Genomic DNA, 57671 nt, shown 5'->3' with positions numbered 1-57671 from the left:
CTTAAATTGGTTTTGCTAAATGGTTCATATTGAAGAGGGGATTTTCGGGGAATTAATAATCAGGCTTCATATAATTCTATTGGCAGCCCGTCTGGATCTGTGAAAAAAGTGAACTGTTTTTTTGTTAAAGGATCATACCTTAAAGGTTCTACTGTAATCCCATAGGCTTTAAGTTTTGTTATTGAAGAAGGTACATCTTCAACTTCAAAAGCGAGATGCCTCAGACCGGCTGCCTCGGGATAGGTTAGCCGCTCAGGAGCATCTGGAAATGAAAATATTTCGATTTGGCAGTGATTTCCTACAGCTAAATCAAGTTTATATGAACCTCTATCCTCTCGATAGATCTCTGAGATTACCTCAAGCCCGAGAACGTTTATGTAGAAATCCTTGGATTTTTCATAATCAGTACATATAACTGCAACATGATGGATTTTCTTTAATTTCATATTAATTACCGGCTATCTTGCCCATTTAGTAATAGAAATTGTGGTTCCTGTTCCCGGCATAGAATCAATATCAAAACTGTCCATTAAACGTTTTACACCAGGAAGTCCTGCACCTAGGCCACCAGAAGTTGAATATCCATCCTGCAAAACCATGCGGATATCATTTATCCCTGGACCATTGTCAGTAGCTGAAATATGAATCCCTTTTCTGCCGCTCTCTTCTAACACACTGATGGTAATTTGTCCGCTGCCCGCGTAAAGATAGATATTTCTCGCAAGCTCCGATATCGCTGTCGTGATCCTCGCCTGGTCAACTCCACCAAACTGCAGGTCCTTTGAAACTTCTCTCCCTTTTTGGCGGGCGAGTACTATATCAAATTCATTATTAATATTAATTACAATTGGTTCTGTCATATGGCTAACCCTCTAACAAATGGCTTAATATCGTAATTCCTTGTTCAAGATCCAAGGCAGTGTGAACATTATCCAATGTTATGCCGAGTTCAATCAAGGTAATTGCAACAGCAGGCTGGATTCCGGTCAGCACCGCTTTTGTACCCATAAGACTAGTCATGACAATGACATCGCCCAAAACTTTTGCGATAAATGAATCAATCATATCTACTGAAGTAAGGTCTATGACTACCCCTTTTGCACCAGTATCCTTAATTTTATTCAGCAAATCCTCTTGAAAAGTAAGAACCGTTTGGTCATCTAATTCAACCTGTATAGAAACTAATAAATAATCTTTCAATTTTAATATAGGAATTCTCACTTCATCTATGCCTCCAAATCATTAAACTCACCAGAATTCACTATGTACAAGCACACTATTTTTAAAAGTGTACGAATTCTCCAAGTGCACTTTAGTAAATAAGATTTTAATTGGATTATACGTCAAAAACAGATGTATTTACAAATTTAAACTAATATTTCGCCTCTTTTAAATAGATATAATAAATTTACACAAGAAAGATAAAAAACCTCCAGAAAGGAGGTTTAAATTTAAAATGCTTTGGGTAAAGCTTAAAGACTATTTTAAAATGTTGTTTTTGCTCCAAGATAACGCGGCTTCCAGTAGGTATTGTCCATGTCACTGATTTCGACTCCTCTGGATGTACCGGCATGGATAAATTTATTGTTTCCAATATAAATCCCTGCATGTGAAGGGCCAGTTTTATACGTCTCGAAGAATACTAAATCCCCTGCCCGCAGTGATGAAACAGGTTTTGTTGCATTCCAAATTGTTTCTACGGTGCGTGGAACCGTGATTCCAACTTTAGCGTATACATAATTCAAATATCCGCTGCAATCAAATCCAGATGGTGTGCTGCCTGCACAAATATAGGGGACACCGATATGTTTTTTCGCTTCAGTAATCAATGCGTTTACCTTAGAAACTGTTGAGTACGTTGCCGTCACAGTAGCGCTAGCGTTTGCAACATTCGTTGCCACCGGAGCAGAAGCAGCTCCTGACAATTTCAAGACTTGGCCTGGATAAATTACGTCTGATTTAAGATTATTGATAGATTTTAATTCTGATAGCGATAAATTATGGCGAGCAGCAATTAGTGATAGATTGTCTCCGCTCTTGACAATGTATGTGCTTGAGGTCGATGCACTTGCAGTTGCAGGAGCAGCACCTGAAACCTTCATCCTTTGTCCTGGATAGATGGTATCGGATCTTAGACCATTTAACGATTTTAGTTCAGTAATCGATAAACGATATGTTTTTGATATTCCCCATAGAGTATCGCCGGATTTCACGACATAATTAGTTCCTGTTGTATTTGTGCTTACGCTTGTTGTTGATGTATGGCTGTGCGGTGCAAGGACTGAAAGTCTTTGATTTACATAGGTATTAGTGGATAATTTATTCCATGTTTTTATATCATTTATAGCAACATTATATGTTTGAGAAAGCTTCCACAAAGAATCACCTGTTTGAACAGTAAGTAATTTTTCATGTGCGCTTGCTGAACCACTAAATGAAGTAAATAAAAATCCGGCCGTTGCAGCCACCGTCAAAAGCTGTTTTTTCATGTTGAGCAACTCCTTTGATTTCTGTTACAAATTTATACTAGAGTCTATCAATTTAGTTTTGAATCTATAATATTTGCCTGCATAGGAATAGTTTTCCTTGGTAATAATTTCGTTTTCATAGAAAAAAGAGCCTTAAACCTTATTAATATAAGGTATTTAAGGCTCTTTTTTCCTTTTGGATGTAACCTTTGTAATCTTCTTGAAACATAAGTTTAATCTTGTTGTAATTTTTGAGTTATATGCCACCTTACCTAAATATTTGTAAACTCAAGGGAAATATGAACTAATAATTTGACTGGACCATGTCATTTCAACAAAAAAAGCCCGCTCTTAAAGCGGGCTTACGGGTTTACAAGTTGTTTTTAATCAGCTTGTTTGCCAGTTCATCTACTCGCTGGCCATTCCCTGTTTCTTTTACTGTGGAAGCAATTTGATTGATGATTTGGCTGCTCTCCGGACTTGTTGAACTTGTTGAATGGACTCCTGATCCTCCAGTGCTTGAACCACTCATTTTAGTGTCCATTCCTGAAGTAATTTCCTTCGCGAATTCAGTTAACCCAGGAGAGATCGGTCTATTAAATCCTGCTTGCCTATTTGTGTTTTGGAAAAGCTGCCTCATTCCGCCCATTCGATTCTTAAATAAATAGGCTGCTGCAGCACTTACTGCGACACCCATCAAAGAATAGGTCATGGAGCGATTCCTTTTTCTTTTATATCCGAACGTTTTCATCATGTTTTGAGGAATATTTGATCTCATTAACGTGGAAATCCATGCGGATCTATTCATTCGGCAGCACCCCTTTTTAGATTAGAGGAACAGTTTTGTCCCTCCATATTTAGTATTAGGTATCTGCCTCCGATTATTCCGGTAATAGATAACATTCATGGTTGGTCTTAATTTAAATATGGCTTTACCTTATTAATTGCTTTCAGTAGTTTTGTTGCGTTTTTATTATACATTTGCTTAGCTTCAATTGAATCTGTTTCCAATGCGAACAGTTCTAGGTCTGCCTGGCACTTATTCAGCATGGCTAGAAGCAGCTTCCTTGGCTGTGGTGATGGAACCTGAAGTTGGTCATCATATGTATCAATCGTCAATTCTCCATATGAATCAACCTGTCCAATGAATACGTTGTCTAAAGTGACTCCTAAATTCGCTAATTCGATATCAAGCCAACCACGATTTTTACCTGCTGCTGTCAACGGATCATTTAATACTTCACCATCCATAATAACGGTATGGGTCTCTTTTTCTGGAGCAACATTTAAATGTAAATCCTTTGGTGTTACAGGCTGCATTTCCCTTTTAAGAAGAACACTTAAATCTCCCTTTGGCTCAAGTACCGCAAATTCTACATCTGCTGTTTTAAAGACATTTTTTTGTCGAAGCAAGGAATTCAGTTCGTCGATTGTATATTTTTCTTTTTTCATATTCTCTTCAAGAACCTTGCCGTCTTTAATCAAAACGGTGGCTTTACCTTCAATTACATCCCTGAAGGATTTGCTTTTGATTGAGAGAACATCGACTAGATAGGTAAATCCCCCAAATATTATTACTGCTAAAACTCCATGGAACATATTTCCTTCGAGGCCCATAATAACCTCTCCGGCGATACTGCCTATGGTGATTCCTGAAACATATTCGAAAAATGAAAGCTCAGCAAGCTGTTTTTTTCCGCCAAGTTTGGTGATTGCAAATAATGTAACGACAAATAGTATTGATCGAACGATGATATGCATCCATTCAGACATTCATCCCACTCCTAAGCTAGCCTTTGTATTGGGGCTCTTTAACTTCCAGCTCGTTTTTTCGTTTTTCTAAATCCAATTTAATTTCATCTATTACTAGCATCGTTTCATGGAAGACCCTGCTCGCTTCTTCAACGTTGGTATTCAAAGCCAAAGTGGATAATTCTGCTTCTATACCTTTTATTGTGGATAGACATTGATTCACATTTGCTGCTACTGTCAATTTCCTTCACCTCATATGTACAGGAAAAGGGCGGGTTCACCCTGCCCTCCCTGAATTACGATTTATATTGTGGTTCTTCCTGCTCAATTTGCTGCAGGCGCGGCTGAATGCTGTCAATTATGGATTGTGTTTGAGTAGCCGCCTGTTGGTAAAGCTGTTTTGCTTGTTGATTTTCAGTACCAAGAGCGAAGGTTTCAAAGCTAGCCTGAGCACTTTTTAATCCAGCAAGAGTTTGTTTCACTTGAGCTCCAACTGTCATGGTATATACCCTTCTTTCTATTTAATTTTTGGTACTGTTTTAGTATTGCTAGGTCAGAAAGAAATATTCATGACAAAATCATAAGAAAAAACCACTTGCTTCCGTGTTTGGACGGAAATAAGTGGTTACATTTCACTTTGCCTCATTGTAGACGAGAATCCTCGTGTTATAAAGTACATAGCCATTCTCCCACTTGGCCCGAATTTCCATTGCATAATCGCCAGACTCAACGTTGGAATCCTCTAGCTTAAGCGGGTAGCCTTTTAAACCTTTATAAGCAAGCTTTCCTGTTTTAACATCCCATAAATAATACTTAACTGTTTGCGGTGAACTTTCAAATTCAAGCATGATCTCTTCTGAGGGATCTACGACGATCGGGTTATTATTACGTACAAGTGTTACTGGATCAGAGTACGTATCTTCGGCAGCCTCTCTTCCCCATTTTTCCAATGAGTAAGTGCCGGGCTCGACCAAAGCAGACTGGTTATTTACAAAAACCTCTAATATCGAGGGTTTGGGTTTATATTTACAATATCCAATAACGGTAATGATAATAAGCAGAATCAATATGGATCCAGATAATGATGATACTATTTTTCTCACCGCTCATCCCTCATTTCGCCCGCCGATTTTCACCCATTAAGTAGACGAATGGAAGTAATGATTAGTTTCAAGATTTTACGGAACTTTCAGATTGTTTTTTCGCTAAATAAAACTTCTGAATATGGAACACATTGATGCTGTTTAAAATTTTTTTGCAACTTTTACTGGCCATCATCAAATTGAGACATATTCCATGAGGAAACAAATGATAAAGAAAAAACTTTGATTACTTTTAGGAAGAAAGGAATCTGGTTGTAACATTCCTTACATGCAAATACGGCTAAGATTTTTATAATGAAGCTAAAACTATGATTAAGTAAGGTGATAAATATGCATGGAAACGAACATCCATCCCCAATGAGAGTACCTCAGGAACCGGTAAATTTTAATAATAACCCTTATATTGTTATTTGGGAGGTAACACGCGCTTGCCAGCTGAAGTGTTTACATTGCCGGGCAGACGCACAGAATAAGCCTGATCCAATGGAATTAACGTCAGATGAAGGGTTTAAACTAATTGACCAGATTTATGAAATGAACAACCCAATGCTTGTTTTTACCGGCGGCGACTGTATGATGCGTGAAGATTTATTCGAGCTTGCTGATTACGCTGTAAAAAAGGGCATGAGAGTTTCAATGACACCAAGTGCAACAGACAATGTGACAAAAGAACGGATGCTTCGGGCAAAAGAGGTTGGATTATCGCGATGGGCTTTCAGCCTGGATGGTCCGACTCCGAAAATCCATGACCATTTCCGGGGTACTCCGGGTTCATTCGAATTGACCATTGAAAAGGTCAAATACTTGAATGAACTGCAAATGCCCCTCCAACTAAACACGGTTATATCACGTTATAACTTTGAGTATCTTGAGGAAATGGCTGAATTGATGAAGGAACTAAAGGTCGTCATGTGGTACATTTTCCTGCTCGTGCCGACTGGCCGTGGTCAGCTTGACGCCTGCCTGACACCGACAGAGCATGAGAAGGTTTTCCGCTGGCTATACGAACTGAGTAAAACGGCACCATTTGATATTAAAACAACCGCTGCTCAGCATTATCGTCGGGTTGTATTCCAACAAAAGGCACGGGAAAAAGGGTTGATCTGTCCGAGATTCGATATGAGGATACATTGACCAAGGATATGGCATCTGTCATAGATGGACTTAAACGCGCTCCCATGGGTGTTAATGACGGGAATGGATTTGTATTCGTATCACATACAGGAGATGTCATGCCATCCGGCCTTCTTCCGCTTGTTGGGGGAAACGTTAGAGAAAAGTCTCTTGCTGAAATTTATCGCGAATCCCCTATTTTTAAAGATCTGCGCACCCCGGATAAATACAAAGGAAAGTGCGGTGTCTGTGAATTTCGCTACGTCTGCGGCGGGTCCCGCTCCAGAACATATGCCGTAACAGGAGACTATATGGAAAGCGAGCCCTACTGTGTTTACATTCCAGAAGCAATTCGCAAAAAAGAAAAAACTGTATAACTTGAATGAGATTTTGATCCCCTTGAATCATTTGCAGGGGATTTTTTGTTTGGAAGAGGTATTGGGAAGATAAATCAGGGATCATGAATCTCAATTTTGTTGAAATTTAGAGTGAAATTTACTCCACTTAAAAATATATTGGCGAAGTTCACAATTATTTTGGCGGAAACGAAGTTATTCTGGCGAAAATGTCCTATATTCTGGCGAACTGGAAATAATCCTCGATAAATTCCAGTTTTAAATAGAAGATTTTGAACCGTGCAAATTCCTCAGTAGTAAAAAATTCTCATTAAACAATTAAAAGAATATTTACTACAATCCGCAAAATATAGCCTGAATTCCGTGAAAAGCATGGGGGTTCAGGAAACTTGTAAATGAACTGTTAAAGTTGAATAGGCTTTACACATTGAATAACTTTTTCATTTATGACACTTTCTTGACTTCAGTATAACTGTGACATAAAGCACCGACGCAGAGCCTTAAAGGGCTTTACAATTAAACTAACGAAAGGATGGTGCAAAAATGACAATCTCTATTGATCAAAGCGCATACAAATGGTTTGAGAACGAATTTGGTACAGCAAAGCCGTTTTTCATCCGCCTTTACCCTCAATATGGCGGGTTTGGTGACAAGAACAAAGGGTACAGCCTTGCGTTTGCTCTTGAAACACCTGCTATTGCCGCTGAGCAGCAAGAGATTGATGGAATAACATTCTTTGTCGAGTCAAATGATACCTGGTTTTTTGAAGAAACCGATGTTGAAATTAAGTACAGTGAAGCAGAACAGGAAATATTCGCAGCGTATAAGGAGCATCATTAAAAATAGCTTTTACCATGATTGGCATGTGTTTTGGTACTTACTTGTAACAGTTTCATGCATATGAATGCCCTCTCATTAAAACAAAATATAATTTTGATTTTTATAAGGGAAACCTAGTACAAATAGGTTGAGCCTCAGGCAAATGCCTGAGGCTCTTTATGTTCTACATTTCCTTTGGAGCTTTAATCCCAAGCAATCGTAATCCTTCCTCTAGTACAACACTGACAGAATACACAAGTGCTAATCGGGATTCCTTTTCCTCGTTTTCATCCAGAATCCGTATTTCACCGTAATATTTATTAAAGGCTTGGGCAAGGTCGAGGACATATTTTGCAATTTGTGAAGGATCGTATTTGCCAGCTGCTCTTCTGATTGCTTCTGGAAACTGAAGCAGCTCGATCACAACCGGCCATTCTGCCTCTCCGTACAGATAGACGTCTACGAGATTTCCCGACCATGCAGCTTTACGCAAGATTGATTGTGCACGAGCGTTGGTATATTGAACGTACGGACCTGTTTCGCCTTCCACCTTCAACATATCCCCCAGCGAAAACTCTATATCATTCATCCGGAAATTTTTCAGGTCATGGAACATGATCGCCCCTGTGCCAACCATTGCTGCCGTTTCCTCCTTATTAGCTAAGGAAGGATTCTTTTCCTCGATATTTTTTAATCCAAGTTGAATCGATTCATTCATGACTTCTTCTAACAAAACAACTTTGCCTTTACGGGTGGACATTTTCTTCCCGTCCTTCAGCATCATGCCGAATGGGATATGAACCAAATCATCTGCCCAGTTAAAATTCATTTTCGCAAGAACTGCCTTCAGTTGTTTAAAATGAAGGCTTTGTTCATTCCCTACCACATATAGAGATTTCACAAATCGATACTGATCAAACCGGTATTTAGCCGCAGCCAAATCCCTTGTTGCGTACAATGTTGCACCGTCCGATTTTTTAATCAGGCAAGGAGGCAGTTCATTCTCATCGAGGGTAACAACCTGCGCACCATCAGATTCCTTTAGCAGTCCGCTATCCTCTAACAGTTCTACAATTTCGGCCATGTTATCATTATAGAACGCTTCCCCAGCAAAGGAATCAAATTCAATGCCCATCAAATCATAAATCTTTGTGAACTCCTTCAGTGATTCATCTCTGAACCATTTCCATAGTTCTAATGAATGTTCGTCACCATCTTCAAGTCTCTTGAACCAATCACGTCCTGCTTGTTCGAGTTCAAGATTTGCTTCTGCCTCTTCATGAAATCTTATATATAGCGCCAGCAATTCCTTAATGGGATCGGTTTTCACTTTCTCTTCAGATCCCCACATTTTGTAAGCAGTAATCAGCTTTCCAAATTGAGTTCCCCAATCTCCTAAGTGATTGATTTTCACTGGCTTGTATCCAGTTTTCTCTAGAATTAGAGCGATTGCATTACCAATCACTGTTGACCGCAGATGTCCCATTGAAAATGGCTTTGCTATGTTTGGGGACGACAGATCAATTGCTACAGTTCCGTTTTCTCCAATTGAAAGGTCTCCGTAACGTTCCTTATGCTCCATAATCTCCTTGACTACTTCCTTTGCAATCAATCTTTTATTGAGAAATGCATTTACATACCCCCCTGCTGGCTCGACTTTTTCAAAAAGCTCCAGACTCTTGCCTTGAAGCTTGTTGCTGAGTTCTTGAGCAATTTTTGCTGGAGCTTTACGCATTACCTTGGCAAGCTGGAAGCATGGGAACGCTAAATCACCTTGTTTGGAAAATCTTGGTTTTTCAATCAGCTGCTCCACATCTTCGATTGTAAGTTTTTCAACTAACACAGAATCTATGATCTGAGCAAAATTCTTTACATACTTCATGCTAAAACCTCCCTAAAAATAAAAAAACTCCCGTCTCTATAAAAGAGACGAGAGTTGAATCCCGCGGTACCACCCTAATTGTTCCAAAAAAGGAACCTGCTTGCATTGATAACGGAATCTCTCCGGCTTGCCCTACTGATTTCAGGCAGGCATCTCAAAAGTGCGCTTCATTATTCAGTCGCACCAGGCTTTCACCTTCCCTGGCTCGCTGCAGCAGACTTTAAATAACTACTCTCTTTTTCATCGATTAGATATTTTTACCATTATATACAACCGTACTTAAACTTTGCAACCATTATTTTATGATTAATGCAGTATCAAATTCCTGGATAGATCTGTTGCGGTCATCGTACCTTTCAGTGTAGTTTCCATCTGTGTATTCACGAATAATTTTTCTCCAAAACGTTTTTGCTGGTTCATTCTTTTCAACTTGCGTGATGCTCCATTTTCCTGGAAACAGGTCAAAAAGTTTAACGGCAGCTGCTTTTCCAAATCCCATGCGGTAAAATTTCCTCATAATGAAGAACTCCCTAATGATGTGAGGAACATCTTCCGATCCACTTTCGACCAGAGCAAAGCCTGCCAGTTCGCCTTCATGAATAATGAAAAACGCATGCATATTTTGATCTGTCCAATACGGCTTCAAATCAAAAGGGGCGTATCTTCCATTTCCTTCAAGCTTGATTTCCTGATATACCGTAAACTCATAAATATATAATTGCATTAAATTATGAAGTGTGTCTTCATCCCCTTGTTTTACAGGTACTAAGTAAATCACTGGTTTCCTCCTTAGAGTAGTTTTTATAATAGATCACTGTCGTGCCAAAAGAAATGCTAAGGATTCTGCATAAATTGGAATTCGGCCCCATTCTATGTACTCTAAGCTTTGATAGAGCATATTTGAGTGATCTCCTGCTGATATTAAGAAATAGCAATGACCTATTCTCTCTCGAACAATCTTCTGCTGGAATCATTAGCGCTATTCCGATACCTGTTCTTCGTAAATCTTTAATACTTTTCTATATAAAATATTAAAATCCTTTTTAAAATTTAATTTTTTTGCGCATCTAGACGAGCACCTAAAATAGGAAATTAAAAGAGGGAATAACACAGCCATCTCACTAAAAAAGAGCTGCCTAAATGCAGCCCTTATTCATCTCGCTTTGGATAAGAAAATTCATAAGTAATTTCTTTTCCAGTCAGGGTTATTTTTACAATTACATATCCAGTTTTGGAGGCGAAGATATGCGTTGATCCACTCCCTGAGTCTTCTAGCCACTCACCTGTTGATTTAATTTTATTAAGGTAATTTCTGAATTCCTTCACATTGGCTTTTTCCCAAAGGTATTTTTCAGTATTGTCAAACTTCACTATAGGTTCCAATCCAACTGGAAACGGCAAAGTGTCGTATCCGTGGGTGACATAAAGCTGTTCATCATGAATATTAGGCTTTTGATCCTTAAACTCCAATGTAGCGATTAAATGGAATATTTCAGCGTATTCAACCTTGGGATAGTCAAAACTGAAATGTGTTGTCTTATTGTCTATATTAACGAAAAAGTGGTAGCGCAGTGAAACATCTGTCATTTTCACATGCTCTATATATAGAGTTGTGGGATAAGGGAAACTTTCCAATTCCTTTTCTACATACATTGCACCAGAGCTGATTATCTTTTTTTGTTCCTCTTCTTTCACTGTCTCTGCATAACCGATTTGTACAGAGTTCCCTTCCTTGAAAAATGCATAGCCATTTTCCATTCTTTCACTATAAATATCCTCTACTTGCCAGGAAAATTGACTATTCCCGCTAGCAGTTGAAACAGGGCTTTCCTTTATTTGATTATTTGATTGCAACTGGAACAGAATACCGGCTGAAATTAACAGGAAAATGCTAGTAAGCACTAAATTTTTCCATTCATATCTCCTGGTCCTTTCGTTATTCTGAGTTCTAATCGAACTAGTAATCCTTCTTCGAATTGCCTCTTTTTTGTGCGCAGGAGGTTTAACTTGTTTAAGAAGTTCCCAATTGTCATCAGAATGATTGTTCAATTTGATTACCTCCTTTGATGACTTCCATTTTTTTTAAAGCCGCTAGAGCCCTTGATAAAGTCTTTCGGACCTTTGTATCTGACCATCCGAGGATTTCGGTTATTTCTTTTGTTGAACATTCTTCAATCTTCTTCAAGGTGATTACCAGTCGGTACTCCGGTTTGAGCAATTGGATGGCCACAATCACCTGCTCTACCGATTCACGGTTTGCTACATATTGTTCCAGGTCAAATGTAGATGGGATCTCTCTTTCTACGGAAAAGGCAGAAAAAATCCTTCTTCGCTTTCTTTTCCTTATTTCATCCATAACAATGTGCTTTGCAATACTGAAAAGCCATGTTTTCGCATTAGACCTATTTTCGAAGCTTCCATATGAAGTATAAGCCCGTACGAAGGTGTCATGGACAAAATCCTCACAATAATGGCGGTCACCGATCATGAAAAGGACGAAGCGATAGATATCCTCATAATATACCTCATACCACTCCATCACCTGTTGTTCTCTTAATGGATCCAATTTTTCCTCCACCTCATTTCCACTCTCTAAACTATAAGTCGACTGATATGTAATAGTGTGACACCTTTTTATGGAGAATTCTGATTTTTTCATAAAAGATGGGTCGCCCGTTTTTTATAAAATAGGGTACAAGCTGATGCTCGTCTTATTTTTTTTCATATGATGTTCTTGTAAGGTTCGGATCTTACCTATCTTTCTTAAAGAAAGGGGGTGAAGAGATGATTGCAACTGCTGTAATTGTTCTATTGATGGCTCTTGCTTTGGTTGTTGCTTTATTGCTAGGCACTGAAGAGCAACAAGCGGTCCTTGTTAGATGCATCGGAGCTGTAATTGCTGCTGGAGCTTAATCTCTTGAGATTTGACACCTGAACCCCTTAATGTCTCCCCGGATAGACCGGTCATTTTCCGGGGAGACAAATAAAATTAACCAAAGAAAGGCAGTGATGAAAATCTTGGCTAACAACGATGAGTTAAAACAACAAATTGAAGGCGTCAGTCAATCACTTGATTTAAACAAGCTTGTCAATTTTACGGAAAGTTTTTTACAAGAAGAGCAGAAAAAGGAACAACAGCATAATGAGGAATCACCAAAAAGCGAGGATACAACCGCATCACCTTTAAAAGGTCTGGGAGATTTCATCACAGAAGAAAATTTAGCTTCAATGGTGGGTATGGCTAAAAATCTTGTAAACCCCTCTACTTTGTCTCTATTATCGAAACTTAATAATCCCATTCAGAAACAGGAAGGAAATACCGACACAACCAAGTTAATGCTAACCATTGAGCAGCTTTCAGGTGACCTTAAAAAAGTCCATGTAGAATTGGATCAAATAAAACAGATACTGGGCGCAATACGCCAGCAGAACTCCGTTTTACAAAATGAATTACTTTCTTTAACTAATCGTAGAAGAAGGTAATTTCTTTTTTTGTACATTTTTAAAATACTGCCTTAACTTAATGGCAGCTTTCCTATTTCAAGTTGAATTTAATTGATTTCCATGAAAAACATTTAAAATGAATTCCCTGTCTGGGACCTGCAATGTTTCATAAGACAACAGAAAGTTTTTATTGTCATAACTGGCTTTTTTCAATACACGTCGATGCAGTTGCGGTCAATACTTACGATTGCATATGGAGCAAAAGGCTCATATGAGCAGCCCAAAGATCCTGGGTTCACGTACAGGGTCTTTCCCCTTTAAAATAGTGCACTGGATGATGATGGCCAAAAAAGATGACATCTTCATGCCTATTAGAGAACAGAGTCTTCATATTTTCCAGGCTTGGTTCAACAATCGAACTAAAAAGATCTCGGCTAATATGGTCGTTCATCCTCTCGGTGTCAATATGATAATGAGTAAAAAAAATCGAATGACTCTCGATATTTACCTTCAGCATCCTGGGTAGTTTTTCAAGTTTAGGAACAAAGGATGGATCCATCCGATTAGCAATCCATTGATGATGTTCTCTTGCATGTAAATGACTTTCAGGATGCTTTTCCCCTTTTAAAAGGGCCAATACAGCTTCATCATGATTTCCGGTTATCATTGAGACATCACTTCTCGAAAATAAAATGTTCAATACCTCGTTTGTATCTGGGCCAATTCCAATCATATCGCCCAAACAATATATATGTTCGATATCTTTCATTCTATCGATCTCATTTAACACAGCAATTAATGCCGGGGCGTTGCCATGTATATCAGTTATGACCGCAAACTTCATTTAGTTTTCACCTCATTTGTTTAAAAGTTGAATTGCTAAGTACATTGCTGTCCCCCACATGATTAATGCTGACACTTTGTTTAAGACTGCTAGAAACCCAGCAGAGTTTCCTAGACGTCCTGCTTGCCTGCCAACATACGCCAGTGATAAAAACCAAATCCAAGAAGTAAATATACAAGCTAGTGTGAAGGCTATTTTGTCGGCACTAGAGTATGCAATCGAACTTGTTCCGATCACACCAATAGTGTCCATAATTGCATGAGGATTAAGTATGGAAACAGAGGCTGCAAAGGCAATTTGTTTTTTAGGCGTAAAGGATCCCTTTTCAATTGTATTGCTATGGGGTTTACTTTTCCAGGTGACATAACCCATATAAATTAAAAATAATATCCCCGCCGACAGGAGTATTGTATTGAGCCAGCTGATTTTTATAATGATGACGGAAACTCCTAAAACAGCCAGAGTGATCAGGATTGAATCACAAATAGATGCCGTCAGGATTACTGGCAAAGCTTTTTTATAGGATGGTTGTATTGCCCCTTGATTAAAAACGAATACATTTTGCACTCCTAACGGGAGGATCAAGCCAAAAGCTAATATTAATCCGTGAATACTTGCAGAAAACATTTATTAAACCACTACCCTTTAGTTAATTTACTTACTTTTATCTTATCGCTTGTAAAGTTGAAGGCTGTATCTTGTACTTTTGTGTAATCAATAACACAATATCTTTTCATATTCATTCTTAATTTTCTACTTACTTAAAGGTAAATCCTTTTTTATCCTAAAGTCTTTGTTTACCTTAACTTTTGATTACTACTCCAGGCACTCCCATTCCCGAGATGGTCCGGTGAGCCTCCGCAGCGCTAGAGGCGCATGCGGGGTAAAATGACCCCTGCAGATCATTTTACTCAGGTCTCCTCTGACCCGGTAATCCCGCAGGAATCTCTTGCCTTATGCTATAATCAACAGGTTTTAAAAAATCAAAAAACCCCTTTAACAGAGCCTTCCTAAAAAAGAAAAAGGAAGGAAAATACGCGTTGATATAGAATAATGTTTAAAAAGCATATGGAGGTTTTAAAATTGCAAATAGATACTTTAAAAATAAATAAGAAGAGCTGGGATGAGGTGGCCCCTCGGTTTTATGGAAGGACTGCTCTTCCGGAGTATGGTCCATTTGCCCCTACTGAGGATGAATTGAGTTTGTTTGGTGATGTTACAGGTCTCAAGCTGCTTGAGATCGGATGTGGCAGCGGGCATTCGTTAAAATATATGCATGACAAAAATGCGGATGAGATTTGGGGACTAGACCTATCAAGCAGTCAAATTATGGCCGCAAGAGAACTATTGAATCAAACTAGCGTTCAATTATTCGAATCATCTATGGAATCAGATCCAGGTTTGCCCCATGAATATTTCGATATGGTATACTCTATTTTCGCGATTGGATGGACAACGAATCTTGATCTGACCCTGAAAAATATTCACAAATACCTTAAGCCAGGAGGTATTTTTATTTTCAGCTGGGAGCACCCCCTTTATAGCCGCGTTAAAAATACTGAATTGGGTCTGATGCTTGATAAATCCTACCATGAGGAAGGACCTTACGATCACGAGGCATGGAACCATCCTGCTATTATGCAGCAATATAAAATTGGTACATACATAAATACTCTTATTGAAAATGGATTTCGAATTGAAAAAATGGTTGAGGATATCCGTTTATCAGAAGAATTGAAAACAAGACATGAGAATAGATGGTATAGCGAAGCAAAGGTATCGGCACTTCCTACTACGATTATTTTTAAATGTTCAAAAGCATAAATTTAATTATGTTTTGAAAGCCACTCTCTTAAACCAGGATTCATGATACTTCTCTTATAACAGTAGAGGACCCCAACCTCATTGAGGTCCTTTGCTTATTTAAACCATCTTTATTCTTTATCCTTAAAAAGGATTTTCGCTGATGCTGTCCCAGCTAAACTCGTAATGCCGGTGAAAATCCCAATATATAACCGGTTATTCCATTCGAATAGATCTGGTACAAAGGTCATAATTGTAGCAACAAAACAGGCAGCAAATAATGTTTGTGAGATACTCATTTTCGCTGAGAATTTCTTCATGGTCTTCCCCCTTTTATACTCTCCAGGATTAACAAATCTACTTCATCTATATGAAGGTCATCATTAAAATCCCATAGTCTTATATCTGTCGTTTCCGAATTTACCTTAAAGGGTAGAAGGCTGTTGATTTTAATGAAAAATATCGGGTTATATTTTATTTGGCAATTTGAGCTGTTTCGAACCATCGCTAAGCCTATGAATTCCATTTCGGATACACTCTGACCAGTTTCTTCAAAAAGCTCTCTTTTGGCACTCCAATGGTGTTTCTCCAACTTCCCTCTTGCCCGCAGGCAATTCCCATTGATTTCGCCACTTATTAAAACAAAGCAAATAATTTTCCTCACACTCTACGATAGCAAAGGAACCAGCTAGTGGATTGTAATGATTGATCTCAGTCTCGCAGATACTCAGGAACTTAACAAACTCAAAACCATTATTTTGACTGGTGATCAAGCAGCTTTCTCCCCTGTTCGTCGCGTATTCTTTTACCGAAGTGAATGTGCCAGTGCATATGCTTATTGCTTTGGTAATCTCCTATATTCGTTGACACCGTGCATGCACCATGCTTTTCATTAAGCTGGCTGGCAAGCTGCCTGATGACATGAAATACCTCCTGCAGAATTTCAGATTCATCTTCTGTCACGGTTATGAATGATAAAATATGTTTTTTAGGAATGACGACAATATGTACCTCATAATAAGGACGAGTGTGATAGAAAGCCAGACTATGGTTTGTTTCTATCAAAATATCCACTTTTGTTTTACCTGAAAGTACCTCGTCGCAATAAAAATCCTCCCATGCATTATCCATTTGGTCCCACTCCTAAACTACGAATTCTTTTATGTAATGTTTTATAAAGCCGAAGTATGACTCTGTCAGGCCCACTGGTAATTGATCAAGACTAAAAAACTGTAAATCTACGGATTCACTCTCATCCATCTTTATTTCACCGTGGATATCATCGGTAAAATAAACTGCTGTGACAGAATATAGCTCGTCTCCATTTGCTACCTTTAAATAATACTCCGGTCCAGAGAAGACTCCCGCTAATTTAAGTTCCCCTAAAGTCAGGCCTGTTTCCTCTTTCACTTCTCGTCTTGCCGTATCCTCGAGGCTCTCTCCCATTTCCATTATTCCGCCCGGAAGTCCCCAGCCTCCATCTATTCTATGCTGCAATAATATCTTGGAATCTTCATTAAAAATTAAGACGACCGATCCTGGTAAAATCAACGGTACATGGCCGACCAATTCTCTAAGTTTACTGACGTACCCCATCCATTTCACTCCATCACTGTTTTTTGAATAAAGCGGTCCATAAAGCAGAAGTGCCGAAAAAAGGTCCGTCCTGTGACACATCTCTCATTTTCCTTATCTCGACCACTTCAAAATCCTGAAAAATTCTTATTAATTTCTCTTCAGTAAAACCAAGTCCACCCTTTAAGCTTTTTAATCTGTAAACATCCCAATCGGATATGTCGGCTCCGCCTAATTCTCCGCCTTGAACAAAACAAGTAAGCGCAAATGATCCTCCTGACTTTAACGCTCGATTTACCAAATCAATATAATTCATCCTTCTATGGGGAGCTATATGGTGGAAGCATCCTGAATCATAGACAACATCATATGTATCTTCTTCTATCTCTAAATCAAAAATATTGGCCTTGATAAAATTCACGTTGATGTTTTTCTCGGCAGCTCGTTCCTTTGCCCACTCAATTCCTTCTTCAGACTGGTCTACTGCGTCGACGACACAGCCTTTCTCCGCAAAGAAAATCGCATTCCTGCCTGGACCACAACCTAGTTCAAGAACTTTTCCCTTCGATGTTTTTTCTGTTTCAAAGTATTCCACAAGATTCTCGTCAGGATAATTCCGGAAAAAAGGTATCTTTCTTTCCCTATCAGAATAAAAGTTATCCCAATCAAATCTGCTTTCCTCTTTTAAAAATTGGTCCAGCATATCCAGCAGATCCTCATAGCTATTAATGGTTTCATTCATATAAAAATCCCCCTATATTTTTTAGGTCCTTACTGGAGATACAAGGTGTTTTTGTGTGCAGTCTTCAACTGGCTGAATTAAAACAGGTCTCATTGAACCAGAGAAGCTCAGGCTTACGAGTTCCTCATTGATCGCCTTTAGAGCATCCATTATAAAACTGCCATCAAGTGAGATAACAAGATTTTTTTCACCACTTATGCTTTCAATCTGCTGCATCTCTTCTATTTTTCCTAAATCATTAGAATAAGAGGAAATTAAAAGACTTGATTCATCCGTTAGTTCGAATTTTACATTGTTATTTCTTGAATTTTTTGCAAATAAACAAGCACGGTCGATTCCTTTTAAAAACTGATTTCTCTCTTATGACTGTAGTTTTAAATTCTTCCGGTATTAGTTTTGATACGTTTGGATAGGTTCCTTCTATCAGCCTTGTATAAAAGGTAATATCCCGTGATTTAAATACGAGATAGCGATCAGAAATATATAACGCTATTTCTTCAGAAGAACTGCTGAATAACCTGATCAATTCTTTTGCCGATTGCAAAGGTAAAATATATGTACCCTTAATTCCTGTAACAATTTCCTGCTCACTTAATGCCAGTCTGTGTGAATTAGTTGCAGCACAAATAAGCTTATTTGCCTGAAAGGAAAGCAGCAAACCAGTCAGAACTGGACGAGAATCATTATGAGAGACAGCAAATGAGATTTGTTTAATCATTTGGATTAAAGTATACATCGGCATTTTAAATGATTCCGTGCTTATCAATTCCGGCAGCTTAGGAAAGTCTTCAGGATTAAACCCGCTTAGCTGAATTATTATTTCCTCAGACTGAATCGTTATTTTGTCATTTTCAATCAATGAAATGGTAATCATGTTTGGCATTTTTTTCACTAGCTCGAGTAAATATTTAGCTGATAAAATGATGCTCCCAGTTTCGTAAATTTCCATGGTGCCATCGCCTGAAAGAGGAATTTCTTTTTCGATAAATATGTCATGATTGCTTGCTGCCAGTGTCAAACCATCTGAACCGGCGGTAATTTTTATGCCGCCCAAAATAGCTGAATTGGTATTTAACGGTACAATCCTGCTAATTTCTGATATGGCTTGATAAAAGTAATCACGGTCAATTTTAAAGTTCATTTAGAAAACCTCGCAAAATTTTTCTCTTACTAATCTATTCGACATAAAATGAGGAAATTCCTGTAAATTTATGCGCAAAAAAGCGACCTCCCTCAAAGGGAAATCGCTTAATCATTAATACGTTTATTTAACTTTTTCCTTTTGTAAAATCAACTGCACAACATGTCCCAAACCGGTATGCAGTTCGCCTTCTTTTCTTTCTTTTTCACCGTAAAAGAAATGCAGTACTTTGTAGCCTTCTGTCCATTTTAATAAATCACCCGGATGATAAAGCATATTGACCGTTTTAGGTCCCCCAGTTTTATAACGAACCTGATCCTCTGAATAAACCTCCATCATCAGGACCCCACCTTCTTTTACACACGAAAGCAGCTTATCAAACACGGTCTTTTGATCCTTTTTATCAAAATGGCCAAAAACCATAATAGCTGCGTCGAAATCAGCTTTCGGGACTTCATCATTTATTAAATCCTTCTGTTCAGTCCTTACCTTCACCCCATTCCGGTCGGCGAGATCTTCCGTTTTCCTTAACCCATTAAGTGCATAGTCATAGGCAGTGACTTCATGTCCTTCCGATGCAAGGTATACTGCATTTCTGCCCTCACCTTCAGCGAAGGCGGCTATCTTTTTGTGATTTTGCAACTGGTGAGCTTGGCTTCGAATGAATTCATTAGGTTCTTCACCATACACATATTGCTCTGCTCCAAATCTTTCGTTCCATTGATTTCCCATAAGATCACTCCTTACTTTATCATTATACCCAATACCCTTTTTTTAGTATGATTAAAGAACTCGAGGCTATCCTAGAGTTAAAAGGGTATTAGTGCTGGTAGGAGGTATGAATATGAATGAATTAAAATCGATGGAAGAAGTTAAAAGCTTGATTAATGATCATGAAGTAAGCTTTATCTATGTATTAACCGACAGCTGAAGTGTTTGTCATGGTTTGCTTCCTCAGGTTGAGGAAGTGATGAAGGATTTCCCAAAAATTGAAATGGGTTTAGTGAATGCTGGAAAGGTGGAGGAAATCGCAGGATTCTTGATGGCTTTCACTGTACCAGTACTTGTCCTATATGTAGACGGCAGAGAATATTTAAGAGAAGCCAGGATCGTCCATGTAGAGAAATTCAGGGACGATATGGCTAAAATTTATGAGGGTATTTTCGGAGAATAGTCACTCACAGGCAAAACGCCTGGTATATTTATGCCAGGCGTTCTTTTCAGATAATCATTTAACTCGTTTATTTCATATTAACTAATTTGCCCTCCAAAGCATCAATATACCTCTTAGCGGATTTTTGAACGGATTGTTGCGCATTTTTCTTAATGACTCGATGAAAGGCATTATAAAGACGGTCAAAGTCTAAATCGTTAATTCTAGCTGCCATTTCCTGAACCTTGATAGCTGGCAATGGAATAAGGTTTGGATAACTATACATGAAACTTACCCATTGGCGATCGGCCACTACTTGAATGATATCGCCAGTAAGAAGTACACCTTGCTTGTTCACATCATTTTCCCAGTGCAAAACACTTCCTCCATTAAAATGACCACCCAAACGATACAATGTTACTCCCGTATCAAGCTCCAGAGAATCACCAGACCAGAATATAATTCTGTCACTCGTCCTAGTGACCCACTGGCGATCAGCTTCATGGATATAAATGTTTGCTCCAAATCGTTCAGCCCATTCAACCTGGGTCGAATAATAATGCGGATGGGATAATGCGATCGCATCGATTCCTCCCAGAGCCTGTATTTCTTTTTCGGTTTGTTCGTCCAGATAGGTGATGCAGTCCCACAATAGATTAAATCCTTGATTTTGAACGAGGTAAGCTGTCTGTCCGATTGCATAGCCTGGAGTAGTAATGATGCTGTACAGACCTGGCTCTTCAGTGACAATAGTATTTCTGTAATCCCCTGAATCAATAAGTGTTTCAAGCGTTGTCCAAGACTGTCCGTCTGGATGGATATACTGCCTTTCGTCAGCACAAATCAAACAGATATCGGGTGCACTTGTTGATTTTGTGTATTGGACACCGCAAGTATTGCAGATAAAATGGGTCATTTTGAACACCTTCCTCAGATTTTTCTTAACTTAATTTTAAGAAAATCAAAAATATTTCACTTCTTATGTTTGATGTAACTTATCTAGAACTTTTGGCTGAGAATTGCATTTTTACAATTCATCGTCCATCAATGCTCAGAACGATTATACTATTCCCTTTGTCCAAATCAGGTTTTGCAATCTGTTCATCTGAAAGTGTATTTGGATTTAATTCTGAAATTTTCATGTAATTAGCCTCTTTTCTTAAACTCATTAATTGGAAATTCATGTTAGAATATAAGAAAATTATGAACCCGGAGAGATTCCTTATGTACGATTTGTTTTTATATAACTGGCAAGTCAGAGACAATTGGTTTAGATGGTGTGAAGACTTAAATGATGATGAGCTTACAAAACATCGTGTAGGCGGCATGGGCAGTATATTGAAAACCTTATTCCATGTTATTGATTGCGAACAATTATGGATTAATCAAATGCTCGGTAACCCTTTGATTAAGAAAGATTATGATGACATTCGTACTCTTCAAGAGGTAATACAGTTATCAAGAGTAACTAGACAAGTAACTGAAGAATTTATTCGTGATTGGACAGACCATAAGGAAGCTAAAATTCTTGAAATTAAAAATAACAACGGACGCACATTTACATTCCCTTATCGTAAGGTGTTGAACCATATCGTCTCCCATGAGATTCACCATATTGGACAACTATCCATATGGGCAAGAGAACTTGATAAAAAGCCCGTTAATTGTGATTTACTCATTCGTGAATTTTATTAGACCCCTTCATAGCTGAAGAGGTCTTTTTACATTTCTCTTATCCGCGTCCTCATCCCTTCTTTTTCCAAATAATAATGTGTATAGTATAACTCGTTTGAAGCAAAATATCAGATGTGACCAATTTCCTGTCATAAGGAGAAAACATGAATATTGATACGATAAGGGGTGCAATCATGGGAATTTTAAGTGGTAATCCAAAGGATGAACCGATGCATTATGGTGAGGTTTATGGTGCATGGACGCATCTTTCTGTAAATCATGGTCTAATTGCCGGATATCAGACATTTGTAAATCATATTGGCGACGAAGATTTAAAAAAACTTGTCCTTGAAGCAATTGAGGCTCTTAAGGAAGAAAAACGCCAGGTTGAAGAATTGCTCAAAACGAACGGAATAGGTCTTCCTCCGGCACCTCCTGAACGTCCAGTGGCTCACCTGGAGGACATCCCTCCTGGAGCACGGTTCAGTGACCCTGAAATCAGCGCGTCGGTTTCAAAGGATGTTGCTCAGGGCTTAGTTGCAGCCAGCACAATGATTGGTCAGTCGATCAGAGAAGACATTGCGACAATGTATGGCCAATTCCATATGGCAAAAGCTCAATTCGGAGCTAAAATGCTCAAGTTGAATAAAACAAAAGGCTGGCTGGTACCTCCTCCCCTGCAGGTGAAATCAACAGAAAGAGCATAATATTGTTATGTAAACAATGGACAACCATAAATGGTTGTCCATTTTTATATTCTTTTATCAAATTTTATATAAATTAGATTTAACAATGAAAAACAGCAGATCATTCGACCTGCTGCTAAGTTTATTTTTGCCATATCCGTTTGTTTTCCACTCTTTTTGTATATCCTAGGGAATCTAACCGCTCAAGGAAAGGAATCATGTATTTTCTTGACAATTCAACTGCTTCTTTAGCGTCTGGCACTTCAAATTCATTGCTCGTATGGTTTTTCAGCTTCTGGACTGCCTTTGCAAAGTGCTCGCCATGCCAGGCAAACTGGTCATCAAGCAATACAATCTTTCCCTGATCCTCCAATAACCTCTTTAATTCCACAACGAGCGATTCCGGTATTCCTGCATTTTTAATATATTCACTAAGATAAGCAACCTTTAAGCCATCTTTTTTCAGTTCATTGAGCAGGTTTTCTGTCCGTTTTTCCCAACTTTTCGGTACATGCGGTTCAAAGCTTGATATGGAAATGAACTGTTCTTTTCTCGAAAAAACACCTCGGACCATCCCGTACTCTATAATGAATTCGATTAGCGACTTAGAGAACTGCTTTTGCAGTGATTGAAGAAGCTCAGCCTTATTTAGTCCCGATCGCATTGGGTATAACTCATGATATTCTTCCAGTCTGTCTTTGATATCCTCCTCGATCAGTTCTACAAGAGAGCTAAGAGTGAATTCCTTGCTGGAAATCTGGACAAATTGCTCATCCTGAAGATTTGTTTTTAAATTTTCTTCGTCCAGTGCCGTCCTTTTAATCAAATCTGCCATGGAAAGACTTTTCGCCTCATATAATGCAGCATTGATCCTTTCAATCGGCGTGCCTGCTTTTTTCTTTTCCAGCTCTTCAATTGTCTGCTGGCCGAATCGATATTTATTTCCGCGCGGGTCGATTACCCAACCGCCTCCGATTGTTTCCTGCGGACTTGGCCGCCTGATGATAAAGCGGTCTCCGCGTTTAGTCACGATTTTTTCTTCCAGCCTGAGCTGACAAAGAATTTCCCCGTTGTCTTCCTTCAATTCATTCCTGTCAAAGAAAACGATTCTGCCCATTACTTCAGCTGTACCAATATGGCATTTAATTGGCGTCCGTTGCTTCACAAGATGGTCTAAATCTTCGACGACGCGAATTGCCACATCTATTGTATTCGTTACAATAAAATGATCGGATGAAACAAGGACCTCTCCCCGTTCCAGGTCATCTTTGGAAACACAAGAAAGATTGATAGCCGCACGCTGGCCGGCAAATGCAATCTTTGCTGGCTTATGATGGACCTGCAGCTGACGGGCACGGACTTCAATGCCATCAGGCAGCACTTTCAGTAGCTGTCCCTCTTCAACCGTACCTTCATACACAGTGCCCCTGACCACCGTACCTTGTCCCTTAACGGTAAAAACCTGGTCAATTGGAAGACGGAACGCGCCCTTTGCATCACGCATTTCCTGTTCCTTCAAAGTATCGATAATCAACTTCTTTAACTCTTCGATTCCCTTGTTCGATAAACTGTCAACCATCATAAACGGAGCGTTTTCAAATACGGTGCCTTCCAGCTCACCTAAAATATCATCCTTGACCAGTTCAACGAATTCCTCTTCTACCCGATCTATTTTTGTAATGGCGATAATCCCTGTCCGAATCCCCAAAAAGCCAAGGATGTCGAGATGTTCCCTTGTTTGCGGCATGACACCTTCATCTGCAGCAACAACAAGAACGACTAGGTCGATTCCGGCTACTCCGGCAATCATTTGACGTATAAACCTTTCATGGCCTGGAACATCTACAACAGATATTTGCAGTTCATCATCCTCATATAAAGGCGCGAACCCAAGTTCAATCGAAATTTGCCGTTCCTTTTCTTCTTTCAAACGGTCGGTATCCACATTCGTCAAAGCTTTTGTCAGCGACGTTTTCCCGTGGTCTATATGTCCTGCCATTCCGATGGTAAAATACCTCTTGCTCAAATGCTGACACCTTCTTTATATATGTATAAAATTACTCTAACTTTAAATCAGGAATTGTTCAAGCAACTGATTTTAGAACATTTTTGCTCCTAAAGCCCCGCTGTACTCACCATCTCGAAGAAACACTGTTTCAAGACCTGACATTTTAGCATACAATTCTAAATAGGATTGAAGCGGCTTATTTCCTGAGAGGGTGCTCCCTATATAAACAACTTTCTTCGTAGAGTGTAAGGTTGCAGCCTGCACAGATAATAAAGTGATCGTCTCAGAAATCATATTAATAGCAGAGGCCATTTGATCTGCTTCAGAGCTCTCTTTGCCATTTGACGCCTTAGCAAAGTTACTCGCAGTCAAGTCACCTGGAATGGGTGGCTCTTCTGGGTGATAAATATCTTTGACTAAGAGGTCAACATTCCCTCTTGTACCTCGTGACGCCAACTCGACCAATTCAGAAAAATCTCTGCTATTCCCAAGGAGCGTACCCAAACCCATGAAGGTACCGCCGCCGATTCCACTTCCAAGAACCCGTTCATAATGACTTCCTTCCATAACAAACCATGAAGTACCTGTCCCGATATTGACGAGCAGGACTTTTTCTTGCAAAGACATTTTTTCTTGCTCCATCAAATACTTTGCCCCTTCACAGGCTGCCGTGAATTCGTTTACAATTTCATCCTCTGGAAAGAAATCTGCTTTTATCATTCCTGCTTTTCCACCTGTCAAAACGATCTTTTTACTGACAGCAAACATTTTAAGCCAATTAAGCGCAGAGTCTAGGTCTTCAATAGGATACTTTTTAAAACGAAGTCTGCTGTTTTCTTCAAAAGCAATTTTAATGAGCGAACCGCCAGCATCTATACCAATTGCATTGTCAGTCATTATTCCAATCCTTTCAAAAAAAGATCACAAAACGAAGCCTATGCTTATTAGCTTCTATTGTACGTCCCAAATCTTTCATAAATCAATGAAAAAGCGGCAGTTTAAAATCATAAGTAGTTCAGTTATTGTTGAGAAAACCTAAAATAACAAGCTAAATAACATTTGAATTCACAGCTTAATTAGCAGTGTAAATAACACAAAAGCAAAGCTCAAAGCCATATAAGAACTCTGAGCTTTACTTTTGTATGAGGCTTATTCAATTAAAGCCCCCTTTCACGGAAGAAAGATTTAAGTCCATTCATTCCTATGCTCAGAAATGAATTTAATATCATTTTGATAATGTTCAAGATGACCTTCATCTATCATCTTTTGAAAAGCAAGGTCACCTTCACTCGCTCTTCTTGTAATTGTTTTACATAATCCTTCTAATCGTAGCAGTACCATTTCTATATTATTTTCTGCAAATCCTTTTCCGTAAGAATCAAAAAACATTTTCAGTCTGTTTTTAATACGATAAGCATCTTGAAATGAATCATAATAAACTTTTTCACCTGTTTCTGTAAGATAAAATCTACTTAATGGAACACAAGTGTAAAGAGTATAAGCTATGTCCCAAAGTCGTGGACCAGGTCCAGCTACATCAAAATCAATAATACCTATTGGTCTTTCATTAAGAAAAATAATGTTGTATATTGCAAAGTCGTTATGGCATAATACCTCCGCATGTTGTGGGGTATTATCTAATGATTGCCAACTATCATCAAATGAAAAGTCACTTACGGAATCATGATAGAGACGGAGCATTTTCGCAATTTCTCGTAAGACATCATCTGACCACATATATTTTTTTAATGGATAATTACCAGTTTCTCCTTCAATGAATGATAGAATTTCTCTTCCTTTTTCATCGATACCAAGGTATTTAGGGGCATAATCGTATCCTTTGTTATGAAGATGTTTTAAAAGTGCATGAATTCTTTTGCTATTTGACTTTAATTCCCGTCTAACTGTATTACCTGACCTATATACTTTTGAGACGTTACCACAAGCTAACAATTCCTCATTCGAACGATTAGGCATATATGCACCACCTTTTTTTGTTCCGCAATCTTGCCCTTTAACGGACAGGAACTATCCTGCTTCTCTTTATATTTTAACTTAAATTAACTATTCCTTTTGTTTCTTTTTAACACCTCATATAACAACTTTAATCGCATCAAAGATGACGTAGTGACAATAGTTATTGTCATCATGTTAATTGGTATGCTATTTTACTTGTTAATTCGGCTGTGAAAAACAGGGAGAAACCCTTACACATCAATAAAAAATCGAGTATAAAACCTTTGCGATTTCATACTCGATTACACCTGCTATTTATATTGTTTCTCCACGTTATCTGAACTACTTATTAAAATCATCTTCCGCTTTTATTGATATTCAAATTTGAGAAATCGGACTTGCATTGTTTCAAAAATCAAAGAAAAATCCCTGTCATAGAAACCGAAATTTTCGATAATACGCAGGGATTTTTCCTATTTATTCAGTTTACAGGTATAGCTTTAATCTATTTTCCGTGGTTATGGTTCTTATCAGCATCTCCAGCAAAGGAAGGCAGGCCTGAAATGTAACCAATTCCGCCTGTTTTATTGATTCCGATTTCCTTCTCCATGGCAGCTTTTAGTTCCTCTTTGTCTACTGCTGTTATTGATTTTGTATCCAATTCATCACCTGGGTGCTGGAAATTGCTCATGATATAAGAAAAACCATTGCGATTGTCAGCTGCAAATAGGCCTGTAGATTCAGCGCCAGCTGGTGCAGATAAAACACGTGACAGTTGTTTTGTGTCGAGATTATAGGCCCAAACGAAGTTGTTTGTATGCTTGCTGCTATCTTCCCCTATAAATAGTGTTCTCATAGCTGCAGAGTAGCTTAAATTATCAGGGTTGGCTACTTTATCAACATTTGCTGTGTTTCCATATGCGTCTGCTTTTGCCATATCTTCGCCGACTAATAGGCCTTCCATGGAGGAAGCTGCATATTTACTGTTGATCTTATTTCCATCTCTGTCCATTTGCCCGCTTGCAAGGTTCAACTGGTAAGTTACGCCCGATTTAATTTTAGGTAGCTGAATATGGTCTGCAGGATCCTTGCCTGCAGTGTCTTTTTCCATTCCACTGCTTTGGTCTGCGATTGCTACATATACTTTATTATCTTTTTCATTGAGAGTTAGACCTTCCATTTTGTTGAATTCGGATGTCGCACCAAGCATTGCTGCGTAACGGCGGGACTCGAGGAAGGCTGCTGCCTTTTCCATTCCTGGTTTCAATTTAAGATATTCTGTTTTCCCATGTGAATATTGTTTAACGGCCTTAAATCCATCTTTTGGTGTATCAGATGTTTCAAAAATATCACTGAATTTAATCCCGCTGTCAATGATTTTCTTGACTTCTTTATCAGATGCATGTCCAAGTTTAATCCATTCAAGGTTTCCTGAACCGCCATTTTCTGTTCCTGTCTGATTAAACTTAGCAGCGTAAAGGGTTCCTTTTGACAAATCAGCTTTTTTATCGGCCACGTACATGAACATCGTTGTATAGGAGCCGTCATCTCCGAAAAATGCAGTTCGCTGATCAGGCATTACCTTCATCAATTCATGTGAGAAACGGCCAGTACTGTAATGCTTTTCAACTTTTGTCTTACCGTTTTTATTAACCTGGATTTCTGGAATAAATCCATAGAAATAAGGATTTGCTTTTGTTTTATCTCCAAAATATAGTTGTGCAAAACTCTCAACCGAAACTCTTGCTGATGATTCAGGGTCATTTTCAAAACTTCTTGCATCTGGTTCGTATTCTTCAGAACCTAAATGAGTATTCCAAGGAGATAAAGATCCGTTACACGGAATCCATAAACCATTCACTTTAGAAAAATCAATTTTCGTTACTTTTTCCGGTGTCAATTCCCCTGATTCCTCATCTTGATTCAATTTTGTCAATGACATTGAGGCAGGTACAACTCCGTATGCAGATTGGCCTGCTGCATCGACTGTCTGGTATTCATAATGAGTTACCATATATTGTTGTCCATTAATCGGGTTCAATAAGCTGTTTGAATCTGGAGCATCCGATACAAAAGGAACTGGTTTTCCAGGAACGCTATTATCCATAATTGGATCACCGTTTACATCAATTGGTGTTCCAGCAGCAATCATTTCGCCTTTGTTTGTTGCTACCTTATCTTCTGATTTAAAAAGTCTCTTATAAGATAAAGGGAATTTCTTCGTTGTTCCATCACTATATTTTACATCAACTGATGCCTGAGTGTAGGTTTGTACCATTTGTTCAATTGTTGAAGGGGCTTGCATGCCATTAAATTTAACAGAATTTATTTTAGCTTGGCCTTTTTCAGCTGCCGCTGCAGGTGTTAGAGCAGGAATCGTTAATGCCAGGGCAAGGGCAACCGTTACACCTTTTTTAGTCATTCTTTTATTATTCATATTGATCCTCCTATAACTTTATATTAGTTTATCCAGTTTCTATTAAACTCTAAAATTGTAAATGTAATATTGACATTAGGTTAAAAAACCTTTTCTTTTTATTTCATTTCAGTAAATAGCAGGGTTATCCTTAGAATTTGAAATATAAAAATTTCGCAATACTACAAGCTATATTGAGGAATAATAAAAGGCTTCCCGAATGCAATGGAAGCCTTTAAATCGAATATAAAATTCTTTTTAGAATAAAGGTAAGTTGTCTAGATTGTTCTCTTTAATGCCATCCGGTTCACTTCGGATGATATCCCGCCCATATTTATGGAAAACGTCAACATGAGCCAGTTTTCCTTCTTTCGCTTCATTTAAAGCGGTAATATAATCTAATTCCCTGCCACTTTCGGTTTTAAAAGCAATTAGGTCACCATCGTCATTCTTTCTGACTGCTACAATCTGCTCCTTGCCAGACTGGTGTTCGTTCACCTCTTGCTGGACTTCTTCTCTGCTCTGCTCTTTGTATTCATTGTAAATTTGGTTGAAATCTTTATTTTCCATAAAAGCACCTCCCGAACATATGTTTAGTTTTGTCCTGAAGGAAGCCTTTTATGTGTAAGAAGCAAAAAAGGGCGATGTTTCATCACCCTTTTTGCTCTTATTTCTTAAAATGGCTGCCACATTAGTGTTTTAGCCTTATTAAACCGTTGTTCGACTTCTGGCCAATTGACCACCTTCCACCAGTTTTCAACATATTTAGCCCGTTCGTTTTTATATTGCAAATAGTAAGCATGCTCCCAGACATCCAGAACAAGCAGCGGGATGACATCCCATTGTGTTAAGTTCTGGTGTTTCTCGGCCTGCAGTATTTCCAATCGATGTGACCGCGGTGACCAAACTAGGATTGCCCAGCCTACGGCTTCCACATTTTTTGCTGCTTCAGTAAAATGTTTTTTGAATTTTTCAAAGCTGCCGAAAGTAGTATTAATTGATCTGGCAAGCTGGCCTTTTGGTGCTCCGCCGCCATCAGGACTCATTATATTCCAAAAAATTGTATGCAGATAGTGACCGGCACCATGAAAAGCTGCTTCTCTTTCCCAGTGCTTGATTAAACTAAAATCGCCGCTTTCACGGGCTTTTTGCATTTCTTTTTCAGCTTTGTTCAGCCCATCAACATAACTTTGGTGATGCTTCAAATGATGGAGCTTCATAATTTCTTCGGCAATGACAGGCTCAAGTGCATTATACCCATACGGAAGAGGCGGCAAACGATGTCCTCCAATTGGTACAGGTTGGACTCTTTGTCCCTGCTGCCGTGTAAATTCATACTCTGACCCGTTCAAAAAGCCAGCAATGTCTTCGTGTAAGCTCCTTGCTCTAGTGTATAAATCTTGTTGATCATCCGCGTAATCAGCATCTTGTTTTAATGATGAAAGAGTTTCTTCCCATTCCAGAAGTGTTGCTTCATTATTAGTGTCCTCCAGCTGACCTCGCATAGAAGCCAATTTTGTTTCCATCTCCTTGCACCATTCAACCAAGGAATACCTAAACCAATAACCATTCATTTATATCTCCTCCCCAAAATTGCTCATCCATACCAAAATATGAATGGATTTGGTTAGAGATGACATCTTTAAAAAAGACTTCACCTGAACAACAAGATTTAAAATCGGCTACTTTGCGTCATGAAAAAAGATTATAATAAAAGTTATATGAATGTTTTTAAAGAGAGGAGTTTTTCCATGAGTTATACAAACACAGAAGAGACAATGAATTTATTGAAAGAATTGGTCAGTATTCCAAGCCCATCAGGCAATACACATGAAGTAATTACATACGTTGAGAATTATCTAAAGGAATTAAAGGTTGAAACTAAGAGGAATCGCAAGGGTGGATTGATCGCGACTTTACCCGGCAAGGATCAGCAGAACCATAGAATGTTAACGGCCCATGTAGATACACTTGGTGCGATTGTAAAAGAAATCAAGCCAAGCGGCCGCCTGAAGCTTGATTTAATTGGCGGTTTTAAATATAACTCTATCGAGGGTGAGTATTGCGAAATCGAAACATCCTCTGGGGAAAAATTCACTGGCACGATTTTAATGCATCAAACATCCGTTCACGTCTATAAAGATGCTGGCAAAGCGGAACGCAATCAGGATAATATGGAAGTCCGCCTTGATGAAAAAGCACATAATGCCAATGATGTAAGAGATCTGGGGATTGAAGTCGGTGATTTTGTATCATTCGATCCGAGGGTTCAGATTACGCCATCAGGTTTCATTAAATCCCGTCACCTTGATGATAAAGCCAGTGTCGCAATTCTGCTTCAGCTGATCAAACAAGTAAAAACGGAGAATATTGAACTTCCTTATACTACACATTTTCTCATTTCCAATAATGAAGAAATCGGGTATGGAGGAAACTCCAATATTACTCCTGAAACAGTTGAGTATCTGGCAGTAGATATGGGTGCAATGGGCGATGGGCAATCGACAGATGAATATACTGTCTCGATCTGTGTGAAGGATGCGAGCGGACCGTATCATTATGAACTTAGAAAAAGACTTACACAGCTTGCGATTGATAATCAAATTGGCTACAAGCTAGACATTTATCCATTCTACGGGTCAGACGCATCTGCAGCAATCCGTTCAGGGAATGATATTATCCATGGTTTAATCGGGCCAGGCATCGATTCATCGCATGCTTTTGAAAGAACCCATAAGGACTCAATAGAAAATACAGCTAAGCTTCTTTATCATTACGTGCAGTCCGAGATGATTTTATAAGAAAAAGGTGACCATTCCTTCGTGAGTGGTCACCTTTTTCTGTTGAATTATTTCGTTATTCAACACACAGCTTCACTGCCCTGGATGCGATGAAGCATTTTATATACTTGTCTAACGGCCTTCTTCCTCCAAAATCATCTTCATACAAGCCAGTTATCACAAATCCAGCATCTATCTGTCCCTGAATTTGATCCTCAAGGGTATGCCCGAACTCTATCGTCTTATCAGATTTCAGATATTCGGCAATTTGTCCATCCGTTAAGTTGTCGAGTGAAGATGATGGTATGGAGTTTTTAACGACCAGATTCCCTTTCATATCCTCTTCATCATCAAAAATGAAAAGAAGAGGATTCGTAAACCCCGATATAAGGATACCCTTATTTTTTAGAACTCGTGAAGCTTCATTCCAAACCTTTAAGATATCCTCAACGAATAAGTTCGCTACAGGATGAACGATAATATCAAACTCCGAATCTTCAAAGCAGGATAGGTCCGTCATATCTGCAAGTTTCGTTTTTAGCATTAACCCATCTCTTTTAGCGACATATTCATCTTGTTCTAATTGCTTTTTCGAAATATCTACGACAGTAACATCTGCTCCTGCTGCGGCTAAAACGGGACCCTGCTGCCCTCCTCCAGACGCAAGACACAGGACCTTTAATCCGTTCAAGGAATTGGGAAACCAGTTCCTTGGAACAGGCTTCCCTGTTGTCACGGTAATTTCCCAATCTCCATCCCTGCTTTTTTCAATTATTTCTGGAGATACAGCCTTAGTGTAGACAGCCGCTTCCTCTACCTTTTTATCCCATGCATAGCTATTTTGTTTTACTGTATTCATAACCATCACCCTTCCAATTTAGGAAGATCCAATGAACATCTTAGGATCTTCTCATATAACTCATGCCAATCATGATAATAATCTTTTACAGTGCCAGGGTTTATAAAAATTCTTTCAGCTGATTCATATTGTGCCTTAAATTCATGGATATCTGTAATATTCATGCGCTAAAAAACTTGATAGCCCACCTTAGGATATTTGCTGCTTTCACTCCAATGAGGATTGTCGGTATGATCGACAGTAATATATCCTAACTGTTTGCACTCCCCTGAAACATATCCTTCTTCTAACACTTCGCGCTTAAAGCCTTCATCCGCTGATTCACCAGGGTCTAGGTGCCCCCCGGAAAATCCCAGCCACGGTGATTCAATTTCACTAACATCAGTTCATTATGATGAAACCAAAAACCATGTACACTAGTGATAAGTTCCCGAGGAGGAAGCTTTTTATCACTTAACCAAGTTAATTTAATGATTGATTCTCCCCAATTAACATATGTAGTGCTCAATGTGATCCTCCAACTTTGAGAATTCTTCTTGAACCAGCTATAGCCATTTCGCGAACCAGGCAACATAATATGCAGCAGGTAAAAAATAATTTGTGCAAGAATGGTCCCGACGAATTTTGAGGTAACCATTGCAAACGAGTAGCTTTTTAAGAAAACATATTTATTTTTATCTTTCGTGACTCGATCAGCAAGTACGGATGCTTTGGGGTCAATGAATAAAGTCAGCAATAACGTTGCTATCCCATTGATAATACCGGAGGACAAAACGACTGCCTGCGCATACTTCGGTTCCGTCAGCAAAGAACCATATATGGCTGCTAGGACACCCACCGTGTATACAGCTGTAATCAAAATATTAATGATAAAAAGTCGTTTCGGAAACGTATGTTTATTGATGCCTTTTAAATAGCTCAGTTTTGGCATTCGGAAGCACAGAATCACCCGCTTAAACCCTTTTAGATTGAACCATTTCTTAGTCAAAGAAATAATCGAACCTCGTTCATTGGATAACTGAATGATCGCTCTTGAAAAAATAGCAATAAAGGTTGGGAATAAGATTATTCCAATTAATACTCCGACAGTTGTAAATCCTATAAGGATCCGAAATTGGTTCTCCAGAAATTCGAGACGGTTTACTCCTTCTGGCACTTCAGCTATAAGCTTGCCGGTAAGTGGCTGTTGAAACATAGTAGAAAATCGGCTTGCTACAACCAAGGTATTAAATAGTGAAAGCGCAGAGGCAATTAGCCCAACTCTTGCACCCGATAATCTTGTAGAGTAAGCCAGTGTTTCAATAGTGGTTACTACTAAAATAAATAATGCAATTACTAGTAATCTTTCTGATAAAATGTCCATTCAATTGCTCCTCAAACGAAGCAGAACCCGCCTAATTATTTAATGCCAAATAAGCCTTCAATAAATATGAGGAGGTGGAAATCCGCTGATTTCTTAATTCATTTAGGTGTATCTAGATTGTGCAACGACTCTACCATTCCTTTCCAATTATACTCAAAGTAACTATTCAATGACAATGAAAAAAGCCCCCAATTTAAAATTGAGAGCCATGCAAACTAATTTTTAGATTTATATCATTTACACCGTTTATATAAAAATCTGAATTTACCCTTTTTGCCTGATCCGTTCCACAACGGTAGCGACTTCATCAGGCTTCACAAATTCTACCGGTGAAAACCCTTTTTCAAAGACAACGGAGTCTGCTTCGATCATAAGTACATATTTGCCGTTCATTTTAGCTAGATGAATACTATCGCCAAAGTCCGCAAGCAAGCCCTTTACCGATACGTGGTCAAGTTTCATCTTTAGTTCTAGCTCAGGTGTGTGCTCGATCAGCTGAGCCGCTGCTTCGATAACCTGCTCTGGTTCGAAGCGTTCCTGCAGCTCGCGTTTTTCGCTGGCAGCCCAAATTTCCATTGCATTCTCAAGCTGTTCTCGTTCTTCACTTTCTGGTTCGAAGGTTTCTTCCATGTGCCCTCTTACCATTTCAATTACTTGAGTCTTCACGATTTCTGGCATCGACTGTCCATACTCAACGTATTTCAGGAAATCCTCGAAATAGCGGGCATGTGAAGCCTGGTTGATTTTCAGTTCATTATCCTGAATCATTCCTTCTTCAGGCATGTAAGGATACTGGATAGATTTCATGTTTTTCGTCGTGATCGCCATTTCAACCTGGCGGATCAAGGTAGACTCATCAGAAATTGAAGCAACTTTGGGTTCAAAATCACATTTCAAAATAAATACGAATGAATCATCAAAAAACTTGCGAAGCTTAGCGCGGGCAACAATAAAGACACCGCCGCGCACTGCACTCGTATCAACATAAGCGATCGCGAATTTTTCACTTTCATTCTGGAATACTTCCTTTGATTCCGCGAAACGAACTCTGTGGAAAAGATTGTAGTTTGGATTGGAAGTGAGGTCATGACCTTCTTCAACAATGAAGTAGCCTATTTTTGTCGGCACTTCTTCCGTTTTTGGATGGCGTTCAACCTTCCGTTTCACAATTTTAGCAAACTCTCCACCAAGGAAATCCTTCAAGGAGCTATTTTCATATTCTTCTTCATTCAATGTCTGGAAATGTTTATATCTTTTGTCAGCCTGGTCACCTTTTCCTTCAACCTGGACGACATAAAATGATAAATTCTGTACTTCAAATTCCATGTTCAATCTCCCTGCTGCCTGTATTTCTTCCGTTAGAAATACAGCATCATTTAAAATATGATGCTGTATTAGACGAATCAATTCATTAAATGAAATTCTGTTTTACTTCCTGTTTGGGTAGAGATGACCTCTAGCCGTGCATCGATACGTTCCTTCAATTCCGGTACGTGGGAAATGATACCGACAAGGCGGCCGCTGCTCTGAATATCGATGAGTGCTTCAATTGCCTGATCTAACGATTCAGGATCAAGAGTACCGAAGCCTTCATCAATGAACATTGTTTCAAGTGAAACCCCGCCAGCATAATTTTGAACAACATCAGCAAGGCCCAGTGCCAGTGATAAAGCTGCTTTAAAGCTTTCTCCGCCTGACAGTGTTTTAACATGCCGTTCCTGGCCAGTATAGGCATCCAGCACAAGAAGCTCAAGACCGCTTTGGACGTTCCCTTTAGAACGGTCTGTTTTACGCAGAAGTCTATAACGTCCACTTGTCATCTTATTAAGCCTAACATTTGCTTCAGCCAGAATATCATCCAGGAAGGCTGCCAGCACAAAGCGCTCAAAGGTAATACGGTATGTGTTCTGTCCTTTAGAAATTTCATAAAGGTGCCCTACAAGCTTGTACCGTTCTTCAAGTACCTTCATCTGCTCATTCAATGACTCAACCATTTCCAAAATGGCTTGATTATCACGCTTTTTCAGATTCAGATCCTGATAGATTTCATCTGCTTGTTTAATTTTCTCATTAAGCTCTGCAAATTCTTTTTGGAGACTTTCAATATCTGGCTTTTTTACTTCTTGTAATATATTTGACATTTCCGTATATCGGTCAAAAACAGATCGAAGCTCTTCACGATAATTACGTATATCCATATCAAGCTTTTGAATATCTCGTTCATCTTTTTTCGCTTGATGGTAAAGCTGATAATTATCAAATCCCTGGGCGTTCATCTTATTCTTGAAAACATCTCGTTCAGAAACAAGTTCAGCATTCTTTTCTGTAAGGCGTTTTTCTGCATCTTCTCCACGAGCCTTCTCTGTTCCCAGCTGTTCCTTCGCATCCTGAAAATTTTTCCTGGCTTGTTCAAGCTGACGTTCAAGGTGCTGCTGCAAGTCCATTGCATCTTTAAGCTTCTTTTCATAAGCCACAATTGATCGCAGGTCTTCTGGTATTGTTTCTGTCATTCTTTCTAATGTCGTCTTCTTTTCTGTATATTGAATCACCATCTGATGATAGCTTTCTTCTAACGTTTTTAACTGCTGGAGAAGCTTCTCTTTGCCTTCTTCAATTCTCTTAATTTCAGATGTTATTTTATCAAGAGAATTCACCTTGATAGAAAGCTGACTTTGTTCTTTTTGAAGCTTCTCTTGAATACTTTGTATTTGCAAGATCACATCAGCAAGTTCGTCGGTTTTGAAATCTGGGCGGAGCTTTATGATTTCTGCGATCAGTTCTTCGCCAGCTGTGGACAAAGATTTAAGGTTCGCTTCTGCTTCAATAAACTCTTTTTCAGCGAATCTCTTTTCCTTATCCAGCTTCGATGCCTGTTCCCTGGCTGCCTTTAGGTCTTCCTCTGTCGGTATAAAACCGTCGTTTGCAGATGCTGGCTGAGGATGATGCTCAGAGCCACACACTGGACAAGCTGTTCCATCGTGAAGAGCCGCTGCCAGTACAGCCGCCTGAGAGTGAAGCCATTTTTGCTCCAATTCTTCTACGGTTGCTTTCCCATCCTCGAAACGGGCATTAGCGTTATTATAGACAGACTTTTTCTGAGCAAGAGAATGACTTGCCATATCCACTTTATGATTATAAGCTTGCATTTTTTTAAGCTTGTCTAGCTCAAGACTGAACTTTTCAAGTTTCCGGTCATTATCCAATAATGAGAGTTGAGCCTTTTCTGCCGTTTCTTTTTCAGCTTGCAAAACCTTTACACGCTCTTCCGATGCCTTAAGAGTGGATTCACCATTCTCTCTCTCTTGCTTAGCAGCTTTAAGAGATAAAGATAATCCCTCGACAGTTTTAGCAATACTCGCGAATGCCAGTACATCATCTTTCATATTTTCGAGTTTGTTCATTTGTTCCGCTGCTGATTTCCGTTCAGGTTCGCGGTTAAGCTGTTTTTGATGTTCTTTCTCAGCTTGAGCAAGCTTATCAGTAAGCAGGGTTATTTTTTTGGAGATTTGCTCCGCTTGTTCCGCAAGGCTATCGCATTCAGCCTTTAAACGATGGCAAAGCTGTTCCTGAGTTGTAAGCAGTGCAGCTTTCTTAGCCAAATCTGATTCATTTTCCTTCTGTTTAAAACTTTCCTGCTGTCCCTCCAAATTTTCTTTTTTCAATCGGAGATCTTCCAGGGTTTCCAGCTGCTTAACCGTAGTTTGAGCTTCAAATAAACGCTGTTGCTGCATATCACGTTCCCTTTGTCTTTCTGCTCGCTGAATGTTCATTTTTTCAAGCTTCAAGCCCATTGCTACTATTTCTGCTTTTAAAAGCGGCATGATTAAGACATCATTCACACTGCCGGCTTCAATATATTCTTTAAGCTCATCATTTTCATCAGCCTTGATGGCACGGATAGCCGAGTTTCTTTTATCAACCTGGTCCTCAACCGATTTCTTTAGGACCGTCGCCTCTTCCTTGAGTTTTTCTTCTACTCTTTTGTAAATTTCAGTGTGGAAAAGCCTTTGCAGGATGACTTCCTTATCCTTGCTGTCTGATGTCAAAAGCTTGCGGAATTCTCCCTGTGGAATCATCAGAATCTGCCGGAACTGATTGCTGTCGATAATCATGATTTCCTTGATTTTTTCATCCACTTCTCGAACATTCGATGCTAGCAGCTGGGGTTCTCCATTCTCGTCAAGCAGATAAAGTTCTGCCTTAGCACCCAACATGGTGAAGCCGTCACCGCTCTTCTTTTTCTTTTCCTGCTGTGGCGACCTCGTAATCAGGTATGTTTTTTGGCGGAGTGAAAATTCCAGGCTGACTTCTGTAAGTATATCGTCCATGGCAAATTGGCTACGCAAATCGGGTCCATTCCTATCCTCACCACTTGCTTTTCCGTAGATTGCATAGCTTATACCATCAAATATTGTTGTCTTGCCTGAGCCTGTTTTCCCTGAAATGACAAACATCGTCCTGTTTTCAAGTTCTCTGAAGTCAATCGTTTCAGTACCTGCATAAGGCCCAAAAGCCTGCATGGTTAATTTGAGAGGTTTCATTTTACTCCCTCCTCCTTCAGCACCTTATCAATCACGCAAGCCATCAGACCGCGCTTATCTTCGGTAAAATCGGCAGTCGTCATTTCCTGATAAAATTGCTCGAACAATTCGACTTCCGATTTCTTTTCTTCCCTGATGGAAGTAAAGTTCTGCTTGTGCTTTTGGTCGATGGATTCTATTTTCCTTTCAAGATGCAGAACATTAGGAAATACATGGCGCAGCTTCCCCATTGGATCAATCAGGGCTCCGTCATCATGCAAGGTCACTTTTAAATAGTCGTTCGTATTCTCTTTTTCATAAAATGAAGGATCAAGGAGCTGGTCAAGATGTCCTTCAATTTCACGCATATCCTGTTTAGGCTGCAGGCTGCGGTAGCGCATTTCAAAGCCGCCTTTTTCATTCATTTCCACGATAGAAATAGACTTACGCTGTTTCGCCTCTGAAAATGAATATTTTAACAAAGAACCTGAGTATTTAATTTTGTCATGTTTGATGGCGTCGGGACTATGCAGATGGCCGAGAGCAGTGAAAGAAAAAGGATCAAACAGGTCTTGTGTAACACAGCCAGAACCGCCAACGGATAATGTTCTTTCCGAATCACTGGTATTCCCGCCAAGGACAAAGGCATGTCCAACAAGCACATTCGCTTCATTCGGATTTAGGTTTTCCTCAATTTTGCCGATGACTGCTTTCATGGCGTCCTGATGCGAATGGATCGAAGGATCGTCCAGCAAATGGCGGACAAGGCCAGGCTCTGCATAAGGAACGAGGTAAAAGTTCACACCGTTAATATGTACCGGCTTAAAGTCGTTCGTTAATTTCCCAGAAAGATAGAAATGGCTGTGACGATACCATGAGCTTCCGAATGATAGTCGCTCAGCACTATCATGGTTGCCTGAAATAGCCACAATCGGTGTGTTCAGCTGAACATTGATTTTGAAAAGTACTTCATCAAGCAGGTCAACTGCATCAGTTGGCGGAACAGATCGGTCATAAAGATCACCTGCGATTACCACAGCATCCGGCTGTTCCTCTGCGACCAATTCGACGAATTGATTCAATACCTCGCGCTGGTCATCGGTCATATACATTCCGTGAACAAGCTTTCCAAGGTGCCAGTCACCAGTATGGATAAATTTCATGCCAATCCCCCCTGTAATCAAAAAATTATTTATATAGTAAGTCACGGTAAGTTCATTTTTACAATGCTACTATTATATCAGACTCATATTTTTAATGTGCATTCAAAAAAAGGAAACCATGCGGAACGTTTGTTCTGATTCTATCAAAATTTTTCAGATAAATCTACCTTAATTTTCCTTTTCATTATATCTGTATTAATAATTAACTTGGTCGTTTATTAATCAACATGCCCAATTGCTTAAATATTTTTTAAGCGTTTTGTACTTCCTTATTTTTATAAATGAAGACTTTTTTTCTACAAGATTGTTCTTTTTAAAGCAACAAAGTATACGAAAAGAGCCTAAATGTAAAAGAACCCATTAAAAATTGACTTTTCTCATCAAGTCTTAAACAATGTAGATAGTAAATTAATGAAAAAGCTGGGGAGAAATTATGAATACAAAAGCTGAAGCTTTATATCAATTCCTGGTTCATCATGCTACAGATTTTACGGAGGACTGGCTAAAGAGACAGCAGATCAATACAGGGTCAGACTATTCTGCAGATGCTCCTCCAGAAGTTATGAACAAGGTGAAGGAACAAAACTCCAATTACGTCCGACTGGTTGCAAAGTCACTTTTTCAGACAGAAAGTGAGATGAAAGAAACCATTTCCGCCTGGACGAGCCAGACGGCAGCAGACAGGATCAAATCCCAGACTCAACTTACGGAAGTTGCGTGGAACTCAGGTGTTTTTCGTCGTGTTTATTGGGAATACATTCAGAAGTTTGTTAAACAAACTGATTTAGATATCACTCTTGATGATGTTTTCGTGTGGGAAAAGAAATTGAACTACACACTTGATTATGTACTTGAAACATTTATTATTTCGTTTATGGAAATCATGATGAATCGCCTTTCATCCCAGGCTACTTTAATCAGGGAGCTCAGTGCTCCAGTAATAACTTTAACGAACAATGTAGGTCTCCTTCCACTTATTGGAGAAATCGATACGACAAGGGCAAGGGGTTTAATGGAATCTACCTTAACTCAATGTGTACAAGAAGGTATTAATACTTTAGTCATCGACTTATCTGGGGTTGTGATGGTTGATACAATGGTGGCACACCAAATTTTCAAGTTGATGGATGCATTGAAGCTTCTGGGTATTCAATCGGTGATGACAGGAATCAGACCTGAAGTTGCTCAAACAGCTGTCCAGCTTGGTCTGGATTTTTCCGGAATCATGACTGCAGGAAACCTGCAAAATGTAATTAAAAAACTATTACTAAACTAAGAGTTTAAAATCCATGTTCAGATTAATTGTCTTATTTTGAGTTATTTTAATCTAAATGACGATGCTACACTAATACCATAAAAATAACCTGCAACAAGGCAGGTTATTTTATTACTGAAACACTATAATCATGAGCAGCCTCCGCCGCAGCTCGAGCAGCTGCCTGATGAACAGCTTCCGGAGCAGCTGTGACTTGAACAGCCCTTCCCATCATGTGAATCATGGACGCTATCACCCGTCCCGCAAAATACAGCGCTGCAGCCTGAGGTACCCTGAACTTGGCTGGCATAGGCATATTCTTTGGCGTATAGCCAGTACTCATCAAAATAAAAGTATGAATAAAACACCATGACCATCGTTAATGGGGATAAGTCACCGTACCTGGCTGGGCGCGTGAACTTCCCCTTCTTATGTTTGGTGTACATTTCCTCTGATTCAAGGAGCTGCTTTTTCAGCTGGCGAATTAAATAATTTAGCACTTCTTCATTGTCTTCATCCACTTTGAAATATCGCTGTTTCAGCTCTTCCTCACTTAATGCGTAAACATTTTTTAAGACAGTTTGATCCAGTGGATATTCGAAGAAGGAGCCCCAGGCCTTCCAAGTATACTCCGTAACCTCAAATATTTGCGCAAATACCCAATCAAAGAAGGCACGCTCCTGGGGTGCGGGTTCAGGTTCGAGATTTGGTGTATGGTGCAGCATCTTTCCCAAGTATTTATTTGAAAAAGCCTCATATTGCTTAGTGAACATAAGCATTTCATGCCAAATTTCGTCTACCTTCACGCTGAACATTGGCGTATTTTTCATGATTGAATTCAGTAAAAAATACCTTTTTAACTCAAACATTCTCCACTCAAACTCGTCCTCACTTATTTCGGGATGTTCACTTAAAAAACGGATTTTAACCTGGTTCATATATTCGTATGAAAGAGCTTGATTCAGTTTATTTATTAATTTTTGAGTAGGTACCTCATTAAGCAAGCCAAGATTTTCAGGTATATTTTCCTTCATTAATGCCTTATTTTGTTTTCCCTTTTTTTTATAAAAAGCAATTGAGACTATGAGTAAAGCTCCTGCTGTGACAGTTAAAAAAATCCCCATTACATGCCTCCCCCTTTAGCTGGAAAAATGTCTTGATATAGGTACGTTTTACATATTGGAAAAGTTTCGATTGAATTGTAAATTTTATGTAAAAATAAAAAGTCCAGCCTGTGATGGCTGGACTGGAAGGTCTAATATGATAATTATAGTTTAGTAACGTTTGCAGCTTGTGGTCCACGAGCACCTTCAACAACTTCGAAAGATACTTCTTGGCCTTCTTCTAATGTTTTGAATCCTTCTGTTTGAATTGCTGAATAGTGAACGAAAACGTCGTTGCCATCTTCAGCTTCGATGAAACCGAAACCCTTTTCTGCATTAAACCATTTAACTTTACCGTTTTTCATAAAAAAAAATCCTCCTAGATCGGCTGAACAAGCCATGATTTAAATTTAGCAAATCACAACGTTTAGTTCCTCACTGCTTGACTCATTCAAACGTTTTCAAACATTAGAACAAGCAAATTGCATAATGCCTAACACGTGCAAAGTGCTACTATAAATATAGCAATATTGGATATAAATGTCAAGAAAAGAGAAACTTGTCAATCCGCTTTTTCGTGTCATATGTAAGCAAAATAGCAGGTCCAGACTGGTATCTATTATACTTGTTCATTTTTAATTACGCTGCGGTCGATCACATGGAAGATGATCTTTTCCAAGGAGTCATTTCTCTTCTGCACCAATTAAAGGTATATTAATAAACAACATCTTCCTAAAGTATTTTAAAAAGAATCCTCCTGCCTGTGCAGAAGGATTCCTCTTACTTTTCGGACTGGATAGAAAATTTCATATGGAATGTCGTGCCCTTTCCCACCTGGCTCTTTACTTCTACTTTACCCTTCATCGCTCGGAAGATACTGAAAGTGACCATCATACCAAGCCCGGTCCCCTGCTGTCCTTTTGTGGTATAGTAAGGCTCGCCAAGTCGGTTAATTTGTTCCTCATTCATCCCGATTCCATTATCTGATATAAAGATATGGGCTGTATGCCCCGTAAGGAAGGTTTGTACTGTGAGTTCGCCACCATCAGGCATTGCTTCAAAACCATTCTTAATGAGATTGATGAAGCCCTGTTGGAATTTCGAACGATCTCCAGATATAACCAAACCAGATGTATACTTACGTTTGATCTTTATATCATTCAAATAAGCGAGAGGCTTCAGCACATTCAATACATGATTTAACTCTTTTTCCACGTCGATGTCTTCAACTTTTTCAAAAGCAGGACGGGCAAAAGTTAAATAATCATTAATTACCTGTTCTGCTCGATTAAGCTCATCAACAGCTATCTTTATGAATTCCTGTTTCTTTTCTTCTGGATAGGATTGTTCGCCAAGCAGCTGAAGAAAACCCTTTACCGTTGTCAATGGATTCCGGATTTCATGTGAAATCGCTGCGCTAAGATGGCTTACTACCTCTATTTTGTCTGCTTTCGCCAGCTTTTGACGGATCAGGAAGGATTGTCGAATCGTTTCAATTGAGTAACTTATAAGTCCTGTAGTTATAGCAGGAATCACAAGGAAACTGATCCATGCCTCCGGATGTGTGATTGGTTCCGTGACAATACCGATTAATTGCATCAGCACTAACGAAGTTATGACTGTGGCCAGTATGGAAACGCCTACCCGTTGATTGAGCGAAAGGCGTGAAAACCAACTGCTAATCCACGTAAGTACGAATGCAAGAACGATAAAAACTCCCGCAGAAGCCCAAAAACCATCATTGATTCCCATGAATCCACGCATGAGTATGGTCACACCAGCAAGCAAAAATCCTTGTCCTGTATATAGGCTTCCGAGGATCATAGGCACCTGTCGAAGATCAAAGCGTATACCGTCGCGTGTTTCAAATGAGAAAATAAAACAAATTAAAATCGATAAGATAAAATAAAGTATTTGCAAGCCAAGCCTGTTTTTTTCATTCGCCTGACTCTCAATAACCAGCTGTGTGAAAAACAGCAGTACAATTAAAAGCGACAGATTCAGAAGTAAATGTTTTGTAATTTCCACTGCAACACCACCAAATGTATTCAGTACGATACTAATATAATCCGGTTGCAAGCGCAATCAAATTCCCTTTTCAAACAAGGTATATCTATTCAATTGACTTTTGTTCATTTATATTGGAAGAAACAGTTAATTATGGAGTACCTAGTTTTGTTAGGGGTATGAGCTGTTCTGTTAGTCTCAGTAGATTGAATAAACTTCATCCTAAAGTAGATACACCGATAGTTTAAATTACCTTGAAAAACCACTATACAAAAAAGAAATAGCAAAGCTTTTAGAGATTGGAGAATAACAAGAATGAAAAATAAATGGCTTCCTTATGTATTCGTTATAATAGCTGTTTTAATAGCTGTTTCACATGACTGGTTTCAGACAGCTGAAGAAGGAAAAACTAGGGGGGGATCAACCACTTTTGCAAAGGCTCCTGACGTGCAGCTTCTAATTGCTGGAGAACCTGTTGAGTACAAAGCAGGTATTTATGATTGGATTGATCAAGGGACTGGTAGTATTATCGACCAAAACGAACCGCCAATAATGTTCCGTGATATACAGTCGCTTACAGTCAAGCCTTTCAGTACACTTGACATTTCTTTTTCTGAGGAACCAGCTCGTGCTGAAATAGCAGTATTTCAGGCCAATTATGATTTAGAACAAGGAATGTCTGAATTCAACAGTCTGATGAATAACCAATACACCTTTAATAATATTCCCGGTAAACAGACAGTCATTATACGTGCAAGCTTTGGAAATCAAGAATTTCATTATACATTTCCCTTAATAATAGAAAAAACGATTTCTTATCAGCATCAGCTTGCTGAGGAAAAAGGCAAATTAGCAGTATTAGAGATCCACGATGATAGCCAGCAGCAGGATAATTGGTCCCTTGAAAAGGTGAAAAACCGCTATATTCACAAAGCTCAATCAAGGACAGCAAGAAGTGTAGAGGATGCTCAAGCGATGTTCCCTGAATTGGAGATTACTACCCTTCCATATTATGCAGTATTTAATCATGAAAAAGTACTTTACCAGGTGAACGACCCTGATGAATTTGTTAAGTTGTTAAGAGTTGTCATTCCATAAGAAAAGCGCAAGCGCCTTGGTCAGCCCCGACAAGCGCTGGAGCTGGCCAATTCTTGAAGTGAATTTTATACTAACTTATCACATTAAAATAGGATGGCGAGTTTCGCCATCCTAGTTATTTATTAAACCTTTTGCAGCTGTTTCTCCAAGAATTCTTTAACGGTTGCAGCAGCTTTTTCTGGCATTTGCATCCACACGTAAGCATGCAAAGATTGATCTAAAAGCGTTATTTCGAATGACTCCAGAAAACCGGAAAAGTAGTGGAGATTCTGCTTTATCTTTGAATTGCTCCAATCAGCTTCGCTTGGCATAAATAAGACAGGACAGAAGATTTGCTTGTAATATTTCTCGAACATCATGTCCCAATAGCTATCCATATATTCATTCCTGACATAATTTTTATAGAAATGGACAAAACGGCCATCACTTGTTTCTTCCATACAGCTCTCTATAAAAATATGAAAATAATCATTCCAAAGCCCTTGTTTTTCCAATGGATTCTTATAATGATGTACAAATTCTTCTCTGTTTGGAAAGACAATTTCCTTCCTTTCTGTCAGTTGACTTCGCAGCCTCTCCTTTTCTTGCTTAATTTCAAAATCATTACCATCCATCAAACCATATTCTCCAAATTCATTTGTTAAAGCTCCCTCACATACAAGCGATTCTATTAATTGTGGATGTGTGGCAGCAAGGCTTAAGCCGACTTCTGCACCCATTGAACTGCCGACGACATGACACCGAGTAACTTTAAATTCCATTAATAAAAGATGAAGGTCCCCTGCCAAATCATCAATATGGTAGCCTGAAACTGGTCTATCTGATTTCCCATGCCCCCGCAAATCAGGGATTATCAGATTAAAGTCTTCTTGAAGGTGTGGTACAACTCCATTCCAAATAGCAGATGTTCCCCCGCTGAAATGAAGTAATAGCAAGTAGGGTTTTTCATTGGTTACTTCTGTATAACTAACATTCAAGGAGATTGAATTCTTCAATTTAATTTTTTTCTCCAACACGGTATTTTCCTCCAGCAAGCATAAAAATTTTTTAATATTCCGAAATCAGTTTTTAATAATAAAATACCACAGCCTTTAGCTGTGGTATACAAATGATTGTTTTATTATCACTTTTTTTAGCAATAATTAGAATAATCATTTCACGAATCCGTCGAAGAAAGATAAAATTTTATAAGGGGCATATAGAAGACATGGCATGATTTTAAACCATTCTTGATTCTCGTCATTGGACCCTAGCGCCCCTTCCTGATGAAGTAAAAGAGCAGAGCAATCATTAGTACTGCAAGGAAGCCCCAGCCTCTAAGTCCTTTTTCTTCAGATTCAGATCCTTCTGATGTTTGCACTGATTTGCCTTTGCCTTCTTTTTCATCACCTTTCTCTTCAGTCTTTTTAGCTTCTTTTTCAGATTGCTCCGGATTCTTCATCGTTTGATCGTCAGGCTGATCATACTGATTCTCTTCTTTCCGCGGTTTAGATGAAGCATACAGACCTTTGTGATTTGACTTGGCGTAATCCATGGCCGCCCATATGCGATTTTCATATTTGTAGTTTCCATAGTCGTAGAAATCCTCGACCAATCCAGCCTTTGTAATTTCTTCCTGGTGAAGCTTGTCCCCTACCCATACCCAAGCCAGCAGACGACCGTACTTATCAAACAAATTACGGCCATCAGTTTCAAGTGTGATTTTGCCTTGCTTCAAAAATGAACATGTAAACTCAGCAGCCTCTGGTCCAAACGGTTCTAATGAGGTTGTACTCTCAGGTGAGTCGATATACAAAAAACGAGTTTTATATTCTTTTCCGTTAACGTTAAATACTGCTGTATCCCCATCAATACAATCCACTAGTTTAGCAGCATATGTTTTTCCGAGCTGGGGTATTCCTTTCGATGGTGAGGCTGTGGAATTGCTGGCATTCTGTTCAGAGTTATGTACTGTATTCCCTGCTTTTGGAAAAATATATCCATCAAGTTCTACTTTACTTTCATTTAAATCTTGGGCACAAGCATTACTGTTGTACTGCTTGATTAACTTGATTAAGTCCTCCATATTTGATGCACTTTTAGCGATCTTGGTTGGCTCATGGAGCAGATAGACACAATCCGCACTGCGAAAATGCCCACCAAGCTCATCAAGCCCGCCATTATGGGCTGATGCCATTCCAGGCAAAAACAAATATGCTAGGATGATGAATGTCGCAAATATATAATATTTTATCCTTTTCATTGATGATCCTCCCTTTTTCCTTTACTACTATATCAAATCATTTTAAGTAATTGTATCCTGCAACAATGCCTGTTTTTTTCCATGGTCATAAGTGTGCTATAAAAAAGGAATTTGAATGGAAAGGCTTGTAAAAAAAAAAAATTTTACTTGTTATCTTTTTCACCATCCCTGACTACAGTTTTAAAACTTATCAATTTCCTTTAAAAGTCAGCAATCATAGCTAATAAACGGGATTCGATTTAGCAGATTTCAATACACTATTCCTGACCAAAAAATTTCCCAACCTATCGATTCGACAAAATTAGAGATATTAGTTGAAATGTTCTGATAATTAAAGTATAAATATGTTACTCTACTAATTTTTATTAGTTAGAGTCTATCATCATACATTTTTAGGAGGAATTTATTTGAAGAAGAATGTCGTAGCACTAAGTCTTTCAGCAAGCCTAGCACTAAGTGGTTTGGTAAGTGCAACCGGTTTTGCAGCTGCATCACCAGATTCTCAATCAAACAAATACACGAAAAGCCAGGGTTCACCGGAATTCGTTGCCGGTAAACTGACAAATCCTTCAGCAAAGGCTGCCAAAGATGTAGTGCTTGATTATCTCAAGAACTCCAAGGGAAAATATAACCTAGGATCTGCAGATAGTTTCATTGTAAAATCACAGGAAGCTGACAAGCTGGGCGGAGATGTGGTTCGCCTGCAGCAAGTATATAATGGCGTGACAGTATGGGGAGCAACACAGGTTGCCAAAGTTGACGGAAATGGCGTACTTCAAGTATTCAGTGGGACTTTAAGCAAAGAGCTAAGCAGCAAGCTTGTTAAAAAAGCAAACAAAAAGTCTGAGCAGCAGGCAGTTGAATTGGCTGTAGATGATTTAGGCTTCCAGCCGGTTTATGAGCAAGATCCAACTGCTGAATTAGTAGTCTACCCTACTGCTGATCAAGCTGTTTATGCATATCATGTAACACTAAATTTCTTAAGCCCTGAACCAGGAAACTATCAATATTTTATCAATGCTGAGACAGGTGAAATCATCAATAAATATAATGCAATCGACACTGCCGGCAAAACGGATCCTTCTTTGACAGGCTCGAACACAGTCGGTTCTGGAGTCGGAGTTCTAGGTGATACTAAAACGTTGAATACTTTACTTTCTAATGGTGCTTATTATCTACAGGACAACACTCGCGGTTCAGGTGTATTAACGTATGACGCAAAAAATCGTCAAACAACTCCTGGCTCTTTATGGATGGATGCGGATAACAATCTTAATGTGAAATATGATGGTGCTGCCGTTGATGCCCACTTCTACGCAGGCAAAACATATGATTATTATAAAAATGTGTTTAACCGCAATTCCTATGACAATAAAGGAGCAGCTTTGAAATCTTCTGTACACTACAGCAGAAATTATAATAATGCTTTCTGGAATGGCGCTCAAATGGTTTATGGTGATGGAGACGGAACCACTTTCGTCCCACTTTCAGGCGGTCTTGATGTTGTAGCACACGAATTGACACATGCTGTAACAGATTTCAGTTCCGATCTTGTTTACCAGTATGAATCTGGCGCTTTAAATGAAGCGATTTCTGATATCTTTGGCACAATACTTGAATTCCATACCAATAACAATCCGGATTTTGAAATTGGCGAGGATATCTACACACCTAATACAGCTGGAGATGCTCTTCGTTCAATGAGCGACCCAACTAAATATGGTGATCCTGACCACTATTCCAAGCGTTATACTGGTACATCCGATAATGGCGGCGTTCATACAAACAGCGGAATCATCAACAAGGCTGCTTACCTTCTAAGTCAAGGCGGAACACATTATGGTGTGACAGTACAGGGAGTTGGCACTGATAAACTGGGAGCAATCTTCTATCGTGCTAACACAGTATACTTCACATCTTCAACAAACTTCAGCCAGGCAAGAGCTGGACTTGTACAGGCTGCCACAGATCTTTATGGTGCTTCATCTGCAGAAGTAACTTCTGTTAACAAAGCATTTGACGCAGTTGGTGTAAATTAATAGAGTTTCATTTTTAGAGACTGACTTAAGAAGTTTAGGAACTTCTTGAGTCAGTTTTTTCATTTTACTAGATTATAGGTTTGATTGCAGACATCTTCTGGCGGTAATTTCTCTTTTTGGCAACCCCTTTTTATTCTGGATCACTATCTTCACATCAAAAGCCTTTATTGGTTACCTGTTTATCCCCTACCGTGCTTTTTTGGGCGCCAATGGACTTCATTGGTGACCTGTTTTTATCCTATTAGCATTTTTAGGCCCCAATCGCTTTTATTAGTTACTTGTCAACGATATGAGTAGTTATTTTCGAACGACAATTAATTATTTTTTAATCATAATTCCAGTCTTAGCGGTTCCGCTTCTCTCTTAATTGATTATTAAAAAACCTAAACGGTTAATACACTCAATCACTTTAGCGCTTTAATTAACTGTTGACAGCAGTTATAAAAGGTTGTAATATTTAGAGAAATTTAATAATTCTATAATTTCTTATCCAGAGAAGCAGAGGGTCCTGGCCCTATGAAGCTTCAGCAACCATCAACTTTTTGTTGAAAAGGTGCTAATTCCAGCAAGTTTTTTAAAACTTGGCAGATAAGGAGAATGACTCGTAATTATCAAAGTCTTCTTCTTATAGAAGGCTTTTTTATTTTATCTAAAAGACTAAAAACATCAGGAGTGAGTTTATTGGTAAAAATCGAAACGAAATTAGCACAGCTTGGCAACAGGAGTGAAACTGCGACTGGTGCAGTCAATCCCCCTATTTATTTAACGACAGCCTACCGTCATGAAGGAATCGGTCAGTCGAGCGGATATGACTATGTCCGCACAGGAAACCCTACCCGGGAAATTCTTGAAAAAGCAATTGCAGACCTTGAAGAAGGTGACCGCGGGTTTGCCTGCAGCTCAGGCATGGCTGCTATCTGGACGATCCTTTCCCTATTTCAGAATGGTGATGAGTGGGTCGTATCGAAGGATTTATATGGCGGAACCTATCGACTTCTGGAGCAAGGCTTCAAAAAATGGGGATTAAATTGTACATATGCCGATATGGCTGATTTGGATGAAGTCGCCTCAGCAATCACTCCGAAAACGAAGGCTCTTTTTGTAGAGACACCGACAAATCCTCTGATGGAGCAGGCAGACATCGAGGCAATCGCAGACATCGCAAAGACGAATGGGCTGTTGTTGATTGTCGACAATACGTTTTATACTCCCCTGCTGCAAAAACCGATCACCCTTGGAGCAGATATCGTTATCCATAGTGCCACTAAGTATCTTGGGGGTCACAATGATGTATTGGCGGGATTGATTGTTGCCAAAGGAAAGTCATTGTGTGATTCTCTATTCCTTCATCACAATGGAGGCGGCGCTGTGCTTAGTCCCTTTGATTCATGGCTTCTTATTCGGGGGATGAAGACCTTGTCATTAAGGATGGAGCGTCATGAACGAAACGCAATTCATCTGGTGGATTATTTAAAGGAACATGATGCCGTCACAGATGTCCTTTATCCTGGCAGGGGCGGGATGATTTCTTTCAGGGTGAAATCCTCTTCGATGGTGAATCCGTTTTTACAAAGCTTGTCCACCATCACCTTTGCAGAAAGTCTTGGGGGTGTTGAGAGCTTTATCACCTACCCTGCTACACAGACCCACGCAGACATTCCTGCTGAAATTCGTGAAAAAATCGGAGTTTGCGATCGTCTGCTTCGCTTCTCGGTGGGTATTGAGAATGCTGAAGATTTACTGGCTGATTTAGAAAATGCTTTTAAAAGAGCTGAACAGGAGGCAAAAGTATGAGCGACTGTTACACCTTTGATACAAGACTCCTTCATAATAAGCATAAAGTAGACCCAGCTACCGGAGGAGTCAGCGTTCCAATCCAGCATGCCTCCACCTTTCACCAGCATTCTGTAGACCATTTTGGGAAGTACGATTACAGCAGGAGTCTAAATCCCACCAGGGAAGCACTTGAAGAGATCATTGCTGAACTCGAAGGCGGGACTCGAGGTTTTGCCTTCTCTTCTGGTATGGCAGCCATATCGACGGCTTTTCTCCTCTTTTCCCAGGGGGACCATATTGTAGTGACGGAGGATGTTTATGGCGGAAGCTACCGGATGGTGACACAGGTACTCAACCGTTTTGGCATTGAACATACATTTGTTGATATGACAGATCTTGATGCAGTAGAAAAAGCGGTCAAGCCCAATACGAAATTACTATATGTAGAAACACCATCGAATCCTTTGCTTAAGGTTACTGACATTCAAGCGATTAGCAAAATTGCAAAGAAGCATGGAGTTTATACATTTGTCGACAATACCTTCATGACTCCCTATTTACAAAGACCACTGGAGCTTGGAGCGGATCTTGTCCTCCACAGCGCAACGAAATTCTTGTCAGGACACAGTGATACCGTTGCCGGTCTAGCTGTTGTTAAAAATAATGATCTCGGAAATAAGCTTTATTCCCTGCAAAACTCGTTTGGTGCAATCCTGGGAGTACAGGATGCCTGGCTGGTAATGAGAGGCATTAAAACATTATCAGTGAGGATGAACCAGTCACAGGACAGTGCGGTTAAGATTGCTCATTTCCTTAAAAATGAACCTTCTATTAAAAACGTGTATTATCCTGGTCTATCTGAGCATCCTCAGTATAACGTACAACGCCATCAGGCTGATGGTCCAGGTGCAGTGCTCTCTTTTGAGCTTGAGAATGTGGAGCAATTAAAGAGATTCATAGAAAATCTAAAGCTGCCAGTGTTTGCGGTCAGTCTTGGAGCAGTCGAATCGATCATCTCCTACCCTGCAAAAATGTCTCATGCAGCCATGCCGGAGGATGAACGAAAAAAACGCGGAATCAGTGACGGCCTGCTGCGGCTATCGGTTGGACTTGAAAATGCGGATGATCTGATCAAGGACTTCGAGCAGGCATTAATATGTGTTACCAAAGAAACACCACACAAGGAGGCAGTAAAATGAGCTTCCTGAAACGGTTAGAAAATGAAATTTTAATAGCGGATGGAGCAATTGGCACCCTTCTCTATTCTTACGGTGCAGGAACCTGTATTGAAGAATTGAATATTTCTCATCCCGAGGATATAGTTCGTATCCATAAGGCGTACATGGATGCAGGTGCAAATTTAATCCAGACAAATACGTACGCAGCAAATTATATAAAACTTGAAAGATATGGCCTCGAGGATCAAGTTAAAGAAATCAACTGTGCGGCTGTCAAGCTTGCCCGCAAGGCAGCGGACAAAAAAGCGTATGTTTTGGGCACGATTGGCGGGAACCGGGGAATAAGACCTTCTGCCATTCCAATTGAGGAAATCAAAAGAAGCTTCAGAGAGCAGCTTTATTGTCTGCTTCTCGAGGGCGTCGACGGGATCCTGCTTGAAACCTTTTATGATATGGAAGAAATCGAAACGGTGCTCGCGATTGCCCGCAAAGAAACAGACCTTCCGATCATCGCCCAGGTTTCACTTCAGGAAATAGGCATCATGCAGGACCAGACTCCTCTTCAGGATGTATTTAATTGTTTAGAAACACTAGGCGCAGACATTGTTGGCCTGAACTGCAGGCTCGGCCCTCATCATATGATTGCCAGCCTGGAGCAGGTAGAGCTGCCAAAAAAGGCATACCTTTCTGCTTATCCTAATGCCGGCCTGCCAGCCTATACTGATGGCCAATTCCACTATGAGGGGAACCCTGATTATTTCCGAAAGTCAGCCCATAGCTTCCGCGAGCAAGGTGTTCGCCTAATTGGGGGCTGCTGCGGTACAACCCCTGAACATATCAGGGCTATTTCAGAGGAATTAAGAGGTTTGAAGCCACTTGCAGATAAGAGAGTAGTAGTAAAAAAAACAGCCAGGGTTGAAGTTAAATCAGCTGATATAATAAGAGCCACTCCCCCACTTCATCAAATAGTGAAGGAACGGCCCTCTGTGATCGTCGAGCTTGATTCACCACGCAAACTGGATACAACAAGATTTTTCGAAGGAGCCAGGGCTTTAAAAGAAACAGGCATAGATGCCTTGACGCTCGCAGATAATTCGCTGGCTTCTCCAAGAATTTCGAATTCAGCCATTGGCCACATGGTTAAGGAAAATATCGGCTTGCGTCCGCTTGTGCATTTGACCTGCCGGGATCGTAATATTATTGGACTTCAATCCCATCTGATGGGACTGCATACACTCGGTTTGCATGACGTGCTTGCCATCACAGGCGATCCTGCACGTGTTGGTGACTTTCCGGGTGCCTCATCAGTATTTGATTTATCCTCCTTTGAGCTGATTGAGATGATTAAACAGTTTAATTCTGGGCTCTCTTATTCAGGTAAGGATCTTGGACAAAAAGGAGCTTTTTCGGTCGGGGCTGCGTTTAATCCAAATGTCCGCTCATTGGAAAAAGCTGTACTAAGAATGGAGAAAAAAATCCATTGTGGTGCAGATTACTTCATTACTCAACCGATCTACTCTGAAAAATTGCTTTTGGAAACCTACGAAGCAACGAAGCATCTGGATGTCCCAATTTATATTGGCCTAATGCCGCTGACGAGCAGCAGGAATGCTGAATTCCTTCACAACGAAGTGCCAGGCATAAAAATTTCACAGGAAATCCTTGATACTATGGCGAAATTTAATAATGAGCCTCTCCAGTCCAAAAAGGAAGGCATTGCGATTACAAAAGGTCTGATTGAGGCTGCAGCAGAACTTTTTAACGGAATCTACTTAATCACCCCTTTTATGAACTATGAGATGAGCGTTGAATTATCACAATACGCCAACGAATACAGCAGCCTTCTACTGAGGAGGAAACAGAATGTCAACTACGTTAACTGAACAGCTGAAGAAAAAAATCCTGATCATGGACGGCGCGATGGGCACGATGCTCCAGCAGGCAAATCTCACTCCTGAAGATTTTGGCGGCGAAGAATTTGATGGATGTAATGAAATCCTTAACCTTACTGCCCCGAAAGTAATCGAGAACATTCATCGGGAATACTACGAAGCCGGTGCCGATATTGTTGAGACCAATACATTCGGAGCCACAAGTCTAGTCCTTGATGAATATGGATTAGGTGACAAAGCTTATGAAATCAACAAGGCTTCCGCACTTCTCGCACGGAAAGCAGCTGATGAGGTATCCTCGCCTTCGAGACCAAGATTCGTTGCTGGATCTATGGGCCCAACAACGAAAACACTAAGTGTTACAGGTGGGTCATCATTTGCTGAGATGTCCAGCTCTTACGAAGAACAGGCACTAGGTCTGATTGATGGCAATGTAGATTTACTGCTGTTAGAAACAAGCCAGGACCTGCTAAATGTAAAAGCTGCATATTCAGGTATTCAGAGAGCATTCAAACAAAGAGGAAAAGAATTGCCCATCATGATTTCTGCAACAATTGAACCGATGGGTACAACGCTTGCCGGCCAATCAATTGAGGCTTTTTATATATCGGTACAGCATATGAATCCAATTGCAATCGGATTAAATTGCGCAACCGGACCTGAATTCATGCAGGAACACCTTCGTTCCCTTTCTGCCCTTTCTTCTTCAGCGGTCAGCTGCTACCCGAATGCAGGCCTGCCTGATGAAGAAGGACAATATCATGAGACACCGGAAACGCTCGCACATAAGCTATCTGATTTTGCCGGAGAAGGATGGATTAATATTGTCGGCGGCTGCTGCGGCACAACCCCTGCTCATATAAAAGCGATTGCGGAAAAAATGCAGGAACGGCAGCCACGCCAAACAGGGGCGAATCCTAATCATATGGTCTCTGGTATCGAGCCATTCATTTACGACGACCCAACCTTAAGGCCCATCATGGTCGGTGAACGAACAAATGTAATTGGTTCACGGAAATTTAAGCGCCTTATATCAGAAGGGAAAATCGAAGAAGCAGCGGAAGTCGCCAGAGCACAGGTCAAGAATGGTGCGCATGTCATCGATATTTGCCTTGCAGATCCTGACAGAGATGAGCTTCAGGATATGGAGGATTTTATCCAGGAAGTGGTTAAAAAGGTAAAAGTCCCGCTGGTCATTGATTCGACTGATGACAATGTAATCGAAAAAGCCCTTACCTATTCACAAGGAAAAGCGATCATTAATTCTATTAATCTAGAAGACGGTGAGGAGCGCTTTGAATCAGTAGCGCGCCTGATTCATCAATACGGTGCAGCGGTCGTAGTTGGAACGATTGATGAAATAGGCATGGGTGTCACAGCTGAAAGAAAGCTGGAGATCGCAAAGCGTTCTTACGATTTACTAGTGAATAAATATAAAGTTCCACCCCAAGATTTAATATTTGATCCACTTGTTTTCCCCGTAGGAACCGGGGATGAGCAGTATATTGGGTCTGCCAAAGCAACAGTTGATGGAATCAGGATGATCAAAGAAGCTTTGCCTGAAACTCAAACCATTCTGGGAATAAGCAATGTTTCCTTCGGCCTCCCTCCTGTTGGCCGGGAAGTATTAAATTCTGTGTTTCTATACCGCTGCACCCAGGCCGGCCTAGATTATGCCATAGTAAATACAGAAAAGCTCGAACGCTTCGCTTCGATCAGCCCTGAAGAAGTTAAAATGGCAGAGGAGTTATTATTCAACACGACAGATCAATCCCTGGCTGAGTTTACAGATTTCTATCGGGATAAAAAGAAGGAATCAAAAAGCACGCTTCCCGATATGACACTTGAAGAGAGACTAGCTTACTATATTATTGAAGGAACAAAAGAAGGCCTGGTTCCAGACTTGGATGCCGCGCTCTCCGCCTACCCTGCCCCACTTGCTATCATTAATGGACCATTAATGGATGGGATGAAGGAAGTCGGCAGGCTGTTCAATGACAATCAATTGATCGTAGCTGAGGTACTGCAGAGTGCGGAAGTCATGAAGGCTGCCGTCTCCCATCTGGAACCGTATATGGAAAAGAATGAATCTGCTTCCACAAAAGGCAAGGTGCTTTTGGCCACAGTTAAAGGCGATGTGCATGATATTGGCAAGAACCTGGTTGATATTATCCTCAGCAATAATGGCTACGAGGTTGTTGACCTTGGGATCAAGGTTGCACCGACAGTCCTGGTGGAAGCAATAAAAAAAGAAAAGCCTGATATCGTCGGCCTTTCAGGACTGCTTGTCAAGTCAGCCCAGCAAATGGTCCTGACAGCACATGATATGAAGCAAGCGGGAATTAACGTCCCTATTTTAGTTGGCGGAGCCGCACTGTCTAGAAAGTTTACCGATACGAAAATTGCCAAGGAATATGACGGTCTCGTATTGTACGCTAAGGATGCAATGAACGGTTTATCCCTTGCCAATCAGCTCAGGGAACCTGACGGCTACGAAAGGTTCATGACAGAACAAAAGGAAAAACAGGAGGCTGCCCTGCTAAAACCAGCTTTTACTCGTGAAAAAAGCGCTACAACAGCTGTTTTGGATCGTCCTAAAGCAGTCGCGGCTGCACCAGTTTATATTCCGAAGGATACTAAAAGGCATTTGTTGAAATCCTACTCTCTTTCACATATAGAACCGTATATCAATCAGCAAATGCTCATTGGCCATCACCTTGGTTTGAAGGGGAAGGTGGAAGTATTACTTAAGGAAAAAGATGAAAAGGCGCTAAAAATCCATGATGTTGTCCAATCACTTTTATCAGAAGCTAAATTAAAAGAATGGATTAAACCGGCTGCTGTTTATCAGTTCTTCCCCGCTCAATCGGATGGAAATAAGCTCTATATTTTTGACGCTGATGAACCCGGAAAGATACTCCAAACCTTTGAGTTTCCGCGCCAGGAGGTCTCACCTGGATTATGCCTTGCAGATTATGCAAGACCAGTGAGTGACGGTGAAATGGATTATGTCGGGATGTTCGCGGTGACTGCCGGTTCAGGAATACGCCAGGCTGCCGATCAGTTAAAAAATGAGGGTCGTTTCCTTGAAAGCCATGCTCTTCAGGCACTGGCACTTGAGTCTGCGGAAGGATTTGCCGAGCTCATCCACCGCCAAATGCGAGATGTATGGGGTTTTCCAGATACGCCGAACATGACAATGAAGGATCGCTTTGCCGCCAAGTACCAGGGCCAGCGCTTCTCGTTCGGGTATCCAGCCTGTCCAGACCTCGAAGACCAGAAGAAATTGTTTAACCTGCTAAAACCAGAGGAAATAGGCATTCACTTGACTGAAGGCTGTATGATGGAACCAGAAGCTTCGGTTACTGCCATTGTCTTCTCCCATCCCGATGCCAGATACTTTAATGTGTTGAAAAGTGAGTAAACTGTGAATCTAACAATCTAATAAGAAAAGCGCAAGC

The 57671-nt window shown here is 39.8% G+C and carries 54 protein-coding genes, 3 pseudogenes, 1 riboswitch and 1 other annotated feature; of the genes and pseudogenes, 16 read left to right on the top strand and 41 right to left on the bottom strand.

From position 1 onward, the window contains the following. Nucleotides 1-59 precede the first annotated feature (59 nt). From gloA2 to V7654_RS12075, 9 genes are all read right to left on the bottom strand, one after another. The gene (gene gloA2, locus V7654_RS12115; protein ID WP_335430584.1) at nucleotides 60-446 is read right to left on the bottom strand and encodes an SMU1112c/YaeR family gloxylase I-like metalloprotein; all 387 of its coding nucleotides are present in this window, start codon (nucleotides 444-446) and stop codon (nucleotides 60-62) included. A 12-nt stretch (nucleotides 447-458) separates the two neighbouring features. Next, on the bottom strand, nucleotides 459-860 hold the full coding sequence (locus tag V7654_RS12110; RefSeq protein WP_335430583.1) for an anti-sigma regulatory factor: 402 nt from the start codon (nucleotides 858-860) through the stop codon (nucleotides 459-461). Between the two features lie 4 nt (nucleotides 861-864). Next, entirely contained in the window at nucleotides 865-1221 is a 357-nt protein-coding gene (locus tag V7654_RS12105) for an STAS domain-containing protein (RefSeq protein WP_207502818.1), read from the bottom strand. A 263-nt stretch (nucleotides 1222-1484) separates the two neighbouring features. Then, complete coding sequence (locus V7654_RS12100) at nucleotides 1485-2489, bottom strand: C40 family peptidase (protein ID WP_335430582.1); 1005 nt, start codon at nucleotides 2487-2489, stop codon at nucleotides 1485-1487. A gap of 349 nt (nucleotides 2490-2838) precedes the next feature. Then, a complete protein-coding gene (locus V7654_RS12095) occupies nucleotides 2839-3276 on the bottom strand; it encodes a hypothetical protein (protein WP_335430581.1) in 438 nt (145 codons plus the stop codon). A gap of 107 nt (nucleotides 3277-3383) precedes the next feature. After that, nucleotides 3384-4241: a DUF421 domain-containing protein gene (locus tag V7654_RS12090; RefSeq protein ID WP_335430580.1), complete on the bottom strand. Its 858-nt coding sequence runs from the start codon at nucleotides 4239-4241 to the stop codon at nucleotides 3384-3386. Between the two features lie 16 nt (nucleotides 4242-4257). Next, entirely contained in the window at nucleotides 4258-4461 is a 204-nt protein-coding gene (locus V7654_RS12085) for a DUF1657 domain-containing protein (protein WP_335430579.1), read from the bottom strand. 55 nt (nucleotides 4462-4516) lie between these two features. Then, the gene (locus V7654_RS12080) at nucleotides 4517-4720 is read right to left on the bottom strand and encodes a DUF1657 domain-containing protein (protein ID WP_335377847.1); all 204 of its coding nucleotides are present in this window, start codon (nucleotides 4718-4720) and stop codon (nucleotides 4517-4519) included. A gap of 132 nt (nucleotides 4721-4852) precedes the next feature. After that, nucleotides 4853-5323, bottom strand: coding sequence for a hypothetical protein (locus tag V7654_RS12075; RefSeq protein ID WP_335430578.1), 471 nt, complete (start codon nucleotides 5321-5323; stop codon nucleotides 4853-4855). A 357-nt stretch (nucleotides 5324-5680) separates the two neighbouring features. On the opposite strand from V7654_RS12075, the pseudogene V7654_RS12070 reads away from it, so the two are divergent. After that, nucleotides 5681-6813, top strand: a pseudogene (locus V7654_RS12070) (TIGR04053 family radical SAM/SPASM domain-containing protein). A gap of 522 nt (nucleotides 6814-7335) precedes the next feature. Next, nucleotides 7336-7632: a HesB/YadR/YfhF family protein gene (locus V7654_RS12065; protein WP_335430577.1), complete on the top strand. Its 297-nt coding sequence runs from the start codon at nucleotides 7336-7338 to the stop codon at nucleotides 7630-7632. Between the two features lie 163 nt (nucleotides 7633-7795). Here the strand turns inward: V7654_RS12065 and argS are convergent, their stop codons facing one another. The 4 genes from argS to V7654_RS12045 form a co-directional block, all read right to left on the bottom strand. Next, entirely contained in the window at nucleotides 7796-9493 is a 1698-nt protein-coding gene (gene argS / locus V7654_RS12060; protein ID WP_335430576.1) for an arginine--tRNA ligase, read from the bottom strand. 40 nt (nucleotides 9494-9533) lie between these two features. Beyond that, nucleotides 9534-9746: a binding site (T-box leader), on the bottom strand. A 42-nt stretch (nucleotides 9747-9788) separates the two neighbouring features. Continuing rightward, on the bottom strand, nucleotides 9789-10271 hold the full coding sequence (locus V7654_RS12055) for a GNAT family N-acetyltransferase (protein ID WP_335430575.1): 483 nt from the start codon (nucleotides 10269-10271) through the stop codon (nucleotides 9789-9791). 371 nt (nucleotides 10272-10642) lie between these two features. Next, the gene (locus V7654_RS12050) at nucleotides 10643-11542 is read right to left on the bottom strand and encodes a hypothetical protein (RefSeq protein ID WP_335430574.1); all 900 of its coding nucleotides are present in this window, start codon (nucleotides 11540-11542) and stop codon (nucleotides 10643-10645) included. Beyond that, nucleotides 11526-12059 (bottom strand): RNA polymerase sigma factor, encoded by a 534-nt coding sequence (locus V7654_RS12045; protein WP_335430573.1) that lies wholly within the window; start codon nucleotides 12057-12059, stop codon nucleotides 11526-11528. Before V7654_RS12045 ends, V7654_RS12050 begins: the two co-directional genes overlap by 17 nt. A 218-nt stretch (nucleotides 12060-12277) precedes the next feature. Here V7654_RS12045 and V7654_RS12040 point away from each other — a divergent pair, with 218 nt between their 5' ends. Then, the gene (locus V7654_RS12040) at nucleotides 12278-12406 is read left to right on the top strand and encodes a hypothetical protein (RefSeq protein WP_335430572.1); all 129 of its coding nucleotides are present in this window, start codon (nucleotides 12278-12280) and stop codon (nucleotides 12404-12406) included. 96 nt (nucleotides 12407-12502) lie between these two features. Then, nucleotides 12503-12976: a hypothetical protein gene (locus V7654_RS12035; RefSeq protein ID WP_335430571.1), complete on the top strand. Its 474-nt coding sequence runs from the start codon at nucleotides 12503-12505 to the stop codon at nucleotides 12974-12976. Between the two features lie 256 nt (nucleotides 12977-13232). On the opposite strand, the gene V7654_RS12030 is transcribed toward V7654_RS12035, so the two are convergent. Together V7654_RS12030 and V7654_RS12025 are read right to left on the bottom strand one after the other, a co-directional pair. Next, a complete protein-coding gene (locus tag V7654_RS12030) occupies nucleotides 13233-13781 on the bottom strand; it encodes a metallophosphoesterase family protein (protein ID WP_335430570.1) in 549 nt (182 codons plus the stop codon). A gap of 12 nt (nucleotides 13782-13793) precedes the next feature. Further along, on the bottom strand, nucleotides 13794-14408 hold the full coding sequence (locus V7654_RS12025; protein WP_335430569.1) for a LysE/ArgO family amino acid transporter: 615 nt from the start codon (nucleotides 14406-14408) through the stop codon (nucleotides 13794-13796). A 426-nt stretch (nucleotides 14409-14834) separates the two neighbouring features. Here V7654_RS12025 and V7654_RS12020 point away from each other — a divergent pair, with 426 nt between their 5' ends. Continuing rightward, complete coding sequence (locus tag V7654_RS12020) at nucleotides 14835-15605, top strand: class I SAM-dependent methyltransferase (protein ID WP_335430568.1); 771 nt, start codon at nucleotides 14835-14837, stop codon at nucleotides 15603-15605. Nucleotides 15606-15715: 110 nt separating this feature from the next. Here V7654_RS12020 and V7654_RS12015 read toward each other — a convergent pair whose 3' ends face one another. From V7654_RS12015 to V7654_RS11980, 8 genes are all read right to left on the bottom strand, one after another. After that, complete coding sequence (locus V7654_RS12015; RefSeq protein WP_335430567.1) at nucleotides 15716-15904, bottom strand: hypothetical protein; 189 nt, start codon at nucleotides 15902-15904, stop codon at nucleotides 15716-15718. Then, nucleotides 15901-16176, bottom strand: coding sequence for a hypothetical protein (locus tag V7654_RS12010; protein ID WP_335430566.1), 276 nt, complete (start codon nucleotides 16174-16176; stop codon nucleotides 15901-15903). The genes V7654_RS12015 and V7654_RS12010 overlap by 4 nt, the downstream gene beginning before the upstream one ends. A 161-nt stretch (nucleotides 16177-16337) precedes the next feature. Continuing rightward, on the bottom strand, nucleotides 16338-16715 hold the full coding sequence (locus V7654_RS12005; protein ID WP_335430565.1) for an HIT family protein: 378 nt from the start codon (nucleotides 16713-16715) through the stop codon (nucleotides 16338-16340). A 12-nt stretch (nucleotides 16716-16727) separates the two neighbouring features. After that, a complete protein-coding gene (locus V7654_RS12000) occupies nucleotides 16728-17180 on the bottom strand; it encodes an NUDIX hydrolase (RefSeq protein ID WP_335430564.1) in 453 nt (150 codons plus the stop codon). Nucleotides 17181-17193: 13 nt separating this feature from the next. Further along, nucleotides 17194-17901: a class I SAM-dependent methyltransferase gene (locus V7654_RS11995; protein ID WP_335430563.1), complete on the bottom strand. Its 708-nt coding sequence runs from the start codon at nucleotides 17899-17901 to the stop codon at nucleotides 17194-17196. 21 nt (nucleotides 17902-17922) lie between these two features. Beyond that, on the bottom strand, nucleotides 17923-18237 hold the full coding sequence (locus tag V7654_RS11990; RefSeq protein ID WP_335430611.1) for a hypothetical protein: 315 nt from the start codon (nucleotides 18235-18237) through the stop codon (nucleotides 17923-17925). Further along, nucleotides 18197-19042 (bottom strand): DNA polymerase III subunit beta, encoded by an 846-nt coding sequence (dnaN, locus tag V7654_RS11985; RefSeq protein ID WP_335430562.1) that lies wholly within the window; start codon nucleotides 19040-19042, stop codon nucleotides 18197-18199. Before dnaN ends, V7654_RS11990 begins: the two co-directional genes overlap by 41 nt. Before the next feature lie 123 nt (nucleotides 19043-19165). Beyond that, nucleotides 19166-19774: a class I SAM-dependent methyltransferase gene (locus tag V7654_RS11980; protein WP_335430561.1), complete on the bottom strand. Its 609-nt coding sequence runs from the start codon at nucleotides 19772-19774 to the stop codon at nucleotides 19166-19168. A 262-nt stretch (nucleotides 19775-20036) separates the two neighbouring features. Here V7654_RS11980 and V7654_RS11975 point away from each other — a divergent pair, with 262 nt between their 5' ends. Next, on the top strand, nucleotides 20037-20216 hold the full coding sequence (locus V7654_RS11975) for a thioredoxin (protein WP_335430560.1): 180 nt from the start codon (nucleotides 20037-20039) through the stop codon (nucleotides 20214-20216). A gap of 67 nt (nucleotides 20217-20283) precedes the next feature. Here the strand turns inward: V7654_RS11975 and V7654_RS11970 are convergent, their stop codons facing one another. Further along, entirely contained in the window at nucleotides 20284-21111 is an 828-nt protein-coding gene (locus V7654_RS11970; RefSeq protein WP_335430559.1) for an MBL fold metallo-hydrolase, read from the bottom strand. Nucleotides 21112-21419: 308 nt separating this feature from the next. Here V7654_RS11970 and V7654_RS11965 point away from each other — a divergent pair, with 308 nt between their 5' ends. Beyond that, nucleotides 21420-21890 (top strand): DinB family protein, encoded by a 471-nt coding sequence (locus tag V7654_RS11965; protein WP_335430558.1) that lies wholly within the window; start codon nucleotides 21420-21422, stop codon nucleotides 21888-21890. A 143-nt stretch (nucleotides 21891-22033) separates the two neighbouring features. After that, entirely contained in the window at nucleotides 22034-22576 is a 543-nt protein-coding gene (locus tag V7654_RS11960) for a DUF3231 family protein (protein WP_438825289.1), read from the top strand. Between the two features lie 121 nt (nucleotides 22577-22697). On the opposite strand, the gene selB is transcribed toward V7654_RS11960, so the two are convergent. The 6 genes from selB to V7654_RS11930 all read right to left on the bottom strand — a co-directional run bounded on the left by selB (nucleotide 22698) and on the right by V7654_RS11930 (nucleotide 30509). Next, nucleotides 22698-24581: a selenocysteine-specific translation elongation factor gene (gene selB, locus V7654_RS11955; protein WP_335430557.1), complete on the bottom strand. Its 1884-nt coding sequence runs from the start codon at nucleotides 24579-24581 to the stop codon at nucleotides 22698-22700. Between the two features lie 72 nt (nucleotides 24582-24653). Further along, on the bottom strand, nucleotides 24654-25460 hold the full coding sequence (gene coaW, locus V7654_RS11950; protein WP_335430556.1) for a type II pantothenate kinase: 807 nt from the start codon (nucleotides 25458-25460) through the stop codon (nucleotides 24654-24656). Nucleotides 25461-25748: 288 nt separating this feature from the next. After that, nucleotides 25749-26540 (bottom strand): phosphotransferase enzyme family protein, encoded by a 792-nt coding sequence (locus V7654_RS11945; RefSeq protein WP_335430555.1) that lies wholly within the window; start codon nucleotides 26538-26540, stop codon nucleotides 25749-25751. Nucleotides 26541-27024: 484 nt separating this feature from the next. Further along, the gene (locus V7654_RS11940) at nucleotides 27025-28956 is read right to left on the bottom strand and encodes a PhoX family protein (protein WP_335430554.1); all 1932 of its coding nucleotides are present in this window, start codon (nucleotides 28954-28956) and stop codon (nucleotides 27025-27027) included. 237 nt (nucleotides 28957-29193) lie between these two features. After that, the gene (locus tag V7654_RS11935; protein WP_335430553.1) at nucleotides 29194-29505 is read right to left on the bottom strand and encodes a DUF3892 domain-containing protein; all 312 of its coding nucleotides are present in this window, start codon (nucleotides 29503-29505) and stop codon (nucleotides 29194-29196) included. A 104-nt stretch (nucleotides 29506-29609) separates the two neighbouring features. Then, nucleotides 29610-30509 carry a superoxide dismutase gene (locus V7654_RS11930; protein WP_335430552.1) on the bottom strand — a complete coding sequence of 300 codons (900 nt, stop codon included), beginning with the start codon at nucleotides 30507-30509 and terminating at the stop codon, nucleotides 29610-29612. A 177-nt stretch (nucleotides 30510-30686) separates the two neighbouring features. Here V7654_RS11930 and V7654_RS11925 point away from each other — a divergent pair, with 177 nt between their 5' ends. Next, a complete protein-coding gene (locus V7654_RS11925; RefSeq protein ID WP_335430551.1) occupies nucleotides 30687-31736 on the top strand; it encodes a M42 family metallopeptidase in 1050 nt (349 codons plus the stop codon). Between the two features lie 55 nt (nucleotides 31737-31791). On the opposite strand, the gene V7654_RS11920 is transcribed toward V7654_RS11925, so the two are convergent. From V7654_RS11920 to V7654_RS11895, 6 genes and pseudogenes are all read right to left on the bottom strand, one after another. Next, a complete protein-coding gene (locus tag V7654_RS11920; RefSeq protein WP_335430550.1) occupies nucleotides 31792-32574 on the bottom strand; it encodes a class I SAM-dependent methyltransferase in 783 nt (260 codons plus the stop codon). Nucleotides 32575-32579: 5 nt separating this feature from the next. Beyond that, nucleotides 32580-33082 (bottom strand): annotated as a pseudogene (locus V7654_RS11915) (NUDIX hydrolase). A gap of 138 nt (nucleotides 33083-33220) precedes the next feature. Beyond that, a pseudogene (locus V7654_RS11910) lies at nucleotides 33221-33937 on the bottom strand (lipid II flippase family protein); the annotation flags it as partial. Nucleotides 33938-34201: 264 nt separating this feature from the next. After that, a complete protein-coding gene (locus V7654_RS11905) occupies nucleotides 34202-35263 on the bottom strand; it encodes a DUF3900 domain-containing protein (protein WP_335430609.1) in 1062 nt (353 codons plus the stop codon). A gap of 77 nt (nucleotides 35264-35340) precedes the next feature. Further along, a complete protein-coding gene (locus V7654_RS11900) occupies nucleotides 35341-38478 on the bottom strand; it encodes an SMC family ATPase (protein WP_335430549.1) in 3138 nt (1045 codons plus the stop codon). Continuing rightward, the gene (locus V7654_RS11895) at nucleotides 38475-39620 is read right to left on the bottom strand and encodes an exonuclease SbcCD subunit D (protein WP_335430548.1); all 1146 of its coding nucleotides are present in this window, start codon (nucleotides 39618-39620) and stop codon (nucleotides 38475-38477) included. The genes V7654_RS11900 and V7654_RS11895 overlap by 4 nt, the downstream gene beginning before the upstream one ends. A gap of 433 nt (nucleotides 39621-40053) precedes the next feature. Here V7654_RS11895 and V7654_RS11890 point away from each other — a divergent pair, with 433 nt between their 5' ends. Beyond that, nucleotides 40054-40896: an STAS domain-containing protein gene (locus V7654_RS11890; RefSeq protein ID WP_335430547.1), complete on the top strand. Its 843-nt coding sequence runs from the start codon at nucleotides 40054-40056 to the stop codon at nucleotides 40894-40896. A 128-nt stretch (nucleotides 40897-41024) separates the two neighbouring features. Here V7654_RS11890 and V7654_RS11885 read toward each other — a convergent pair whose 3' ends face one another. The 3 genes from V7654_RS11885 to V7654_RS11875 all read right to left on the bottom strand — a co-directional run bounded on the left by V7654_RS11885 (nucleotide 41025) and on the right by V7654_RS11875 (nucleotide 44006). After that, nucleotides 41025-41999 carry a hypothetical protein gene (locus V7654_RS11885; RefSeq protein WP_335430546.1) on the bottom strand — a complete coding sequence of 325 codons (975 nt, stop codon included), beginning with the start codon at nucleotides 41997-41999 and terminating at the stop codon, nucleotides 41025-41027. A 143-nt stretch (nucleotides 42000-42142) separates the two neighbouring features. Then, the gene (locus V7654_RS11880; protein WP_023614341.1) at nucleotides 42143-42343 is read right to left on the bottom strand and encodes a cold-shock protein; all 201 of its coding nucleotides are present in this window, start codon (nucleotides 42341-42343) and stop codon (nucleotides 42143-42145) included. Nucleotides 42344-42758: 415 nt separating this feature from the next. After that, on the bottom strand, nucleotides 42759-44006 hold the full coding sequence (locus V7654_RS11875) for a HAMP domain-containing sensor histidine kinase (protein ID WP_335430545.1): 1248 nt from the start codon (nucleotides 44004-44006) through the stop codon (nucleotides 42759-42761). A gap of 294 nt (nucleotides 44007-44300) precedes the next feature. Here V7654_RS11875 and V7654_RS11870 point away from each other — a divergent pair, with 294 nt between their 5' ends. Further along, on the top strand, nucleotides 44301-45083 hold the full coding sequence (locus V7654_RS11870; protein ID WP_335430544.1) for a hypothetical protein: 783 nt from the start codon (nucleotides 44301-44303) through the stop codon (nucleotides 45081-45083). Nucleotides 45084-45205: 122 nt separating this feature from the next. Here V7654_RS11870 and V7654_RS11865 read toward each other — a convergent pair whose 3' ends face one another. Then, complete coding sequence (locus V7654_RS11865; protein ID WP_335430543.1) at nucleotides 45206-46099, bottom strand: alpha/beta fold hydrolase; 894 nt, start codon at nucleotides 46097-46099, stop codon at nucleotides 45206-45208. 233 nt (nucleotides 46100-46332) lie between these two features. Then, nucleotides 46333-47325, bottom strand: a complete 993-nt coding sequence (locus V7654_RS11860; RefSeq protein ID WP_335430542.1) for a thermonuclease family protein — start codon at nucleotides 47323-47325, stop codon at nucleotides 46333-46335. A 407-nt stretch (nucleotides 47326-47732) separates the two neighbouring features. Here V7654_RS11860 and V7654_RS11855 point away from each other — a divergent pair, with 407 nt between their 5' ends. The 5 genes from V7654_RS11855 to metH all read left to right on the top strand — a co-directional run bounded on the left by V7654_RS11855 (nucleotide 47733) and on the right by metH (nucleotide 57634). Beyond that, nucleotides 47733-49364 carry a M4 family metallopeptidase gene (locus V7654_RS11855; RefSeq protein WP_335430541.1) on the top strand — a complete coding sequence of 544 codons (1632 nt, stop codon included), beginning with the start codon at nucleotides 47733-47735 and terminating at the stop codon, nucleotides 49362-49364. Between the two features lie 483 nt (nucleotides 49365-49847). Then, a riboswitch (SAM riboswitch) is annotated at nucleotides 49848-49959 on the top strand. Between the two features lie 86 nt (nucleotides 49960-50045). Next, nucleotides 50046-51158 carry a methionine biosynthesis PLP-dependent protein gene (locus tag V7654_RS11850; RefSeq protein WP_335430540.1) on the top strand — a complete coding sequence of 371 codons (1113 nt, stop codon included), beginning with the start codon at nucleotides 50046-50048 and terminating at the stop codon, nucleotides 51156-51158. Next, nucleotides 51155-52339: a cystathionine beta-lyase gene (metC, locus tag V7654_RS11845; protein WP_335430539.1), complete on the top strand. Its 1185-nt coding sequence runs from the start codon at nucleotides 51155-51157 to the stop codon at nucleotides 52337-52339. Before V7654_RS11850 ends, metC begins: the two co-directional genes overlap by 4 nt. After that, nucleotides 52336-54201, top strand: a complete 1866-nt coding sequence (locus V7654_RS11840) for a bifunctional homocysteine S-methyltransferase/methylenetetrahydrofolate reductase (protein WP_335430538.1) — start codon at nucleotides 52336-52338, stop codon at nucleotides 54199-54201. The genes metC and V7654_RS11840 overlap by 4 nt, the downstream gene beginning before the upstream one ends. Next, nucleotides 54182-57634, top strand: coding sequence for a methionine synthase (gene metH, locus V7654_RS11835; RefSeq protein ID WP_335430537.1), 3453 nt, complete (start codon nucleotides 54182-54184; stop codon nucleotides 57632-57634). The genes V7654_RS11840 and metH overlap by 20 nt, the downstream gene beginning before the upstream one ends. Nucleotides 57635-57671 lie beyond the last annotated feature (37 nt).

Source organism: Bacillus sp. JJ1609, from assembly GCF_036967045.1.
In the GTDB taxonomy this organism is placed as follows: Bacteria; Bacillota; Bacilli; order Bacillales; family Cytobacillaceae; genus Mesobacillus.
The sequence above is the reverse complement of the archived record's forward strand: the minus strand, read 5'-3'. Positions and strand labels throughout refer to the sequence as shown.

Bases quoted from the DNA above. Each gene is read 5' to 3' on its own strand.
- gloA2 (WP_335430584.1), bottom strand. From the start codon at position 446: ATGAAATTAAAGAAAATCCATCATGTTGCAGTTATATGTACTGATTAT.
- V7654_RS12110 (WP_335430583.1), bottom strand. From the start codon at position 860: ATGACAGAACCAATTGTAATTAATATTAATAATGAATTTGATATAGTA.
- V7654_RS12100 (WP_335430582.1), bottom strand. From the start codon at position 2,489: ATGAAAAAACAGCTTTTGACGGTGGCTGCAACGGCCGGATTTTTATTT.
- V7654_RS12095 (WP_335430581.1), bottom strand. From the start codon at position 3,276: ATGAATAGATCCGCATGGATTTCCACGTTAATGAGATCAAATATTCCT.
- V7654_RS12090 (WP_335430580.1), bottom strand. From the start codon at position 4,241: ATGTCTGAATGGATGCATATCATCGTTCGATCAATACTATTTGTCGTT.
- V7654_RS12080 (WP_335377847.1), bottom strand. From the start codon at position 4,720: ATGACAGTTGGAGCTCAAGTGAAACAAACTCTTGCTGGATTAAAAAGT.
- V7654_RS12065 (WP_335430577.1), top strand. From the start codon at position 7,336: ATGACAATCTCTATTGATCAAAGCGCATACAAATGGTTTGAGAACGAA.
- argS (WP_335430576.1), bottom strand. From the start codon at position 9,493: ATGAAGTATGTAAAGAATTTTGCTCAGATCATAGATTCTGTGTTAGTT.
- V7654_RS12040 (WP_335430572.1), top strand. From the start codon at position 12,278: ATGATTGCAACTGCTGTAATTGTTCTATTGATGGCTCTTGCTTTGGTT.
- V7654_RS12035 (WP_335430571.1), top strand. From the start codon at position 12,503: ATGAAAATCTTGGCTAACAACGATGAGTTAAAACAACAAATTGAAGGC.
- V7654_RS12030 (WP_335430570.1), bottom strand. From the start codon at position 13,781: ATGAAGTTTGCGGTCATAACTGATATACATGGCAACGCCCCGGCATTA.
- V7654_RS12025 (WP_335430569.1), bottom strand. From the start codon at position 14,408: ATGTTTTCTGCAAGTATTCACGGATTAATATTAGCTTTTGGCTTGATC.
- V7654_RS12020 (WP_335430568.1), top strand. From the start codon at position 14,835: ATGTTTAAAAAGCATATGGAGGTTTTAAAATTGCAAATAGATACTTTA.
- V7654_RS12015 (WP_335430567.1), bottom strand. From the start codon at position 15,904: ATGAAGAAATTCTCAGCGAAAATGAGTATCTCACAAACATTATTTGCT.
- V7654_RS12005 (WP_335430565.1), bottom strand. From the start codon at position 16,715: ATGGATAATGCATGGGAGGATTTTTATTGCGACGAGGTACTTTCAGGT.
- V7654_RS12000 (WP_335430564.1), bottom strand. From the start codon at position 17,180: ATGGGGTACGTCAGTAAACTTAGAGAATTGGTCGGCCATGTACCGTTG.
- V7654_RS11995 (WP_335430563.1), bottom strand. From the start codon at position 17,901: ATGAATGAAACCATTAATAGCTATGAGGATCTGCTGGATATGCTGGAC.
- dnaN (WP_335430562.1), bottom strand. From the start codon at position 19,042: ATGAACTTTAAAATTGACCGTGATTACTTTTATCAAGCCATATCAGAA.
- V7654_RS11980 (WP_335430561.1), bottom strand. From the start codon at position 19,774: ATGGGAAATCAATGGAACGAAAGATTTGGAGCAGAGCAATATGTGTAT.
- V7654_RS11975 (WP_335430560.1), top strand. From the start codon at position 20,037: ATGGGTTTAGTGAATGCTGGAAAGGTGGAGGAAATCGCAGGATTCTTG.
- V7654_RS11970 (WP_335430559.1), bottom strand. From the start codon at position 21,111: ATGACCCATTTTATCTGCAATACTTGCGGTGTCCAATACACAAAATCA.
- V7654_RS11965 (WP_335430558.1), top strand. From the start codon at position 21,420: ATGTACGATTTGTTTTTATATAACTGGCAAGTCAGAGACAATTGGTTT.
- V7654_RS11960 (WP_438825289.1), top strand. From the start codon at position 22,034: ATGAATATTGATACGATAAGGGGTGCAATCATGGGAATTTTAAGTGGT.
- coaW (WP_335430556.1), bottom strand. From the start codon at position 25,460: ATGACTGACAATGCAATTGGTATAGATGCTGGCGGTTCGCTCATTAAA.
- V7654_RS11945 (WP_335430555.1), bottom strand. From the start codon at position 26,540: ATGCCTAATCGTTCGAATGAGGAATTGTTAGCTTGTGGTAACGTCTCA.
- V7654_RS11940 (WP_335430554.1), bottom strand. From the start codon at position 28,956: ATGAATAATAAAAGAATGACTAAAAAAGGTGTAACGGTTGCCCTTGCC.
- V7654_RS11935 (WP_335430553.1), bottom strand. From the start codon at position 29,505: ATGGAAAATAAAGATTTCAACCAAATTTACAATGAATACAAAGAGCAG.
- V7654_RS11930 (WP_335430552.1), bottom strand. From the start codon at position 30,509: ATGAATGGTTATTGGTTTAGGTATTCCTTGGTTGAATGGTGCAAGGAG.
- V7654_RS11925 (WP_335430551.1), top strand. From the start codon at position 30,687: ATGAGTTATACAAACACAGAAGAGACAATGAATTTATTGAAAGAATTG.
- V7654_RS11920 (WP_335430550.1), bottom strand. From the start codon at position 32,574: ATGAATACAGTAAAACAAAATAGCTATGCATGGGATAAAAAGGTAGAG.
- V7654_RS11905 (WP_335430609.1), bottom strand. From the start codon at position 35,263: ATGGAATTTGAAGTACAGAATTTATCATTTTATGTCGTCCAGGTTGAA.
- V7654_RS11900 (WP_335430549.1), bottom strand. From the start codon at position 38,478: ATGAAACCTCTCAAATTAACCATGCAGGCTTTTGGGCCTTATGCAGGT.
- V7654_RS11895 (WP_335430548.1), bottom strand. From the start codon at position 39,620: ATGAAATTTATCCATACTGGTGACTGGCACCTTGGAAAGCTTGTTCAC.
- V7654_RS11890 (WP_335430547.1), top strand. From the start codon at position 40,054: ATGAATACAAAAGCTGAAGCTTTATATCAATTCCTGGTTCATCATGCT.
- V7654_RS11885 (WP_335430546.1), bottom strand. From the start codon at position 41,999: ATGGGGATTTTTTTAACTGTCACAGCAGGAGCTTTACTCATAGTCTCA.
- V7654_RS11880 (WP_023614341.1), bottom strand. From the start codon at position 42,343: ATGAAAAACGGTAAAGTTAAATGGTTTAATGCAGAAAAGGGTTTCGGT.
- V7654_RS11870 (WP_335430544.1), top strand. From the start codon at position 44,301: ATGAAAAATAAATGGCTTCCTTATGTATTCGTTATAATAGCTGTTTTA.
- V7654_RS11860 (WP_335430542.1), bottom strand. From the start codon at position 47,325: ATGAAAAGGATAAAATATTATATATTTGCGACATTCATCATCCTAGCA.
- metC (WP_335430539.1), top strand. From the start codon at position 51,155: ATGAGCGACTGTTACACCTTTGATACAAGACTCCTTCATAATAAGCAT.
- V7654_RS11840 (WP_335430538.1), top strand. From the start codon at position 52,336: ATGAGCTTCCTGAAACGGTTAGAAAATGAAATTTTAATAGCGGATGGA.
- metH (WP_335430537.1), top strand. From the start codon at position 54,182: ATGTCAACTACGTTAACTGAACAGCTGAAGAAAAAAATCCTGATCATG.